56 protein-coding genes (2 of these 56 cut by a window edge) are annotated in these 55141 nt (G+C 67.1%); 22 read left to right on the plus strand and 34 right to left on the minus strand.

Features of this window, described 5'->3' with window-relative positions:
- From AC1DYK_RS04115 to sucC, 22 genes are all read right to left on the minus strand, one after another.
- Positions 1–642, minus strand: partial view of a glycosyltransferase family 4 protein gene (locus tag AC1DYK_RS04115; RefSeq protein WP_478165093.1) — the 5' portion only. It extends 573 nt beyond the left edge of the window; the window shows 642 of its 1215 coding nt (coding positions 1–642); the start codon lies at positions 640–642; its stop codon lies beyond the left edge, outside the window.
- Between the two features lie 8 nt (positions 643–650).
- A complete protein-coding gene (gene wecB, locus AC1DYK_RS04120) occupies positions 651–1913 on the minus strand; it encodes a non-hydrolyzing UDP-N-acetylglucosamine 2-epimerase (protein WP_478165094.1) in 1263 nt (420 codons plus the stop codon).
- 45 nt (positions 1914–1958) lie between these two features.
- Positions 1959–3104 (minus strand): glycosyltransferase family 4 protein, encoded by a 1146-nt coding sequence (locus AC1DYK_RS04125; RefSeq protein WP_478165095.1) that lies wholly within the window; start codon positions 3102–3104, stop codon positions 1959–1961.
- Complete coding sequence (locus AC1DYK_RS04130) at positions 3050–4300, minus strand: lipopolysaccharide biosynthesis protein (RefSeq protein ID WP_478165096.1); 1251 nt, start codon at positions 4298–4300, stop codon at positions 3050–3052. Before AC1DYK_RS04130 ends, AC1DYK_RS04125 begins: the two co-directional genes overlap by 55 nt.
- Positions 4297–5517 (minus strand): DegT/DnrJ/EryC1/StrS family aminotransferase, encoded by a 1221-nt coding sequence (locus tag AC1DYK_RS04135; RefSeq protein WP_478165097.1) that lies wholly within the window; start codon positions 5515–5517, stop codon positions 4297–4299. The genes AC1DYK_RS04130 and AC1DYK_RS04135 overlap by 4 nt, the downstream gene beginning before the upstream one ends.
- Positions 5514–6026: an acyltransferase gene (locus AC1DYK_RS04140; protein WP_478165098.1), complete on the minus strand. Its 513-nt coding sequence runs from the start codon at positions 6024–6026 to the stop codon at positions 5514–5516. The genes AC1DYK_RS04135 and AC1DYK_RS04140 overlap by 4 nt, the downstream gene beginning before the upstream one ends.
- Before the next feature lie 40 nt (positions 6027–6066).
- A complete protein-coding gene (locus tag AC1DYK_RS04145) occupies positions 6067–7161 on the minus strand; it encodes a DegT/DnrJ/EryC1/StrS family aminotransferase (RefSeq protein ID WP_478165099.1) in 1095 nt (364 codons plus the stop codon).
- A gap of 8 nt (positions 7162–7169) precedes the next feature.
- Entirely contained in the window at positions 7170–7751 is a 582-nt protein-coding gene (locus tag AC1DYK_RS04150) for an acyltransferase (protein WP_478165100.1), read from the minus strand.
- Positions 7748–8695 (minus strand): Gfo/Idh/MocA family oxidoreductase, encoded by a 948-nt coding sequence (locus tag AC1DYK_RS04155; RefSeq protein ID WP_478165101.1) that lies wholly within the window; start codon positions 8693–8695, stop codon positions 7748–7750. The genes AC1DYK_RS04150 and AC1DYK_RS04155 overlap by 4 nt, the downstream gene beginning before the upstream one ends.
- Positions 8696–8699: 4 nt before the next feature.
- Positions 8700–9995, minus strand: coding sequence for a nucleotide sugar dehydrogenase (locus AC1DYK_RS04160; protein ID WP_478165102.1), 1296 nt, complete (start codon positions 9993–9995; stop codon positions 8700–8702).
- A 1-nt stretch (position 9996) separates the two neighbouring features.
- The gene (locus AC1DYK_RS04165; protein ID WP_478165103.1) at positions 9997–11919 is read right to left on the minus strand and encodes a polysaccharide biosynthesis protein; all 1923 of its coding nucleotides are present in this window, start codon (positions 11917–11919) and stop codon (positions 9997–9999) included.
- Between the two features lie 48 nt (positions 11920–11967).
- Entirely contained in the window at positions 11968–13707 is a 1740-nt protein-coding gene (locus AC1DYK_RS04170) for a PglL family O-oligosaccharyltransferase (RefSeq protein WP_478165104.1), read from the minus strand.
- 99 nt (positions 13708–13806) lie between these two features.
- The gene (locus AC1DYK_RS04175; protein WP_478165105.1) at positions 13807–14319 is read right to left on the minus strand and encodes a pilin; all 513 of its coding nucleotides are present in this window, start codon (positions 14317–14319) and stop codon (positions 13807–13809) included.
- 202 nt (positions 14320–14521) lie between these two features.
- Positions 14522–15796, minus strand: a complete 1275-nt coding sequence (locus AC1DYK_RS04180; RefSeq protein ID WP_478165106.1) for a type II toxin-antitoxin system HipA family toxin — start codon at positions 15794–15796, stop codon at positions 14522–14524.
- Positions 15793–16086 (minus strand): helix-turn-helix domain-containing protein, encoded by a 294-nt coding sequence (locus AC1DYK_RS04185; RefSeq protein ID WP_478165107.1) that lies wholly within the window; start codon positions 16084–16086, stop codon positions 15793–15795. The genes AC1DYK_RS04180 and AC1DYK_RS04185 overlap by 4 nt, the downstream gene beginning before the upstream one ends.
- 50 nt (positions 16087–16136) lie before the next feature.
- The gene (locus tag AC1DYK_RS04190; protein ID WP_478165108.1) at positions 16137–16949 is read right to left on the minus strand and encodes a 3',5'-cyclic-nucleotide phosphodiesterase; all 813 of its coding nucleotides are present in this window, start codon (positions 16947–16949) and stop codon (positions 16137–16139) included.
- A gap of 34 nt (positions 16950–16983) precedes the next feature.
- A complete protein-coding gene (locus AC1DYK_RS04195) occupies positions 16984–19251 on the minus strand; it encodes a CHASE2 domain-containing protein (protein WP_478165152.1) in 2268 nt (755 codons plus the stop codon).
- Positions 19252–19457: 206 nt separating this feature from the next.
- Positions 19458–20114, minus strand: coding sequence for an FHA domain-containing protein (locus AC1DYK_RS04200; RefSeq protein WP_478165109.1), 657 nt, complete (start codon positions 20112–20114; stop codon positions 19458–19460).
- A 70-nt stretch (positions 20115–20184) separates the two neighbouring features.
- Positions 20185–20994 carry a Stp1/IreP family PP2C-type Ser/Thr phosphatase gene (locus tag AC1DYK_RS04205; RefSeq protein ID WP_478165110.1) on the minus strand — a complete coding sequence of 270 codons (810 nt, stop codon included), beginning with the start codon at positions 20992–20994 and terminating at the stop codon, positions 20185–20187.
- A 25-nt stretch (positions 20995–21019) separates the two neighbouring features.
- Positions 21020–21700 (minus strand): TerC family protein, encoded by a 681-nt coding sequence (locus AC1DYK_RS04210; protein ID WP_478091096.1) that lies wholly within the window; start codon positions 21698–21700, stop codon positions 21020–21022.
- Positions 21701–21795: 95 nt separating this feature from the next.
- The gene (gene sucD, locus AC1DYK_RS04215; protein WP_442284248.1) at positions 21796–22689 is read right to left on the minus strand and encodes a succinate--CoA ligase subunit alpha; all 894 of its coding nucleotides are present in this window, start codon (positions 22687–22689) and stop codon (positions 21796–21798) included.
- Positions 22690–22699: 10 nt separating this feature from the next.
- Positions 22700–23863 carry an ADP-forming succinate--CoA ligase subunit beta gene (gene sucC / locus AC1DYK_RS04220; protein WP_478091097.1) on the minus strand — a complete coding sequence of 388 codons (1164 nt, stop codon included), beginning with the start codon at positions 23861–23863 and terminating at the stop codon, positions 22700–22702.
- 180 nt (positions 23864–24043) lie between these two features.
- On the opposite strand from sucC, the gene argC reads away from it, so the two are divergent.
- Complete coding sequence (gene argC, locus AC1DYK_RS04225; protein ID WP_478165111.1) at positions 24044–24967, plus strand: N-acetyl-gamma-glutamyl-phosphate reductase; 924 nt, start codon at positions 24044–24046, stop codon at positions 24965–24967.
- 216 nt (positions 24968–25183) lie between these two features.
- Here the strand turns inward: argC and recX are convergent, their stop codons facing one another.
- Positions 25184–25633, minus strand: coding sequence for a recombination regulator RecX (gene recX / locus AC1DYK_RS04230; protein WP_478165112.1), 450 nt, complete (start codon positions 25631–25633; stop codon positions 25184–25186).
- A 10-nt stretch (positions 25634–25643) separates the two neighbouring features.
- Positions 25644–26774, minus strand: coding sequence for a recombinase RecA (gene recA / locus AC1DYK_RS04235; protein WP_478165113.1), 1131 nt, complete (start codon positions 26772–26774; stop codon positions 25644–25646).
- Between the two features lie 144 nt (positions 26775–26918).
- Here recA and AC1DYK_RS04240 point away from each other — a divergent pair, with 144 nt between their 5' ends.
- The 3 genes from AC1DYK_RS04240 (at position 26919) to AC1DYK_RS04250 (ending at position 29699) form a co-directional block, all read left to right on the plus strand.
- On the plus strand, positions 26919–27404 hold the full coding sequence (locus tag AC1DYK_RS04240; protein ID WP_478165114.1) for a MarR family winged helix-turn-helix transcriptional regulator: 486 nt from the start codon (positions 26919–26921) through the stop codon (positions 27402–27404).
- A 129-nt stretch (positions 27405–27533) separates the two neighbouring features.
- On the plus strand, positions 27534–28208 hold the full coding sequence (locus tag AC1DYK_RS04245; RefSeq protein ID WP_442284240.1) for a response regulator: 675 nt from the start codon (positions 27534–27536) through the stop codon (positions 28206–28208).
- An 84-nt stretch (positions 28209–28292) separates the two neighbouring features.
- The gene (locus tag AC1DYK_RS04250) at positions 28293–29699 is read left to right on the plus strand and encodes a sensor histidine kinase N-terminal domain-containing protein (protein ID WP_478165153.1); all 1407 of its coding nucleotides are present in this window, start codon (positions 28293–28295) and stop codon (positions 29697–29699) included.
- 9 nt (positions 29700–29708) lie between these two features.
- Here the strand turns inward: AC1DYK_RS04250 and AC1DYK_RS04255 are convergent, their stop codons facing one another.
- Genes AC1DYK_RS04255 through AC1DYK_RS04265 form a run of 3 tightly spaced genes read right to left on the minus strand, consistent with a single transcriptional unit; the run spans position 29709 to position 31290 of the window.
- Positions 29709–29900: a sporulation protein gene (locus AC1DYK_RS04255; protein ID WP_478165115.1), complete on the minus strand. Its 192-nt coding sequence runs from the start codon at positions 29898–29900 to the stop codon at positions 29709–29711.
- Complete coding sequence (locus AC1DYK_RS04260) at positions 29897–30694, minus strand: biotin--[acetyl-CoA-carboxylase] ligase (RefSeq protein WP_478165116.1); 798 nt, start codon at positions 30692–30694, stop codon at positions 29897–29899. The genes AC1DYK_RS04255 and AC1DYK_RS04260 overlap by 4 nt, the downstream gene beginning before the upstream one ends.
- Positions 30695–30696: 2 nt before the next feature.
- The gene (locus AC1DYK_RS04265) at positions 30697–31290 is read right to left on the minus strand and encodes an SET domain-containing protein (protein WP_478165117.1); all 594 of its coding nucleotides are present in this window, start codon (positions 31288–31290) and stop codon (positions 30697–30699) included.
- 239 nt (positions 31291–31529) lie between these two features.
- On the opposite strand from AC1DYK_RS04265, the gene AC1DYK_RS04270 reads away from it, so the two are divergent.
- Complete coding sequence (locus AC1DYK_RS04270) at positions 31530–34517, plus strand: DNA topoisomerase III (RefSeq protein ID WP_478165118.1); 2988 nt, start codon at positions 31530–31532, stop codon at positions 34515–34517.
- Between the two features lie 11 nt (positions 34518–34528).
- Entirely contained in the window at positions 34529–34690 is a 162-nt protein-coding gene (locus AC1DYK_RS04275; RefSeq protein WP_478165119.1) for a hypothetical protein, read from the plus strand.
- A 12-nt stretch (positions 34691–34702) separates the two neighbouring features.
- Here AC1DYK_RS04275 and AC1DYK_RS04280 read toward each other — a convergent pair whose 3' ends face one another.
- Positions 34703–35584, minus strand: coding sequence for a gamma-glutamyl-gamma-aminobutyrate hydrolase family protein (locus AC1DYK_RS04280; protein ID WP_478157466.1), 882 nt, complete (start codon positions 35582–35584; stop codon positions 34703–34705).
- A 162-nt stretch (positions 35585–35746) separates the two neighbouring features.
- Here AC1DYK_RS04280 and AC1DYK_RS04285 point away from each other — a divergent pair, with 162 nt between their 5' ends.
- Entirely contained in the window at positions 35747–36802 is a 1056-nt protein-coding gene (locus AC1DYK_RS04285) for a sugar phosphate isomerase/epimerase family protein (RefSeq protein ID WP_478165120.1), read from the plus strand.
- Positions 36803–36830: 28 nt separating this feature from the next.
- Here AC1DYK_RS04285 and AC1DYK_RS04290 read toward each other — a convergent pair whose 3' ends face one another.
- Positions 36831–37916, minus strand: a complete 1086-nt coding sequence (locus AC1DYK_RS04290) for a S1C family serine protease (RefSeq protein WP_478165121.1) — start codon at positions 37914–37916, stop codon at positions 36831–36833.
- A 409-nt stretch (positions 37917–38325) separates the two neighbouring features.
- Between AC1DYK_RS04290 and AC1DYK_RS04295 the strand changes: the two genes are divergently transcribed.
- From AC1DYK_RS04295 to AC1DYK_RS04315, 5 genes are all read left to right on the plus strand, one after another.
- The gene (locus AC1DYK_RS04295) at positions 38326–38574 is read left to right on the plus strand and encodes a hypothetical protein (protein WP_478165154.1); all 249 of its coding nucleotides are present in this window, start codon (positions 38326–38328) and stop codon (positions 38572–38574) included.
- Positions 38575–38628: 54 nt separating this feature from the next.
- A complete protein-coding gene (gene infA / locus AC1DYK_RS04300) occupies positions 38629–38895 on the plus strand; it encodes a translation initiation factor IF-1 (RefSeq protein ID WP_286371838.1) in 267 nt (88 codons plus the stop codon).
- Positions 38892–40301, plus strand: coding sequence for an ATP-dependent RNA helicase DbpA (gene dbpA / locus AC1DYK_RS04305; RefSeq protein WP_478165122.1), 1410 nt, complete (start codon positions 38892–38894; stop codon positions 40299–40301). Before infA ends, dbpA begins: the two co-directional genes overlap by 4 nt.
- Positions 40302–40336: 35 nt before the next feature.
- The gene (locus tag AC1DYK_RS04310) at positions 40337–40507 is read left to right on the plus strand and encodes a hypothetical protein (RefSeq protein WP_478090189.1); all 171 of its coding nucleotides are present in this window, start codon (positions 40337–40339) and stop codon (positions 40505–40507) included.
- A 91-nt stretch (positions 40508–40598) separates the two neighbouring features.
- Complete coding sequence (locus AC1DYK_RS04315) at positions 40599–40922, plus strand: hypothetical protein (protein WP_478157470.1); 324 nt, start codon at positions 40599–40601, stop codon at positions 40920–40922.
- Between the two features lie 6 nt (positions 40923–40928).
- Here the strand turns inward: AC1DYK_RS04315 and AC1DYK_RS04320 are convergent, their stop codons facing one another.
- On the minus strand, positions 40929–41615 hold the full coding sequence (locus tag AC1DYK_RS04320) for a TetR/AcrR family transcriptional regulator (protein WP_478165123.1): 687 nt from the start codon (positions 41613–41615) through the stop codon (positions 40929–40931).
- A 181-nt stretch (positions 41616–41796) separates the two neighbouring features.
- Between AC1DYK_RS04320 and AC1DYK_RS04325 the strand changes: the two genes are divergently transcribed.
- The 3 genes from AC1DYK_RS04325 (at position 41797) to AC1DYK_RS04335 (ending at position 43974) form a co-directional block, all read left to right on the plus strand.
- A complete protein-coding gene (locus tag AC1DYK_RS04325) occupies positions 41797–42705 on the plus strand; it encodes a c-type cytochrome (protein WP_478165124.1) in 909 nt (302 codons plus the stop codon).
- 127 nt (positions 42706–42832) lie between these two features.
- A complete protein-coding gene (locus tag AC1DYK_RS04330; RefSeq protein WP_478165125.1) occupies positions 42833–43012 on the plus strand; it encodes a hypothetical protein in 180 nt (59 codons plus the stop codon).
- A 191-nt stretch (positions 43013–43203) separates the two neighbouring features.
- A complete protein-coding gene (locus tag AC1DYK_RS04335) occupies positions 43204–43974 on the plus strand; it encodes an SGNH/GDSL hydrolase family protein (RefSeq protein WP_478165126.1) in 771 nt (256 codons plus the stop codon).
- Positions 43975–43987: 13 nt separating this feature from the next.
- On the opposite strand, the gene AC1DYK_RS04340 is transcribed toward AC1DYK_RS04335, so the two are convergent.
- Complete coding sequence (locus tag AC1DYK_RS04340; RefSeq protein ID WP_478165127.1) at positions 43988–46276, minus strand: ATP-dependent DNA helicase; 2289 nt, start codon at positions 46274–46276, stop codon at positions 43988–43990.
- A gap of 143 nt (positions 46277–46419) precedes the next feature.
- Between AC1DYK_RS04340 and AC1DYK_RS04345 the strand changes: the two genes are divergently transcribed.
- Positions 46420–46899, plus strand: a complete 480-nt coding sequence (locus AC1DYK_RS04345; protein ID WP_478165128.1) for an FKBP-type peptidyl-prolyl cis-trans isomerase — start codon at positions 46420–46422, stop codon at positions 46897–46899.
- Here the strand turns inward: AC1DYK_RS04345 and AC1DYK_RS04350 are convergent.
- Positions 46841–47134 (minus strand): hypothetical protein, encoded by a 294-nt coding sequence (locus AC1DYK_RS04350; protein ID WP_478165129.1) that lies wholly within the window; start codon positions 47132–47134, stop codon positions 46841–46843. The two genes, AC1DYK_RS04345 and AC1DYK_RS04350, sit on opposite strands and share 59 nt — an antisense overlap.
- Positions 47135–47349: 215 nt before the next feature.
- On the opposite strand from AC1DYK_RS04350, the gene AC1DYK_RS04355 reads away from it, so the two are divergent.
- The gene (locus AC1DYK_RS04355; RefSeq protein ID WP_478165130.1) at positions 47350–48420 is read left to right on the plus strand and encodes a pirin family protein; all 1071 of its coding nucleotides are present in this window, start codon (positions 47350–47352) and stop codon (positions 48418–48420) included.
- Here the strand turns inward: AC1DYK_RS04355 and AC1DYK_RS04360 are convergent.
- Positions 48407–49384, minus strand: a complete 978-nt coding sequence (locus AC1DYK_RS04360) for a Bug family tripartite tricarboxylate transporter substrate binding protein (RefSeq protein WP_478165131.1) — start codon at positions 49382–49384, stop codon at positions 48407–48409. The genes AC1DYK_RS04355 and AC1DYK_RS04360 overlap by 14 nt on opposite strands.
- A 161-nt stretch (positions 49385–49545) precedes the next feature.
- Here AC1DYK_RS04360 and AC1DYK_RS04365 point away from each other — a divergent pair, with 161 nt between their 5' ends.
- From AC1DYK_RS04365 to AC1DYK_RS04380, 4 genes are read left to right on the plus strand one after another with little or no spacing between them, the layout of a single operon-like run.
- Positions 49546–50118, plus strand: a complete 573-nt coding sequence (locus AC1DYK_RS04365; protein WP_478165132.1) for a VOC family protein — start codon at positions 49546–49548, stop codon at positions 50116–50118.
- Complete coding sequence (gene mhpA / locus AC1DYK_RS04370) at positions 50111–51613, plus strand: bifunctional 3-(3-hydroxy-phenyl)propionate/3-hydroxycinnamic acid hydroxylase MhpA (RefSeq protein WP_478165133.1); 1503 nt, start codon at positions 50111–50113, stop codon at positions 51611–51613. The genes AC1DYK_RS04365 and mhpA overlap by 8 nt, the downstream gene beginning before the upstream one ends.
- A gap of 21 nt (positions 51614–51634) precedes the next feature.
- A complete protein-coding gene (locus AC1DYK_RS04375) occupies positions 51635–52387 on the plus strand; it encodes an IclR family transcriptional regulator (protein WP_478165134.1) in 753 nt (250 codons plus the stop codon).
- 40 nt (positions 52388–52427) lie between these two features.
- Entirely contained in the window at positions 52428–53276 is an 849-nt protein-coding gene (locus AC1DYK_RS04380; protein WP_478165135.1) for a fumarylacetoacetate hydrolase family protein, read from the plus strand.
- Positions 53277–53289: 13 nt separating this feature from the next.
- On the opposite strand, the gene AC1DYK_RS04385 is transcribed toward AC1DYK_RS04380, so the two are convergent.
- Entirely contained in the window at positions 53290–54189 is a 900-nt protein-coding gene (locus tag AC1DYK_RS04385; protein WP_478165136.1) for a LysR family transcriptional regulator, read from the minus strand.
- A 70-nt stretch (positions 54190–54259) separates the two neighbouring features.
- Here AC1DYK_RS04385 and AC1DYK_RS04390 point away from each other — a divergent pair, with 70 nt between their 5' ends.
- Positions 54260–55141: the 5' portion of a bile acid:sodium symporter family protein gene (locus AC1DYK_RS04390; RefSeq protein ID WP_478165137.1), read on the plus strand. It continues 123 nt past the right edge of the window; only the first 882 of its 1005 coding nucleotides appear in the window; its start codon is at positions 54260–54262; its stop codon lies beyond the right edge, outside the window.

Genomic DNA, 55141 nt, shown 5'->3' on the forward strand with positions numbered 1-55141 from the left:
GATCTCCGAAGTCAAAGGGTCGCCGGTTTGCTCCCACTCTTCGGTCAATACGCCATTGGGCACGATATGCAACTTGGAAAGGTCGAGTCCATGAGCAGCCAGATGATCCTGGACCTTGGGGAGCATGGACACTACAACGTCGGCGTGCTTGCAGGCATAGTCTTCGGCGGCCTGGCATACAGCAATGAACGGATGTCGCGGTGACATCCCATTGAGTTCCATGGGCGAGAGCGGCCAGAGGTCGTGAACTTCATGAACCAGCTTCGCCGAAGCCAGCCGTGCAATGCGATGTGCCGGCCAGATATCCATCGGATATGTACTGGATGCCACGACGACATCTGGCTGAAAGTCGCTTGCAAGGTGTTTGGCATCCCACATGAGTTGAGCGCAAAACGCGGCGATGTTCAGCGCGCGACCAACGCCATTTCCTTGATACTTGGGAGTGAGGTACCAGAGGTATTGAACGCCTTCGACGAGTTCCCGCCGAGTACGTTTCTTCACCATTGGCTGAACACCGCGTACGTGCGAATGGGAAGCGGCAACAATGCAGACAGTATGGCCGGCACGAATCCATTCACGCGCCAAGTAGTAAGGGCGATACTCCATCCCGTGCTGCAAGGATCCTGCGTAGTGGTTGATCAAGAGGATTCTCACGACGAAGCCCCTTTCAGAACTTCAGCGATTCGCCGCGCGGCGTCTCCGTTCCCATAGGGGCGTACTGCCTGGCCCGAAGATCCCAAGGCCAAGCGAAAGACCGCATGCACCGCAGCGACCGAAGTAGGCGGCGCAAGCCGATTCCATCCCGCATCAACCAACTCGACCCATTCGGTTTCATCGCGAAGCGTGACGCAAGGCTTCTGAAAGAAAAAAGCCTCTTTCTGCACCCCTCCTGAATCGGTGACGATCATCTGCGCAGATTGCTCCATCTCGATCATGTCGAGGTAGCCCATCGGATCAACGCAGTGCATCCCTCGATGAGCTTCGAGACGAAGCCCAAGTTGCGCCATCACGGCACGGGTGCGAGGATGCAGTGGGCAGACCACGTCGATTTCGCCAGCCAGCGCCGACAGCGCCTGCACGATCACGCGCAGGCGCTGCGGCGAATCCGTGTTCTCGGCCCGGTGAATCGTCGCCAAGACAAAGGGGCGTCCGGCCACTGAAGCCCAAGCCGCGGGGCGCTCGCTGCGCGCGCTCGCGAGCCCGGAAAAGTGCCGAGCCGCGTCGTACATCACGTCTCCAACATTGTGGACCCGAAGACCGGCGATTCCCTCGCTCGCCAGATTGCTCACCGCAGCCTGCGTCGGCGCGAACAACCAATGCGAAACGTGATCGGTCAGTACGCGGTTGACTTCCTCGGGCATGCGTCGATTGAACGAACGCAAGCCGGCCTCGACGTGCGCTACAGGGATGTTCAGCTTTGCCGCGGTCAAAGCCCCGGCCAATGTCGAATTGGTATCGCCGTACAGCAGAACCGCGTCGGGTCTTTCCTTTTCCAGCACTGACTCGATGCCGGCCATTTGTGCACCGGTCATGGCACCGTGCGAACCGCCGCTGATGCCCAGGTTCCAACGGGGCTCGGGAATAGCGAGCTCGCGAAAAAACACGTTCGACATGTTGTCATCGAAGTGCTGGCCAGTGTGCAGCAGGTGCTCTTCAACCCCCTTGACGCTTGAAAGCACTGCACTTAGAGCTGCGGCCTTGATGAACTGGGGGCGGGCACCAACGACGGTGATGATTTTCATGAGGCGCGCATCGGGGATATAGGCTTTGGGAACGTGACGCGTTTTTCCCTTGGGTCTCGCGGTCAGGATCTGTTCAAAGGTCGGATTGTGGATCTTGCTACCGTATACGTCTCTCTTGTTGCGCGCTTGCGCTCCCCAATTTTTCACCGAGATAGCGAGAACTATGCTCATGCCGTCGCAGATCAGCCCGGCGCTGAGGGGTGATTTGAGCGATATTCATTTCGCGGTAAGTTGGCTTAATCTCGCGAGGAATTGCGCCACCTTTGGGGCGAACAGCCCGTGCCGAGCGACCCAAGCGCGATTGTTCCGCGCGATTCGATCGGCCCGTGGAAGAATCGCCTCGAGTTTTGCGACATGCAGCGGCTGATCATCCGGCAGGATCAGCCCGTTGAAACCATCGCGCACCAGTTCGCGATTGGCCGGCAGGTCCGACAGCAAGGGGATGCATCCTTGGGCCATCGCCTCTAGCACAGAGACAGATACCGAATCAGTCTCCGGCAGGCTGATGTACCAGCGGGCACGCGCATAGGCCTCAGCCTGCTTCTGGGAATCAAGGCGGCCGACGAACTGCACTTGCTGTCCCGCGTCGATCGAACCGACGCTGAGCCCCAGCGCCCGGGCGGCCGCCGGCAATCCGACCGCCGCCGATCCATCGTTCGCTACAACCAATCGGGCATCGAGACGCGTGGCAGCCACCCGTGCAAACACCTCCAAAACGCGATCAGGCCGGTACAGCGGTTCCAGGCTCCTATTTGCAAAGAAGAACCACGGTTCTTTCGAACTCGGCACAGGCGGTAGTTCCTCAAGCCCAAAGGGGAAGGTCATCACCTCGATCGCTCCTAACTCACGCATGCGCTGCGCCATGTGGATCGAGTCGCTGGTGGTCAAAGTGCAGGCGCGCAGTATGCGTTGCGTGATCCAACGGTAGGCCAGCGAGCGCTGTGGTGTTACCAGGATGTCACTGCCCCAGGCCGAGCCGACAATCCTGCCGCGCAGGTGGAACGCACGCTTGGCCAGCCACGCCAAGGTTCCATGCGACGTCAGGTAATGGGCGTGTAGCCAATCGGCGTCGATCCGCTTGAGCCACGCACCAAGGGTCGGCAGCGTGCGCAGCAACGCTATGTTGCCGCCACTGGGCGCTGGCGTCGTGCCGAGTGCCAAACGCCTCGCCGAAGGCACGAGGCCATCGAACTCGCTCAGGAATCCTCGACTCGAGGCAACCCACAACTCCAGCCCAGGCGCAGATGCGAGGGCTCGCGCCCATTTCAGGAGGTGCGGGCTCTGGCCATCACCGATCAAGACCAGTCTCACGACACCTTCCTCTCGCTTTGGCGGGGCGCGCTCCCCTGCACGAGCCACCATAAATATCCGGCGAAAAACAACGGCATGCTGATGGAGATGGCCGCGAGCGCTTGGCTTAGATCACCGCCCAGGCCCAGTGTCACGATCACAGCCAGCACATAGATGAGATTGCCGACGACGCTGAGCACCAGGGCGCCGCGTTGGCGCCCGGTGACCATGGGCGCCACCGTCAGCGGGGCGGCAATGAAGTGGGCCCAGACATAAGGCGTCATCCAGCGCGCATAGTCGCCGGCCTCGGACCAGGCCGGGCCCAGCGCCAGGCCGAACAACTGTGGCGCCCAGATCAGCAGGAGAATGGCCGGCGGCAGGGCCACCAGGGCCAACAGCCGGATGGCCTTGCGTAGCCGCGGGCGAAGGTCCTCGCCCTGCTGCCAGCCGCGCGCCAACTCGCTCAACAGCAGCTCCGAGAAGGCCCCGCCAAACAGGCTGGCTGGCGCTTTCACCAGTCGCACCGTGATCGCGTAATAACCTGCGGCTGCGGGGCTGGCCAGCGCCGCGATGACGGCGATCACCAGGGTCTCCTGCAGCGAGTTGACAAAGGCATGCGGGCTGTTGATCAGCGGGAATTGGCGGTAACGCCAGGCCAGGCGCTTCAGCGCCGCCCAGCGCGGCCACCGCCCCAGACGCAGCGCCGGCCCGCGCCGCCACAACCAGGCCGGCGCCAGCAGCGCCCCCAGCACCTGCGACAGTACCAGTGCCATCAGGCCGCCCGCATGCGCTGCGAGCTGCAGCGCCGTCGTGCTCGCCTGCTGCAAGACACGGGTCTGTGCGATGAGGCCGAAGTTCCGCTGACGATTGCTCCACAGGGTCAGTGCCTGCAAGGCGCCGCCGAGCATCACCACGGGCGGCAACCAGCCCAGCAGCCCGCCCAGGGGACGCAACGGCCCGAGCCGCTCCTGAAAGCACAGCGCCACCACCACTGCCACGGCGCAAATAATGCCCACACCCAACGCCACCAAGAGGCTCAGGCGCAGGACCAGCGCCGCCTCGGCCGCGCGCCGCGGCAGCACGATGGCGTACTCGAAGCGGCCGCAGGCCACGGTGGCCAGATTGGCGGCCAGCGCCGCGAACAGGGCCCAGTGCCCCAGTTCGGCGGCACCGTACCAGCGCGTCAGCAGCGGTGCCGCCAGCATCGGGATCAACTGCGCGAGCGCGGAGGCACTGGCTAATTTGGCGAATTGGGAGAGGCGATTCATGAACCGGCCAACGCACGCAAACCCGCCGCCTGCGCGCGGCTCAAGCGCGCGTGCAGGCCCAGCGGCAGATTGAGCACTGCCGCCGCCGCGGCCTCGCCATTCGGGCACTGGCCGGTCTGGTAACCGTAACGCAGGCTGCCCTTGGGGTGCACCACATCGTCGAACCAGACGCCGGGCACGATGTCGAGCGCGGTCAGCGCCCGCATCACGCGCTCGCGTTGCTGCGCCGCCACCCGCACGGGGTAGCGCAGCAGCACATCGCCCGGTGCCCTCGCCACCGGCTGCAGCACGGCCGAGCCCGCCAGCAGATCGTCGTAACGCTCGGCCTGGGTCTGACGCAGGCGCCAGACAGCCTCGGCACGGCCGAGCTGCTGCAGGCCCAGGGCCGCGCTCAGCGGGTGCAGGCCCGCGGCATAGTCGGGCCGGCTGGCGCCACTGAGCTCGCCGGGCGGTGTCTTCGCGACCAGGCCCAGGGCGCGCGCAGGCACGCGCAGCAGTGCCTCCATCATGCGTTGGGCCGCGCCCGGCAGCGCCGCGCTGAGCCGGTGATAGGCCAGGGTCAGGACCTGCCTCGCCACGGCATCGAGAGCCGGCTGATGCAAGGGCCGGCGCCGCGCCTCGAGGCGCTGGCGCATAGCCTCATCGTTGACCAGCAGGGCGCCACCCATGCCCGTGCTCAGGCATTTGGAATACTCAAAACTGAAGAAGGCGGCGTGCCCCAGGCTGCCAGCCGGAGCCAGGCCTTCGCGAGAGCCCCAGGCATGCGCCACATCTTCGACGAACACCACGCTCGGGAAGCGCTCGCGCAGGCCGCGCAGGCCCGCCATCATGAGACCGAAGTTATGCGGCACCAGCACGATCCGGGTGTTTGGCGAGATGGCAGCGGCTAGGACTTCGACATTGCAGTTGAAACCCTCGGCGGTGATGTCGACATAGCGCACCGGCAGACCCAGGTGCATGAATACATTGGGCACCACCACGCAGGTATAGCCCGGCAGCAGCACCTCGTCTTGCGGGCCCAGGTCCAGCGAGGCAACGAACGCATGCAGGGCCGAGCGGCCGGTGCTAAACAGATACAGCTGACGGGATTCGACGCCCAGACTTGCAGCAAATGCCGCCTGGAAACGTGCAAGATTGCCCGCGCCCTGGCTGAGCCAGCGCCACAGTGCCAAGGGGAAGTCATGCCAGCGCAGCGCGCCGGCCACATGGCCCTTCATGCCTGAACCAGTTCACGCAAAGGGCGGGCCGGACAACCACCATAGACCCAGCCCGAAGCGAGCCGGCCGCGCACCACGGAATGGGCGGCCACCGCCACCCGATCCTCGATCACGCTGCCCGGCAGCACCGTGACCCGCGCACCGATGAAGACATTGCAGCCGATGCGCACGTCGGCACGCTCGTACTGTGCACGGAACAGCTCCGCGCCGCTCGGTGCATTCGACTCGCAAAACAGCATCAGGCCGGGGCCGATCGCCACATCATCGCCAATCTCCAGTGACTGCCCGCCGATCAGCAGGTAGGCATCGGGCGCGATGTGCGAGTCGCGACCGATGCGAAAGCGCCCGGCGCCGGTGGCCAGGATACGCACACCCCGATAGAGAATGCTGCGCGCACCGATCGCGCTGCCCTCGCCGTGCCGAAGCTGCACCCGCGGGTGAATCTGCACGTCGCGGGCCACGCTCAAGCCGAGCAAGGCATGCCAGCGGGCCGCAAGGCGGGCGCGCAAGGCATCCAGGGCGTAGGCGAGAGAGGCCATCGCAGCGGGATCAGCGGACCGACAAGGCCGCGTGCAAGGCCGCCACCACGGCATCCTGCTGCGCCTCGCTGAGGTCGGCGCTCATCGGCAGGCTGAGCACGCGCTGCGCGGCGCGCTCGGCCTGCGGGAAGTTCTGCTCGGGCTGCGCATAGGCGGGCTGGCGGTGCAGTGGCTTCGGGTAGTGAACGGCGGTAGGGATGCCGGCGGCGCTCAGCGCGGCCTGAACCTCGGGACGGCCGTCCAGCATCAGCGTGAACTGGGCCCAGATGCAGTCGCGGTCCTCGCGAACGGCGAGGCGCTGCACGGGCAGGTCCTGCAGCAGGAATTGATATCGGGCGCCGATCTTCAGGCGCTGCTCGATCTCCCAGTCGAAGCGCTCCAGCTTGCCGAGCACCACCGCGCACTGCAAGGTGTCCATACGGCCGCCGACGCCCAGACGCGTGTGCGTATAGCGCGCGCTCTGGCCGTGGACGCGGATCTCGCGCGCGGCCTGGGCGAGCGCATCGTCATTGGTGAAAAGTGCGCCGCCGTCGCCATAGCAGCCCAGCGGCTTGCTAGGGAAGAAGCTGGTCGCACCCAAGGTGCTGAGAGCACAGCTCTTGCGCCCCTTGTAGCTCGCGCCAAAGCTCTGGGCTGCGTCTTCGATGACGGGAATGTTGTCATGGCGCGCTGCGATGGCATTGATCGCGTCCATGTCCGCCACCTGGCCGTACAGGTTGACCGGCATGATGGCGCGGGTCCGGGGGGTGATAGCGGCTTCGATCAGGCGCGCATCGATATTGCAGGTGTCGGCCTCAATGTCGACGAACACCGGAACCCCGCCGAGCAGCACGATCATCTCGGCAGTGGCAGCGAATGTGAAGGGGCTGGTCACGACTTCGTCTCCCGGCCGCAAGCCGATGGCCATCAGAGAGATAAGCAGGGCCTCCGTACCACTGGCCACTGTGATGCAGTGCCTGGCGCCCACATAGGCCGCCAGCCGCTCTTCGAGTTCGTGGACTTCGGGGCCCATGATGTATTGACCATGGTCCAGCACGCGCTGCATGCGCTGCGCGATCTGCTCCTTCAAGGCAAGGTACTGGGTCTTGAGATCCACGAATAACATCGTGCCGCTCATTCGGAACGCTCCGTCTCCAGGACGCAAGCGCCATCGCGCAGCACGTAGCGCTCACCGGTGGCCGGACAGGTCGCACGGCCGTCGACGAATTCCAGACGCTCGCCGTGCTGGCTCATCCAGCCCGTTTGCCGGGCCGGCACGCCGACCATCAATGCGAAATCGGGCACCTCGCGAGTCACCACGGCACCGGCACCCACGAAAGCGTGGCGACCGATGGTCACGCCACACACGATCGTGCTGTTGGCGCCCAGGGTCGCGCCGCGCCTCACCAGCGTGCGCCGATATTCGTCCTTGCGGCGCACGGCGGAGCGCGGATTGAAGACGTTGGTGAAAACCATGCTCGGTCCGCAGAACACGTCATCCTCGAGTGTTACCGCGTCATAGATGCTGACGTTGTTCTGGACCTTGACGTTGCTGCCGATATGCACGTCGTTGCCGACGAAGACGTTCTGCCCCAGCGAGCAGTTCTGGCCGATCGTCGCACCCGAGCAAATATGCACCCAATGCCAGATATGCGTGCCCGTCCCGATCCGGGCACCCGCGTCGACGATGGCCGTGGGATGGACAGTCGCAGTCACGATGCCAGTCGCCGCACGAAGGGATGGATATCAGCAGTGCCGGCAACCGGCTTCGCTGTCCGGATCAGGTGCACCGTCTCGATGGCTCGGCGGGATTCTTCCAGTCCGTATCCACCGCCCGCCAGGATCTCTCGGTAGCTCACCGTATGTAGATCGGTGAAGCCCTCCGAAAACTCGAGCGCTTCGCCGCTGACGTCGATGGCTCTATAGGTCGTCTTCTGGCCCCGCACACTCTCGGGCAAGTCGCCGGCATCGATCGACAGAAACCAGCGCACGCGTGCATGCTCGAGTTCGAGGAAGCCGGCGGCCTTGTCGGCCTCGCTGAGGTGCACCACGTTGCGTTGAGTCGCACCGAAGATGAAGTGCAGCATGTCGAAAAAATGCACTCCGATGTTGGTCGCCACGCCGAAGGATTTACGCGGGTCGCCTTTCCAGCTCGCCGCGTACCAGTTGCCACGCGAAGTGATGTAGGTCAGCGCCACATCGAACTTGTGGTCCAGCGGCGCATGCCGCACCTTCTCGCGCAGCCGCAGGATCGCTTCGTGGTGACGCAGCTGAAGGATGCTGTAGACGCGTCGTCCGGTTTCACGTTCCACCCGCATGAGCTCATCAAGCAGATCCGGTGTCGGTACGAGCGGCTTTTCACAAATTACATCGCATCCCAGGCGCAGCCCCGCAGCGATATGCGGATGGTGCAGATTGTTCGGCGAGCACACCGAGAAATAGTCCAGCGCGGTCGAAGGCGATCGACGCAGACGCTGGCCATGTTCGTAGAAGGACTCGAAGTCGGTGAAGAATGCAGCCTGGGGCGCGAAGCCGTCAATGATGCCGACCGAGTCATTGACGTCGTAGGCGACGGCGAGCGCATGCCCGGTGTCCCTGATCGCACGCATGTGACGTGGCGCGACGAAGCCTGCGGCGCCGACGAGGGCGAAGTTTTTCATGTCCTCAGAGCCTGAATACGGTGAAACCAGCGCTTGCCGCCTCATGACGGTCGTAGAGCGACTTGACGTCGGTCAGCACCGGCGCCGCGTGACGGCAATAGCGCCGCAACGCCGAGGGCGTGAGTGCCCGGTATTCGGTATGCCCTACCGCAACGACCAACGCGTCTACGGGGTGGCTGTCGTCGATGGCGCCAAGCTGCAGCCCGTACTCGTTACGCACCTCGTCTTCGCTGGCCCATGGATCGGTCACGACGACTTGCGCGCCCCAAGCCTCCAGCTCGCGCACCAAGTCCACCACCTTGCTGTTGCGGATGTCCGGACAGTTTTCCTTGAAGGTGATGCCCAGCACGCCGACCCTGCAGCGCGGGACGTCCATGCCTGCCTGCAGCATCAGCTTGATCGTGTTTCGCGCCGCATAGCGGGCCATGTTGTCATTGATTCGGCGGCCCGCCAGAATGATCTGCGGGATGTAGCCGACCTGCTCTGCCTTGTGGGTGAGGTAGTACGGATCGACCCCGATGCAATGCCCCCCAACCAGACCGGGACGAAACGGCAGAAAGTTCCACTTGCTGCCAGCGGCCTCGAGCACTTCGAGCGTGTCGATGTCCAGCCTGTCGAACAAGACGGAAAGCTCGTTCATGAGCGCGATGTTGAGGTCGCGTTGCGTGTTTTCGATGACTTTTGCAGCCTCGGCGACCTTGATGCTTTGCGCCTTGTAGGTACCGGCCGTCACGACGCGGTTGTACAGACGATCGACAGTCTCCGTCACCTCCGGAGTGCTGCCGCTCGTGATCTTGCGGATCTTCGCCAGCGTGTTGACTTTGTCGCCCGGGTTGACCCGCTCAGGGCTGTAGCCGCAAAAAAAGCCTTCGTTGAAACGTTGGCCGCTGGCGCGTTCGAGCGCGGGCACGCAAACTTCTTCGGTCGCCCCCGGGTACACCGTCGACTCGTAGATCACGATGGCACCGTGGGGCATCACCTGGCCCACCGTTGCGCTGGCATTCAGGAGGTGCGCAAGGTCCGGCCGGTTCGCGCTGTCGACGGGCGTCGGGACGGTCACGATGAACACATTGCAGTCGCGTAGATCGGCCGCATTCGCGCTGAAACTCAGCTGCGTCGCGGCCTGGAGGTCCTCGGATGGGACCTCCAGGGTTCGATCGCGCCCGGCCTCGAGCTCTTCGATCCGGCGCTGATTGATGTCGAACCCGACGACCGGCATCAGACGCCCGAAGGCCACCGCCAGCGGCAGGCCAACGTACCCGAGACCGATAATCGCGAGCCTGGTTTCAGCGTCCTTCATGCTAGGACGCCCGCGCCGCATCGGGCGTATAGCCAGGCACCATCGTGCACAACAGCGTTGTCATCGTTTCGACATCGTCGCTGCGGGCGGCGTTCAGAAGCCGTTGAAGGTGATCCTTGAGCACAGGCCATGCCATGAAATCTTCTTTCGCGCGAATGATCCGGGAATGTTCGGTGGGCAGTGGATTCTCTCCGATGAGAAGCTCTTCGAAGAGCTTCTCGCCGGGGCGAAGACCGGTGAAGGTGATCGCGATGTCGCCGGTGGGACGCGTCGCATCGCGGATCGTGTGCCCCGAGAGCGCGATCATCCGCTTTGCCAGGTCCAGGATTCGCACCGGCATGCCCATGTCGAGCACGAAGAGGTCGCCGCCCTCGGCCATGGCCCCCGCTTGCAAGACGAGCTGCGCCGCCTCGGGAATCGTCATGAAGTAGCGCGTGACCTCAGGATGCGTGATGGTGAGCGGCCCGCCTTCAGCGATTTGAGAGCGAAACAACGGCACGACACTGCCGCTGGAGCCCAGCACGTTGCCGAAGCGCACCATCGAGAAGCAGGTCGCACGCGGCGCGCACTCTCCCTCGATTTTGTGATTAGCACCGTCGTCGTACGGATGACCATCACCGGCGGCGAGACATTGGAGCACGAGTTCAGCCACGCGCTTGCTGGCGCCCATGACATTGGTAGGTCGAACGGCCTTGTCCGTGGAGATCAGCACAAAGCGCTCGGCGGCCGCCTCCATGGCCGCGCGCGCCGTGTTCAAGGTACCGAGCACGTTGTTAACGATGCCGGCGCCGGGATTGGCCTCGACCAAGGGCACATGCTTGTAGGCCGCCGCGTGATAGACGACTTCGGGCCGGTGCTTGCGGCAGATGGCGGAGATGCGTTCGAAATTGCAGACATCGGCCAGCAGCGGCAGCAGGAGAACATCCTCCGCCTCGCGCTTGATCAGCGATGCCAGTTCCTGGTGAATGCGGTAGAGCGCGAATTCGCTGTGTTCGACCAGAATCAACTGACTCGGCCCCACGCTCGCGATCTGGCGGCAGAGCTCACTGCCGATGCTGCCGCCGGCGCCGGTCACCAAAACCACCTTTCGCGCCAGGGTCTGCGCCAGCAGCTCCGGCCGTGGCGCCACGGCTTCACGCCCGAGCAAATCTTCCACGTCGAGGTCGCGAAAGTCGTCGACCGTGACGCGACCACTCGCAAGATCCGCCAGGCCCGGGAGCGAGCGGATCCGAACCGGCAGGGACTGCAGCTGCCCGATGATCTGATTGCGTCGGTCGCGACTCGCGCTCGGCAAGGCAAGCAGAATGTCGGTGACCGCGAGCCGCCCGACGACGTCAGCTGCCTGCGACGCGGAAAAGACCGGCACGCCGTTGATGCTGCCTCCAGATTTTCCGGGGTCGTCGTCCAGGAATCCCAGCAGCGCATATTGCCGCGTGTTCGCAAGGGCTGCGGCGGTCTGGGCGCCGGCACTTCCCGCGCCGTAGATGAGCAAACGACTACCCGGGCTACCGGTTCTTGCCGCCAGCCAATGCCATGCGAGCGTCCGGCTCGAACTGACGAGCAGCAAGAAGATGAGTGGCTGAAGAACGATGAGGCTGCGCGGAACACCTCCACGGTGATACAGCCACCAAACGAAGGGGGCAAGCAACAGCCCATACACGCTGACAGCCTTGCCGGTGGTTAGGATCGCAGCAATGCCCGTGTAGCGAAAAATGGCCCGGTACAGGCCGAATTTGATGAAGACGGGAATCGCAAGCAATGGCGCGACCGCGTACATGGCCCATTCAACGCCCTCGGGCTGATGCCACGTGTCCAGGCGGATGGTAAAGGCAAGCCAGGTCGCAAGAAGCACCAGGCACAGGTCGAGGCAGACGACCACAAGGCGCTTTCTTAATCTGGACCAGCCAAGAATCGTTTCTTGCATGACGTTCAGCCGCATTCACAGCAGCGACAACTTCGCACGCGACAGTGATCAATGCGCCTCATTTGCCCCCATCGCTGGCAATTCAACGTGCCGGAATTCTGGGTGATTTCTTTCGCCTTCCGAGCGCCACTCGTCGACAGCATTGCGACACACACGAGCCGATTGAATCTTGCAGAGCTTTGCGAGCTCAATGCCCGCCGCCTTGGGCTCGCCGTTGAGAGCCAGCGCCTTCGCATATTTGAAGATCGTCCCAGCCCCGCTATAGCGTTCGGCAACATGGCGCATCGATTCCAACTGCTCTGCGGACATTCTGGGCGAAGAGGTCGTTTGCGCAAAGCGCGCGCGTGCCTCGAGTTGTGTCAACACGATCGTGTTCGGCGGTATTCGCGCTTCAACACGGCCGATGCGCAACTGCTCAAACCGGATCTGGCGCCACTCGTCTTCCAGTTGTATGTACTCAATACCGACTCTCACGAACACTGTCAGTACGACCATTCCAACCAAGCCCAGGATTGGCCGGGGCACTCTGAAACGAGCCCACTGCGCGCTTTTGCCATCGAGACCGCCGTTCAAGGTCCCCATGAAGAAACCGACAGGCAGCAAAAAGTAAGCATAGGAAAGCGGGTACTCGACCATTGCGTGGCAGAACACGACAGCTACCGCAACAAGTAAGCACCAAGACAACGGGTCACGACACGTCGCCAGCCGTTTCGCGAACCACAGGGTCAGGCCAGCGATCACGGCAATCGCGACGGGGAAGCCGCTCCACACCGCGATATCGAGGATCAGGTTGTGCGCGGAATCGAAGGACCAGCGGGTGGCGGGAAAGTCCAATGCCGTGGCCTGTTGCGCCAGCGAGACCTGATTCCAGCCGTAGCCCACCCAAGGGGAGCGTACAAGCGCCTCAATCATCGATTCCCATAGGGTCAATCGAAGGCTTTCGCCCATGCGTCCCATCAAGGATGGCGACTCTGCCAGCAGCAGGATCCTAGTCAATGCAGGCCAGGCGCTGACCGTCAGTGCGAAGGCAGCCGTGACCAACAACAGCGCAGCGGGTGTTGTTCGCAAGGCTGCGCGCTGGCGCATCAGCAAATAGGCGGGCCAGATGACGGCGAGTACCAGCAGCGGCGTACGCGACTGCGTCAGCCCCACTCCAAGAGCAAGCATGAGTACGGCAGCCATCGCGATAGCGCCACGAAGATTTTTAGATTCAAAGAGGAAGCCGGTGCCTGCGAGCCCCAGCATCAATAGGGTTGCCAACTGATTGGGTTGCGAAAGATTTGCGTAGGGTCGGCTGCCGGGTGTCAGTTCTGCGATGAAAGCAGCAAAGGTCTGCAGACCGAGAGCCTGGTGAATCGCAATCCCTACCGAAATCAGAGCTACGACGACCAAGCCTGTCCACATGGGTGCAAGGCAGGTGAGTGATTCCGAGTTGCGTGGGTGAGCGGGTGCGAATCGCGCACCGGCCAGCACAGCCAATGCGAAACCCATCAGGTAGAGCCACGCCATCCAGGCGTCCCCGGCGAAATTGATCTGTCCAGAGCCGACCTGAATCAGCGGCACGAGGGATAGCAGAACAGCGCCGAGCGTCAGTACGGGGAGCGGCCCGCGTTGCCACAGCGCCCAAAACATCAGCGGGACTAGCGCAACCGCCGCCACGAGATCGGAGTGAAATGCCACCCACGGCGGATAGTGATCGCGAAGAAGATACGCCAGTGGCAATACAAGGCATGCAAAGGCGAACACCCGTTCTCGCACGTTCGAATCCTTTTTCCAGCCGGACAGCAAAGCGCAACAGAAAAGAAAAAGCGGCGCGTTGTGCGCCGCTTTCCTCCCTCCAGCTTAGGCCAACGAAAGTACGTCAAGCTTAAAGCTGGAGGCCTGGCATCAACCGCGGCAAGAACCGGGCAGGAACTTCGACAGAACGGTGGTGCCGTCGGTAGTAGCATCACCGCAGCGCCAAGACGTGATTTGCTTGCCAACATCCGTGGTCCCAAGCACGTTGCCGTTGATCAGCGGCGTCAGCGTAATCTTATTCGTGGCGGAAGTAAGTTGCTTGATTTCGTTCTCGTCCATGGTGACGGTGATCTTGCCCGCGGCGTCCGCAGTCATTTGCTTCACGTATTTGGAGACATTTACGGCCGATGAGGCGGCGCCGCCATCACAAGGGAACAACGCAGCAGACAGACTCGAGGCAGTCGTCGCCTGGACTGCCTCGGTAACTGTGGTGCGGCAGCCGGACGCTGCCAAGATGCCTTCCGACATCTTCGCTCGGACCGTGTAGTCCTGATACGCCGGCAGCGCCACGGCAGCCAAGATACCAATGATCGCCACAACGATCATCAATTCAATCAGGGTAAAACCCTTCTGCACATTGCGTGCGATGGAACGACGGTTCATTTACTTACTCCAGGTTGGTTGAGGGCCCGAGGAAGCCCCCGGTGCGCTCATGTCACCGCAGCATCCATGCCACCCCCTTTTCACCCCTCCCAGGCCGCTTTGCCCGTGCAATTGTTCACGTTCTAGTTACAACATGTGACGAAAACTGTTGCCCGCTGCCGACGCAAGATGACATTATTGTCATTCGCGCTGCCAACCCGCGTCATGCCCGCGGCTCCCGGCCCGCCGCACTCCCCGCCCGCTCCACCCGCATCCACGCCCGCGATCCATCCCACACCTGCACCATGCGCTGCAGCAATTCCGCCGGCACCGCCGGATGCGGGGCGGCCAGGGCGGCGCTCATCGCCTCGCAGCTGTGCTCGATCACCGCGCCCGGATGGTGGACGCCGCAGACGTCGCGGCCGAAGGCCTCGAGTTCGGCCCGGTTCGGGTAGCTGCGGGCCGGGGACTTGTCGCCGCTGCGGCCGCCTCGCCGCCACTTGAGCGCCAGCGTGTGGTCGACGGTCTCGATGCCGCCCGGCCGCTCGTAGGCATAGAGCACGGTGCACACCTGGTCGTACACCGGGCTGGGCCAGACCCGGTCGTCGTCATACAGCACCGCAAAATTCTTGAGATGGGCGTCGCCGTTGCGCACCAGCACCGTGAGCACCAGCAGCTTGAAGAACTGGTGCAGGGCCGGCGCGGGTTCGCTGCACACCAGGCGCAGCGCCGCGGCCACGTCTTCATAACTGCCGATGTACTTGCGGCTGGACAGGCGCTCCCGCACGCGCAGCTGCATGACCGCCGCGATGTCCTCGAAGCCGAGGCGGCTGCCGTCGGGCAGGATGTCGAAGCGGTCGAGCACCAGCAGCTTGCCGTCGGCCGAGAGGTCGGCGCGCGGCACGGGCAGGCCGGCGTGGCGCGCGGCTTCGAGGCACAGCCACTCGTTGGCGCTCAGGCCGGGGTAGCGCGGCCCTTCGGCCTTGACGATGGCGTTGGGGCCGGGCACCACGGCCTTGTCGGCCACCGGCACCATGATCTTGGGCTGGACGCCGGCCAAGCCGGTGCCCGGGCCCATGAAGGCGTCGACCAGTTCCTCGAACAAGGCTTCGCTGCGCCCGCCGGCGAGCAGGTCGTCGCGCGAGACCAGGCCGGCGGCCCCCGCGCCCAGCGGCGCTTCGCCGGGCAGCTGGTAGGCCACGCGGCCGATGGCGCCGGCGCCCATCAGGGCCAGCAGGTGCATCTTGGTGACCTGGAACTTGCCGAATCGCGCCAGGATGCGCTCGAACAGATAGCCCTCGGGGAGGTTCATGTCGAGGGCGGCGAACAGGTCGCCGTCCTGGAACACGCGGTCGGCGATCGGCAGGCCCAAGCCGACCTGGTGGCGCGCCTCCGCCTCGTAGACCAGCGAATAGATCGACCGCTTGGCGAGCAGGGCCTGCGGCTGGCCCCGAATGGCCAGCTGCAGGTCGCGCAGTTTTTCGGGCAGCGCCGTCACGTCTCGTCGGACTCTTGCAGGTGCGCGAAGGCCTTCGCCAGGTCGGCCGCGCGCAGCGGACCCGGCTCGCGCGGGTCCAGGCTCAGCGCCAGGCCCAGCGGTGGGAGCATGGCGAGCAGCGAGGCCAGGGAGACGTCCTTTCCGGCCTCGAGCCGGTAGACCGGCATGCGCGACAGGCCGGCGTGCTCGCCCAAGGCGGCCTGGGAGAGCTTCTTGCGGCGGCGCGCGCTGCGAATGGCCGCCCCGACCTCGGACAGCGAGGAGATGGGCGCGACGGGTTTGCTATTCATATGTTGCATTATTCTTTTCGAGAGAGGAAATGCAACATATAGATAGCAGCTCAGATCTGCAGCACCTCCGCGGCCTGCAGCCACCGGATGTCCCACGCCTGCTTCGCGCCGCTGCTCGTCAGCGACCCATCGGCGATGGTGTCGATCTGGCTCATGATCTCTTCCGTCTCCGCCGGCTTCGTGTGCGTGATGTAGATCGGGTAGTTTCGTCCGGGGGCAATCTGGGCCAGCTCGTCCGCCAGGGTGGCGGGCGACAGGTGCAGGCTGCGCTGCGCCAGGGCCTGTTCGCGGTCGCTGAAGGCGGTCTCGATCACCAGCATCGCGACGTCCAGCTGGTTCACGCGCGCCCAGAAGGGCGCATTGCGCTCGGTGTCGCCACTGAAGATCCAGTGGCTCTTGCCCTGCGCGCAGCGCACGGCGTAGCCGCAGGCCGGCACCGTGTGGACCGCGGGCAGCACTTCGATCACCTTGGGCGCCCGGGTGCCGAGCTGCAATTGCTGGCCGATCACGACCTCGTGAAAGCTCACGAAGGGCGACTCCCGGCTCGGGATGCTGGCGAAATCGGGCCAGATGACGTTGTTGAAGACGTGGGTGCGCAGCGCCTCGATGGTGGCGCGCAGCGCATGCACGCGCAGCGGCCGGGTGCGGAAGCTGGCGATCGCGTCGATCATCAGCGGCAGGGCCGCGACATGGTCGAGGTGCGAGTGGGTCAGCACCACGTCGTCGATGGCGGACATTTCGTCGAGGGTGAGGTCGCCGACACCGGTGCCGGCGTCGACCAGCAGATCGCTGTCGACCAGAAAGGAGGTCGTGCGGCAGTCCTTGGCGATGGCACCTGAGCACCCCAATACACGCACCTGCATTTCGCGAGACCTTTGACTTTCAGCCCGTAGGCCACTACTTCGAATCGAACCGGGTTGCGCCGTCCCATTGCGGGTCCTTGGGCTGCAACGACATCGACGTTAATCGCTGCGCGTACAGCTGGTAAAGGACTTTTTTGGCATCTGCGGCGAGCAGGGGCGCAAGGATAGCCTGAGCTTGTAACCAATCGTGTAGGCGATACGCTGAAAGCACGTTTTTCCAGTGCTCGAGTTCCTGGCGGGCCTGCGGGCCGACGCTGCGCTGCCGGCCGAGGGGGGTGAAAACCCGGACCGTCCGGGCCTTGCCCTGCACCCGCACGCAATCCAGTTCCTGCCAGACGAATCCGGGCGCGGCGCGCTGGGTGGCCTCGCTGGCGACGATCTCGACGCCGTAGTGCACGCCCAGGCCCTCGAGCCGCGACGCCAGGTTCACGGCGTCGCCCACCACGGTATAGCTGCGGCGTACGGCCGAGCCCATGTCGCCGACGCTCATCACCCCGGTGTTGATGCCGATGCCGACGTGGATCTGCGGCAGGCCGCTCAGGCGATGGTGGCCGTTGAGCTCGTGCACCGCCGCCGCCATTTCGATGGCGGCCTGGACCGCCAGCTCGGCGTGGTCGGCGGCCTCGACCGGCGCGCCCCAGAACGCCATGACGCAGTCGCCCATGTACTTGTCGACGGTCCCGCGGTGGGCGCTGATGACCTCGCTCAGGCGGCTGAAGAAGGTGTTCAGGAAGGCCTGCAGGTCGGCCGGCGCCATCTGCTCGGCCAGCCGCGTGAAGCCGCGCATGTCGCAGAACATCACGGTGAGTTCCCTGTTCTCGGCCCGCATGCTGTAGCGCCGCGGATCGGCCCGCATCTCGTCCACCAGCTGCGGCGGCACATAGGTGCCGAACAGCGCGGCCAGGCCGCGGCTGGACCGGGCTTCGACGAAGTAGCCCCAGCTCATGTTGAGCACGAAGGACAGCCCGACCATCACCAGCGAGACGGCCAGCGGCAGCACCAGGCCGGCGCCGAGATAGAGCCAGGTGTTGACCCCGATCAGCACGGCGGAAATCAGCACCGCGGCCCCCACCGCCCGCGGCGCGGTGCTCAGCGACAGGCCGAAGGCGAGCGCGAGCCCGGCCGCGATCAGCATGACCAGTTCGTAGCCCACCGCGTAGTCGGGCACGGCGGGAATCCTCGAATCCAGGAGCCCGGAGACGATGTTGGCGTGCACTTCGACACCCGGGAAGTCGGCCCCGACCGGGGTCGAGCGCAGGTCCGTCAGGCCCGGCGCGGTGGAGCCGACGAGCACGATCTTGTCTTTCAGCTCGGCGGGCGCGAGCGCACCCCGGATGACCTCGGCAGCCGGAATGTGACGGAAGGAGCCGCCGCGCGGGCCGCCCGGGCCGCGAAAAGGCACCAGCACGCTGGCCGTGCCGTCCACCGGGACCCGCAGCTGCGCCGCGCCGGTCGTCAGCATCAGGGCTTCCAGTGGCGGCGGGCCGCCGGCCGGCCCGGTGGGCGCCAGCACGGGCACCAGGCCCGTGACCCCGGCGGCCAGGCGATGGACGACCAGCGCCAGCGATTCGTAGTAGCCAGGCTGGGCGTTGCCGCCCTCGTAGCGCGCGATCAGCGGCACCGAGCGCACCACGCCGTCCACATCCCGGTCGAGCACCACGTTCAGGAAGCCGCCGGCCGGCGCCGCCTCGGCCAGCAGCCCGATGCTGCCGACGAAGCCGTTCCAGCGCGTCGTGTGCTCGCTGCCCTCGGGGAAAGCGTCGACCGGCAGCACGGGGGCCGGCAATTGCCCCTTGGCGCGCGGCGCGGCCGTGCGGGTGAAGTAGAAGCCGAGCGCCACCCGCCGGCCGGCGAGCGTGCGCGCGAAGGCGGCGTCATGGTCGAGCCCGGGCGAGAGCCGCTCGATCTCGGCGGCCAGGCCGGCCKGGCCCTGCAGCGGCCCTTTCGCGAGCTGGCGCAGGGCTTCGAGCCCCGAGCTCGCATCGGGCTCGACGAAGAGCACGTCGAAACCCAGCGCGCGGGCCTGCTGGCGCTCCATGACTTCGGTGGTCAGCCGCGCCACCTGGTCGCGGCCCCAGGGCCATTGCCCGAGCTGCTGCAGGCTCGGGTCGTCGATGTCGACGATCACGATACGCGGGTCGAGCGTGCCCGGCATGGTGGCGCGCAGCCGCACGTCGTAGATGAAGCGGTCGAGCCGTTCGAGAAAGGGAAGCTGCCAGGCGCCCAGCACATGCGCCAGGGCGAGCATGACCGGCAGCAGCGTGATCGCGATGCGCGCGCCATGTCGGCGCAATGCGTTCAATGTGGCCCCCACGCTCGGCACTTCGTGTCCTCGCTGGACGAGTCGGTGCCAGAGGCACCGGCCCTTCGGTCCGTCCAAACTCGCGCAGGCGAGTTTGGAGCCGCGGACCTCAGCCCCGAGGGGGCGCGAGCTTGCTTGGGGCGGCCCGGCGCGGCGCTCATCCGTCCAGCCGCCGTCGAGAACTGCGCAGCGGGTTCAGCGCGCGATCAGCTGATGACGAACTGCATCCGCGTGCCGCCGAGTTCGAGCAAGTCGCCGTCCTGCAACGCCACGGCCTCGCTGCCGAGCGGCTCGCCGTTGAGGGCCGTCTCGCCGTCGATCGGCGCCACCACGTAGCCGTGCAGCCGGCGCGTGACCGCGGCGACCGCCACGCCGGGCTTGCCGATGGTGGTGACGACCTTCTGCAGCGACAGCTCGCGTCCGGCACCGCTGCCGGACAGCACCCGCATGACCGCCGCGCCGGCCGTGCCGCCGCCCAGCGGCGACTGCACCGTAGGCGCGGAAGACAGCGGAATCGGGCCCGAGGAGGCCGCGACGATGGTGCGCGCCGGCGCCAGGCTCTCGCCCGCGCCGGTATTGCCGGCCAGAAAGCGGATCTTGTACTTGCCGACCTCGATGACGTCGTTCTGCTCGAGCGCCTGCTTCTTGATGGCCCGGCCGTTGACGTAGGTCCCGTTGGTGCTGTTGAGATCTTCCAGGTAGACATCGCCGCCGATCATGTGCAGCACGGCGTGCTCGCCGCTGATCGCGAGATTGTCGACCACGATGTCGTTGTAGGGCCGCCGGCCCAGCGTGGTCCGGTCCTTCGCGAGCGTGACGTCCTTGATGACGACGCCGTCGATCGACACGATCAATTTCGGCATGACCGGCTCCTGGATCTCGTTGGCTTGCTCACGTCGGGGCCCTTGCAACAATGGATTTTCCTGACCTCTGCTATGGGGTTGCCTCAGGGGCCTTGCTACCGCCCGCCTTGGCCAGGACGACCGAAATGTTATCCCGGCCGCCATTGTCGTTCGCAGTTGCAACCAAAAGTGTTGCTTTCTCCGGCAAGCCGATATTTTGTAACAAAATCGTGAAAAGCTGGGCGTCGGGCACCATTTCGGAGAGGCCGTCGGAACACAGCAGGAACAGGTCGCCCGGCATCACGCCGTGTTCGTGCATCTCGAGGTCGACATGGCGCTCGATGCCGAGCGCCCGGGTGACCAGGTTGCGGTGCGGCGACTGCAGAGCCTGCTCCGGCGTGATGACGCCAGCGTCGAGCTGCTCCTGGAGCAGCGAATGGTCGCGCGTCAGCCGCTCCAGCGTGTCGCCGCGCAGCCGGTAGCAGCGCGAGTCCCCGATGTGGCCGATGATCGCGCGCTTCGGCCCGAAGGCGGCCAGTACCAGCGTGGTCCCCATGCCCTGGAGCTGCACGTTGGCGATGCCCGCCTCGAGGATGGCCGCGTTGGCCTCGTCGGTGCCGGCCTGCAGGGCGCGCTTGACCGCCTTCGCATGGGCGTGCGGCCCCGCGTGGGCGAGCCAGCGGCCGAAACTGGCCTGCAGCAGTGCGATCGCCATGCCGCTGGCGACCTCGCCGCCGTTGTAGCCGCCCATGCCGTCGGCCAGCAGCACCAGGCCCAGCGAGGGCTCGAAGGCGATGGTGTCCTCGTTGTTGGCGCGCACCCGGCCCGGGTCGGTGAGCGCGGCGAAATCCCATGCCAGCACGCCGGGATCTTTGGAAACTTCAGTGCCGGGATTCGCCATGGATCAAGAGGTTGGTTGGCTGGGCTCAGCCGGGGGCGCGGGATCGCTTTTGCAGCCATCTTCCCACGGCCACCACGAACGCCGCGCCGGCCGCTGCCGCCGCGTAGTGCAGCCACGGATTGGCCGCGAGCATATCGTGCAGGATGGTATCGCTCACGATCGTTTCCCCGGCCACCCAGCCGATCAGGGCGGCGCCGAGCATGACGATGATCGGGAAACGCTCCATCAGCTTGATCATGAGCGTGCTGCCGAAGATCACCAGCGGGATGCTGATCGCCAGGCCGAGGATCAGCAGCACCATGCTGCCCTGCGCCGCCGCGGCGACCGCGATCACGTTGTCCAGGCTCATGACCAGGTCGGCCAGCAGGATGGTGCGGATCGCGGCCATCATGCTGCCGTACTCCTTGTCCTCGCCATCGCCCTCCTCCTCGCCGCTGAGCAGCTGGGTGCCGATCCACAGCAGCAGCAGGCCGCCGATGATCTGCAGGTAAGGCAGCGCCAGCAGCTTGGCCGCGACCACCGTGAGGATGATCCGCAGCACCACCGCGGCGCCGGAGCCGAACAGCACGGCGGTGCGCTGCTGATGCGGCGGCAGCGAGCGGGCGGCCATGGCGATCACGACCGCGTTGTCGCCCGAAAGGATGATGTTGATCCAGACGATCTTGAGCAGACCGATCCAGAAGTCGGTGGTTTGAAGGAATTCCATGTCTCTTTATTCCACTGTTATTGATTGAAAAAGCGCCCGCAAACTGGTTGCGGGCGCTTTTTCTCTTGTGTGGTTCAGCGAGAAGACGAGACTTCTTAGAGCAGTGCCTTGAGCCGCTTGGCCAGTTCCGAGAAGTTGCGCGTCACCGTGAAGCCGCTCTCTTCCATGATGGCGAGCTTGGCATCGGCCGTGTCGGCACCGCCCGAGATCAGCGCACCGGCATGGCCCATGCGCTTGCCGGGGGGCGCCGTGACGCCGGCGATGAAGCCGACGATCGGCTTCTTCATGTTGTCCTTGCACCAGCGGGCGGCGTCTGCCTCGTCGGGTCCGCCGATCTCGCCGATCATGATGACCGCGTCGGTGTCGGGATCGTCGTTGAAGGCCTTCATCACGTCGATGTGCTTCAGGCCGTTGATCGGGTCGCCGCCGATGCCGACCGCGCTCGACTGGCCGAGGCCGATCTCGGTGAGCTGCGCCACGGCTTCATAGGTCAGCGTGCCGGAGCGGCTGACCACGCCGATGCGGCCCTTGCGGTGGATGTGGCCGGGCATGATGCCGATCTTGATCTCGTCGGGCGTGATCAGGCCGGGGCAGTTGGGGCCCAGCAGCAGCGTCTTCTTGCCGCCCGCGGCTTCCTTGGCGCGCATCTTGTTGCGCACTTCGAGCATGTCGCGCACCGGGATGCCCTCGGTGATGCAGATCGCCATGTCGAGGTCGGCCTCGACGGCTTCCCAGATCGCGGCGGCGGCGCCGGCCGGCGGCACGTAGATCACCGACACGGTCGCGCCGGTCTGCGTGGCGGCTTCCTTGACGGAGCCGAAGATCGGGATGTTGAAGATCGACTCGCCGGCCTTCTTCGGGTTCACGCCGGCCACGAAGCAGTTCTTGCCGTTCGCGTATTCCTGGCACTTTTCCGTGTGGAACTGGCCGGTCTTGCCGGTGATGCCTTGCGTGATGACTTTGGTGTCTTTGTTGATGTAGATCGACATGACTGGTTCCTTACTTGGCGACGGCCGCAACGACCTTCTGGGCGGCTTCCGCCATCGTGTCGGCGCTGATGATCGGCAGGCCCGAATCGGCCAGCAGCTTCTTGCCTTCGACCTCGTTGGTGCCCTTCATGCGCACGACCAGCGGCACTTGCAGGTTCACGGCCTTGCAGGCGGCGATCACGCCGGTGGCGATGGTGTCGCACTTCATGATGCCGCCGAAGATGTTGACGAGGATGGCCTCGACGTTCTTGTTCTTCAGCATGATCTTGAAGGCCTCGGTCACCTTCTCGGGGGTGGCGCCGCCGCCCACGTCGAGGAAGTTGGCCGGCTCGCCGCCGAACAGCTTGATGGTGTCCATGGTGGCCATCGCGAGGCCGGCGCCGTTCACCAGGCAGCCGATGTTGCCGTCGAGGCTGATGTAGGCGAGGTCGAACTTGCTGGCCTCGACTTCGGCCGCGTCTTCCTCGTCGAGGTCGCGCAGGGCGACGATGTCGGGGTGGCGGTACAGCGCATTGCTGTCGAAGTTGAACTTGGCGTCGAGCGCCATGATGCCGCCCTTGCTGTCACGGTTGAGCGGATTGATCTCGACCAGCGAGGCATCCGTTTCCATGTAGCAGGTGTAGAGCTTCTTGAAGACGTCCACCGCCTGGGCGGTCGAGTCGGCCGGGATGCCGATCGCGTCGGCGATCTTCTTGGCCTGGGCGTCGCCGAGGCCGGTCAGCGGGTCGATGAACTCGGTGACGATCTTCTCGGGCGTGGAGTGGGCCACTTCCTCGATGTCCATGCCGCCTTCGCTCGACGCGATGAAGGCCACCTTCTGGGTGGCGCGGTCGGTCACGGCCGAGACGTAGTATTCCTTCTGGATGTCGGCGCCGTCCTCGATGTAGAGGCGACGGACCTTCTGGCCTTCGGGGCCGGTCTGGTGCGTCTTGAGCTGCATGCCGAGGATCTCGCCGGCGAGCTTCTTGACGTCTTCGATCGACTTGGCGACCTTGACGCCACCGCCCTTGCCGCGGCCGCCCGCGTGGATCTGGGCCTTGACCACCCAGACCGGGCCGCCAAGCTTCTGGGCGGCCTCGACCGCCTCCTGAACTGTGTACGCCGGGATGCCGCGGGGTACGGGCACGCCGAACTTGGCAAGAATTTCCTTGCCTTGGTACTCGTGAATCTTCATGAGGGTGTCTCTCGGAACGGGGTTGGGAGAACGGGAGAATATGGCTGTTGCCCACGGGCCACGGCGCCTGGGGGGCGGGGGCGGCGGACAGCAGGGGACTGTATCATGGTGCGCCGCACCAACAATTGACCCGTGTTTGTGGTCAATACGTATTTACTCCCAAGCCACAAGAGGCTCCACATGCCCAAGGTCTTCATCGATGGCGAGGCCGGAACCACCGGCCTCCAGATCCGCGAGCGGCTCCAGACGATGCCGCAGATCGAACTCGTGAGCATCGCGCCCGAGCTGCGAAAGGACGTGGCCGCCAAGCGCGCGCTGATGGCCGGGGTCGATCTGGTCGTGCTGTGCCTGCATGACGACGCGGCGCGCGAATCGGTGGCGTTGATCGACCAGCTGGACGGGCGCCGCCCCAAGATCATCGACGCCTCGACCGCGCACCGCACGGCGCCCGGCTGGGTGTTCGGCTTCCCCGAGCTCATGGCCGGGCATGCGGATGCGGTGGCCAAGGCCGAGCGCGTGGCCAACCCCGGCTGCTACGCCACCGGTGCGATCGCCATCGTGCGTCCGCTGGTCGACGCCGGGCTGCTGCCGCCGGACTTCCCCATCGCCCTGCCCTCGGTCAGCGGCTATTCGGGCGGCGGCCGGACCATGATCGAGGCCTACGAAAAAGGCGAGGCGCCGCTGTTCGAGACCTACGCGCTGGGGCTCAAGCACAAGCACATCCCCGAGATCATGAAGTACACCGGCCTGACCCGCCGGCCGGTCTTCATCCCCTCGGTCGGCAACTTCAAGCAGGGCATGCTGGTGCAGCTGCCGCTGCACCTGGACGACCTGCCCGACCGCCCGACCGCGGCGCACCTGCACGATGCGCTGGCCGCGCACTACGCGAAGAGCAATACGCCGGAACGGTTCGTGAAGGTGCTGCCGCCCACGGCCGACGGCAAGATCGACGCGCTGGCGCTCAACGACACCAACGAACTCGAGATCCGCGTGTTCCCGAACGAGGACCATCGGCATGCGGTGGTCATCGCGCGGCTGGACAACCTGGGCAAGGGCGCCAGCGGCGCCGCGGTGCAGAACCTGAAACTGATGTTGAATATCTAGCTCGCCCCCAGGTTGCCCGCACTTCGTGTCGGGCACCCACCCCCTACCGGGGGCAACACCAGCGGCCCGGCGAAGCCGGTTCCACGGTAGAAATGTTGCTCGCCCCCAGGTTGGGCTCACTGCGTGTAGCCCGCCCACCCCCTACCGGGGGCAACACCAGCGGCCCGGCAAAGCCGGTTCCGCGGTGTTTCACCAACAAGGCCGGGCTGCGCCGGCCTATTCTTCGGGGTCGTGCCGCAGGACCTTGGCCACGATGGCACCGGCGAATCCCCTCGCCATCAGGAACCGAACTTGGCGGGCACGTTCGGTCGCATCCTGCGGCAGCGCGCCGAAGCGGCGCTTCCAGACTTCGAGCGCGCGATCGAACTCGCTGCCCTGCAGGCCGGCGACCGCCTCGGCCACCGCCTCGGGGGCGATGCCCTTGTGCAGCAATTCCTGGCGCACACGCGCCGCGCCCATGCGGGCCGCGCGCTGGTGCAGCACCGACTGCACCACCCTCGCCTCGCTGATGAAATCCTTGGCGGCCAGCTCGTCGAGGGCCCGGGCCAGGGTGCCGGGCTCTTCCTCGTATTTCTTGAGCTTGCGCTCGAGTTCGGCGCGCGAATGCTCGCGCTGGCTCAGGAGGCGCAGGGCGCGCCCCTTGAGCGACGGCGCACTGAAAGCCATGGCGGCCGGGTTACTTCTTGTCGGCCTTCTCGGCCTTCTCGGCCTTCTCGGCCTTCTCGGGCTTGTCGGCCTTCTCGACCGCCGCGTCGACGTTCGCCACCGCCTCGGCCAGCAGCGGAATGCCCAGCGATTCGCGCACCTTGTTCTCGATCTCGCGCGACAGCTCGGGGTTCTCGCGCAGGAATTCGCGCGCGTTGTCGCGGCCCTGGCCGATCTTCTCGCCGTTGTAGGCGTACCAGGCGCCGGACTTGTCGACGATCTTGGCATTGACGCCCATGTCGATGATCTCGCCTTCGCGGCTGATGCCCTCGCCGAACAGGATGTCGAACTCGGCCGTCTTGAAGGGCGGGCTGACCTTGTTCTTGACCACCTTGACCTTGGTCTCGTTGCCGATCGCCTCGTCGCCCTTCTTGATGGTGCCGATGCGGCGGATGTCCAGCCGCACCGAGGCGTAGAACTTCAGCGCATTGCCGCCGGTGGTGGTTTCGGGCGAGCCGAACATCACGCCGATCTTCATGCGGATCTGGTTGATGAAGATGACCATGCAGTTGGTCTTCTTGATCGTGGCGGTGAGCTTGCGCAGCGCCTGGCTCATCAGGCGGGCCTGCAGGCCGGGCAGCGAGTCGCCCATCTCGCCTTCGATTTCGGCCTTGGGGGTGAGCGCGGCGACCGAGTCGACGACGATCAGGTCGACCGCACCCGAGCGCACCAGCGAATCGACGATCTCGAGCGCCTGCTCGCCGGTGTCGGGCTGGCTGATCAGCAGGTCGGACAGGTTGACGCCGAGCTTCTGGGCATATTGCACGTCGAGCGCATGCTCGGCATCGACGAAGGCGCAGGTGCCGGCCTGGCGTTGCATCTCGGCGATGACCTGCAGGGTGAGCGTGGTCTTGCCCGAGGATTCAGGACCGTAGATCTCGATCACGCGGCCGCGCGGCAGGCCGCCGACGCCGAGCGCGATGTCCAGGCCCAGCGAGCCGGTGGATACCACCTGGATGTCTTCCAGCGCCTCGCCTTCGCCGAGCCGCATGATCGTGCCCTTGCCGAACTGCTTTTCGATCTGGGCCAGCGCGGCCTGGAGGGCCTTGGCCTTTTCGCTGTTGGCGACCGAGATGCTTGCGCCTTTGACGACTGCGTCCATGTGAGAACTCCTTGAATATCAACGGGTTGCGGGAAATTCATCCCGCTGCTTTTAATTACAGGCTGGATGCTTGAACAGTAGTGTAGGGGCGGATTGATCCAGAAAAATCCAATTTTTGATCAGTTTGCTTTACTATCGACTGTCATGTCCGGCACGCAATTTCCGATCGACCACGACGCCTGGCGCCAGACCCACCTGGGCCGCCTGCTGGGCCACGCGATGCGGCGCTTCGACGAGCGGGTGCTGGCGCTGATGGCGCATGACGCCGGGGCGCCGCTGGCGCTGTCGAACCTCGCGGCGCGCGCGCAGGTGAGCGCCGCCCACATCCACATCACGCGCCATCTGGCGCGCGACGGCTCGCGGCTGACCGAACTGGCCGAGCGGGCCGGCATGACCAAGCAGGCGATGGGCGCCCTGGTCGACCAGTGCGAGGCCTGGGGGCTGGTGCAGCGCGGGCCCGATCCGCTCGATGCCAGGGCGCGGCGGGTGCTGTTCACCACCGACGGCCTGGCCTGGCTCGAGGCCTTCCGCAGCGCCGTGGCGCAGGCCGAGGAGGAATTCCGCGCCAGCGTCGGCAGCGAGATCGCCACCGTGGTAACCATTGGACTCGAGGCGTACACGGCGGCCTAGAATCTGAAGGGGCTTGGCGCGACCAAGTCCAGGAACCCCGCGGAACCGGCTCCGCCGGGCCGCTGGGGTTGCCCCCGGAGAGGGGGTGCAGAGCCACACGAAGTGGGCGAGGCTGGGGGTGAGCCTAGGATGCGAATACTGATTGCAGAAGATGACCAGGTTCTGGCCGATGCCCTGCTGCGCAGCCTGCGCACCTCGGGTTCGGCGGTCGACCACGTCGCGACCGGCTCGCAGGCCGATGCCGCGCTGATGACCAACCGGGAGTTCGACCTGCTGATTCTCGACCTCGGCCTGCCCAACATGCATGGCCTCGAGATCCTCAAGCGGCTGCGCGCCCGCGGCTCGCAGCTGCCGGTGCTGGTGCTGACCGCGGCCGACAGCGTCGAGGAACGGGTCAAGGGCCTGGACTACGGCGCCGACGACTACATGGCCAAGCCCTTCTCGCTGCAGGAACTCGAGGCGCGGGTGCGCGCCCTCACGCGGCGTGGCATGGGCGGCACCAGCAACGCGATCAAGCACGGCCCGCTGGTCTACGACCAGGCCGGCCGGGTCGCGACCTTCGACGGCAAGATGCTCGAGCTGTCGGCGCGCGAGCTCGGTCTGCTCGAGGTGCTGCTGCAGCGCGCCGGACGGCTGGTGAGCAAGGACCAGCTCGTCGAGCGCCTGTGCGAATGGGGCGAGGAGGTGAGCCTCAATGCGATCGAGGTCTACATCCACCGCCTGCGCAAGAAGATCGAGAAGGGGCCGGTGCGCATCGCCACGGTGCGCGGGCTCGGCTATTGCCTCGAAAAGATCCCCTCGTAGCCGGCCCCGCTCCGTCCGGCCAGACGCTTGGTAAAACTCTTTCAGCGCGCGCAGCGCTCTCTCTTCGGCGAGATCCTCGACTGGATGCTCACGCCGCTGCTGCTGCTGGTGCCGGTCAGCATCGGCGTCACCTGGCTGGTGGCGCAGGGCATCGCGAACGCGCCCTTCGACCGGGCGCTGGAATCCAACATCCAGACCCTGGCCCGGCTGGTCGACGCGGACAACGGCCAGATCAAGTTCGTGCTGCCGCAGCCGGCGCGCGAGATCCTCGGCAGCGACGACATCGACCAGGTCTACTACCAGCTGCTCGACGGCCACGGCACGCTGCTGAGCGGCGAGCGCGACGTGCCGTTCCCGGGCACGGACGACCCGCCGGTGCCGGGCGTGGTCTACCTGCGCGACGGCCAGATGCACGGCCGCCAGGTGCGGATCGCCTCGCTCTGGGTCGCCGGCAGCACGCCCGACGCGCCGTTCGCGCTGCTGCAGGTGGCCGAGACCCGCGAGAAGCAGTCGGTGCTGGCCACCGAGATCATCAAGGGCGTGCTGCTGCCGCAATTCGCGATCCTGCCGCTGGCGGTGCTGCTGATCTGGCTGGCGCTGGTGCGAGGCATCAAGCCGCTGTCGGTGGTCGAGGCGCGCATCCGCGAGCGCAAGCCGGGCGACTTGAGCCCGCTGGACGAATCCTCGGTGCCGCTCGAAGTGGTGCCGCTGGTGCTGTCGGTCAACGACCTGCTGAGCAAGCTCAACGACTCGATCGGCACCCAGAAGCGCTTCCTTGCCGACGCCGCGCACCAGCTCAAGACGCCGCTGGCGGGCCTGCGCATGCAGGCCGACCTGGCCCAGCGCGAGGGCGCCAATGCCGACGAACTCAAGCAGTCGCTCAAGCAGATCGGCCGCGCCAGCGTGCGCGCCACGCACACGGTCAACCAGTTGCTGTCGCTGGCCCGCGCGGAGGGCAGCGGCGCCGCCATCGGGCGCCAGCCCTGCGACCTGGCGCGACTCACGATCGAGGTGGTGCGCGAGGCCGTGCCGCGCGCCATCGACAAGCGCATCGACCTGGGCTACGAGGGCGCGGAGGCGGGCTCGCCCGGCGTGGTGTTCGAAGGCAATCCGACGCTGCTGAAGGAGCTGGTGCGCAACCTGGTCGACAACGCGATCAATTACACGCCGTCGGTGCCCGAGCGGCCCGGCGTGATCACCGCGCGGGTGCTGGCCGATCCCTTCGGCCACGTGCTCGTGCTGCAGGTCGAGGACAACGGCCCCGGCATCGCGGCGCACGAGCGCGAGCTGGTGTTCGAGCCCTTCTACCGGGTGCTCGGTAACGAGGCCGACGGCTCCGGCCTGGGGCTGCCGATCGTGCGCGAGATCGCGCGCCAGCACCACGCGATCGTGCGGCTGGAAGACGCGCACCCGGGCCAGCAGCCGCCGGGGACGCTGGTGAGCCTGCGGATCGATGCCAATCCCCACGCCCGGGACCGCGCGGGGTCCTAGGGGGCCCGGTCAGGGTTTGGCGGGCGGCGGATTCTTGCGGATCTGCAGCATCTGCGGCCGGACCTGCTGCTGCAGGCGCTGCGGCTCGGTCTCGCTGAAGCGCGCGGGCTCGGCGCCGAACAGGGCAAACGCGCCGCGGGTCCAGGCGAAATAGCCCAGGTTGGCGACCAGCAGGGCGACCACGACCAGGCGCAGGATCATGGCGGCACGCGCAGCGGGCGGACGCTGACTTCGGCGCTGCTGATGCTCTTGACGCCATCGGCGGTGCGCACCAGCAGCTCGCCGCCCCAGCCGACGCCTTCGCAGTGGCCCTCGGTGCCGTCGCTCAGGCGCACGTCGCGCCCGCGCAGAAGATCGCGCTCGGCGAAGCGGGCCGCGAAGGGCACGAATCCGCGCTCGTTGAAGAGCTGCACGTCGCGCACCAGCGGCTCGACGATCTCGCGCAGCACCTCGCCGGGTGCCGCGGCCGGACGCCATTCCTTCAGCCAGGCCGGCGGCGTGCTCAGGCCAGCGGCTTCGCGCGGGCCGATGTTGATGCCGATGCCGATCACCAGGTAGCGCTCGAGCGCGTCGGGCTGGAGCAGGGCGGTCTCGATCAGGATGCCGCCGAGCTTGCGCTCCTGCACCCAGAGGTCGTTGGGCCACTTGAGCGCCAGGCCGGCGCTGTGCGACGGGTCCAGGCTCTGGGCGACGCTGGCACCAACCGCGAGCGAGAGGCCCGACCAGTCCCGCGGTGCCAGCGACAGGCCGAGCGAGAAGGTCAGCGAGGCGGGTTCCCGGGCGTCCTGCGCGCTCTGCCAGGGCCGGCCGAGCCGGCCGCGCCCGGCAGTCTGGCGCTCGGCCACGAGCAGCACCGCGCCGGTTTCACCATCGCGCGAGCGGCGCATCAGCTCGCTGTTGGTCGAGTCGATTTCGGCCACCACCTCGACGCGCAGGCCGGGCAGCAAGGGTGCCAGGCTCTGCGCGATCTCGTCCTCGAACCAGGGTGCGGCCATGTTCAGCGCTTGTCGGTTTCGGCCTTCTTCTTGCCGGCCTTCTTTTCAGACTTCTTCGAGGACTTCTTGTCGCTCTTCTTGTCCTTCTTCTTGCTTTTCTTCTTCTTGCCCTTCTTGCCCTCGTCGTCGTCCTTGGGCGCCAGCAAGGTCCCGCGGCATTGCTCCGAGCCGCACCAGCACGGGAAATCGGCCTTCAGCTTCTTCGTGTAGGGCTCGTCGATGACCAGGCCGTAGTCGTAGCTGAGCTCTTCGCCGGCGGCGATGTTGCGCAGCGCCTTGATGAAGACGCGGCCATCCTGCTCGTCGGCCTCGCAGCTCGGCTCGCACGAATGATTGATCCAGCGCGAGGCGTTGCCGTCGACGTTGCCGTCGATCACGCGGTCGTCATCGATGTGGAAGTAGAAGGTGTGGTGGGGCTGGGCGGGGTCGTGCGGGTGGCGGCGCAGCGCTTCCTCCCACGAGATGATCTCGCCCTTGTATTCGATGAGCGTTTCGCCTTCCGCAATATCCTGCACGGCAAAGACGCCGTTGCCATGGACGCTGGAACGCCGGGTCTGGATTCGGCGGCCGCCGGAAGTGGGGGATTTGGAGGGCATCGCCGAAGTCTGTTAGTTTGAATATGTACGCATGCGCGTGCGCGTACGCACGCGAGAAGCGCCAGATTGTAAAGAGATGGCCCCCACGCTCCCCACTTCGTGTGGTTCGCTGCCCCCCGAGGGGGCCGCAGGCCGCCTTGGGGCGGCCCGGCCCCCGTGCCCCCCTCGCCCTACGGCAAGGGGAGCGGGGTAGCCAGGGTCTGGTGCGGGCGGGTGAAAAGAATGAATAGGATTCGCAGATGAAAACTTTGGTGATTGCAGAAAAGCCTTCGGTGGCCCAGGACATCGTGCGCGCGCTCACGCCGGTGGCCGGCAAGTTCGACAAGCACGACGAGCACTTCGAGAACGAGAAGTACGTCGTGACGAGCGCCGTCGGCCACCTGGTGGAGATCCAGGCGCCCGAGGAGTTCGACGTCAAGCGCGGCAAATGGAGCTTCGCCAACCTGCCGGTCATCCCGCCGCGCTTCGACCTGAAGCCGGTCGACAAGACCAAGACCCGGCTCAACGCGGTGGTCAAGCAGGCCAAGCGCAAGGACGTGACCCAGCTCGTCAACGCCTGCGACGCGGGGCGCGAGGGCGAGCTGATCTTCCGCCTGATCGAGCAGTACGCCGGCGGCAAGGCGCCGCTGGGCAAGCCGGTCAAGCGCCTGTGGCTGCAATCGATGACGCCGCAGGCGATCCGCGACGGCTTCGATCAGCTGCGCACCGAACAGCAGATGCAGGGCCTGGCCGATGCGGCGCGCTCGCGCTCCGAGGCCGACTGGCTGGTCGGCATCAATGGCACCCGGGCCATGACCGCGTTCAATTCGCGCGACGGCGGCTTCTTCCTGACCACCGTGGGCCGGGTGCAGACGCCGACGCTGTCCGTGGTGGTCGAGCGCGAGGAGAAGATCCGCAAGTTCGTGAGCCGCGACTACTGGGAGGTGCACGGCCGCTTTGCGGCCGAGGCGGGCGAGTATCCGGGCAAGTGGTTCGATCCGAATTGGAAGAAGCCGCCGCCCGGCCCCGATGGCGTGCCCGACCCCGAGCAGCGTGCCGACCGGGTCTGGAACGAGCGCGAGGCGCGCGAGATCGCCGACGCCGCGCGCGGCAAGCCGGCCACGGTCACCGAGGAAAGCAAGCCCACCACCAGCGCCTCGCCGCTGCTGTTCGACCTGACCTCGCTGCAGCGCGAGGCCAACGGCCGCTTCGGCTTCAGCGCCAAGACCACGCTGGCGCTGGCGCAGAGCCTGTACGAACGCCACAAGGCGCTGACCTACCCGCGGACAGACTCGCGCGCGCTGCCCGAGGACTACCTGCCGGTGGTCAAGGACACGATGAAGATGCTGGCCACGAGCGGCATGAAGCATCTCGCGCCCTTCGCCCAGCAGGCGGTCGACAACAACTACGTGAAGCCGTCGAAGCGCATCTTCGACAACGCCAAAGTCAGCGATCACTTCGCAATCATCCCGACCCTGCAGGCCCCGAGCGGCCTGTCCGACGCCGAGCAGAAGCTCTATGACTTCGTGGTGCGCCGCTTCATGTCGGTGTTCTTCCCGAGCGCCGAATATCAGGTCACGACGCGCATCAGCACGGTGGAGCAGGGCGGCAAGAAGTATCCGTTCCGCACCGACGGCAAGGTGCTCGTGAAGGCCGGCTGGCTCGCGATCTGGGGCAAGGAAGCCGAGGACGACGAGAAGGAAGAGGACAAGGACGGCAAGCGCCTGGTGCCGGTCAAGCCCGGCGAAGTGGTGAAGGCCGAATCGGCCGATCCCAAGGGCCTGAAGACCCGGCCGCCGGCGCGCTATTCCGAAGCCACGCTGCTCGGCGCCATGGAAGGCGCGGGCAAGACCATCGACGACGACGAACTGCGCGAGGCGATGCAGGAGAAGGGCCTCGGCACGCCGGCCACGCGGGCGGCCACGATCGAAGGCCTGCTGGCCGAGAAGTACATGATCCGCGAAGGCCGCGAGCTGATCCCGACCGCCAAGGCCTTCCAGCTCATGACGCTCTTGCGCGGGCTCGGCGTGGAGGAGCTCTCCAAGGCCGAACTGACCGGCGAGTGGGAGTACAAGCTGGCGCAGATGGAGCACGGCAAGCTCAGCCGCGAAGCCTTCATGCGCGAGATCGCCGAGATGACGGAACACATCGTCAAGAAGGCCAAGGAATACGACCGCGACACCGTGCCGGGCGACTACGCCACGCTGGCCACACCCTGCCCGAATTGCGGCGGCGTGGTGAAGGAGAACTACCGCCGCTACAGCTGCACCGGCAAGCCGGGCGCTGGCGCAAGCGCCGACGCCCTTCGGCTTGCACAGGACGCCGCCGGCCAAGCCGGCAGCGAACCTTGCGGCTTCTCGTTCGGCAAATCGCCGGCCGGCCGCACCTTCGAAGTGGCCGAGGCCGAGGCGCTGCTGCGCGACAAGCACATCGGCCCGCTGGAAGGCTTCCGCTCCAAGGCCGGCTGGCCGTTCACCTCCGAGATCGTGCTCAAGTTCGACGAGGAAGCGAAGAACTGGAAGCTGGAGTTCGATTTCGGCGACGACAAGAATGCCGAAAGCGGCGAGATCGTCGACTTCAGCCAGCAGGACACAGTGGGGCCATGCCCGGTCTGCGGCGCGCCGGTGTTCGACCACGGCAGCAACTACGTCTGCGAGAAGTCGGTGCCGACCAACGAGCAGCCGACGCCGAGCTGCACCTTCAAGACCGGCAAGATCATCCTGCAGCAGCCGGTGGATCGGGCCCAGGTCGAGAAGCTGCTGGCCACCGGCAAGACCGACCTGCTCGACAAGTTCGTCTCGATGCGCACGCGCCGGCCCTTCAAGGCCTTCCTGGCCTGGAACAAGGACGAGGGCAAGGTGGCGTTCGAGTTCGAGCCGCGCACCAGCAAGTTCCCGCCGCGCAAGACCTTCGCCAAGGCGGCGCCCGCCGCAGCGAAGAAGGCGGCCGCGAAGGCACCGGCGGCGAAGAAGGTGGCGGCCAAGAAAGCTGCGGCACCGAAGGCGCCGCGCAAGCCCGGTGCCGGCCTCAAGCCCAGCGACGCGCTGGCCGCGGTGATCGGCGCCGAACCGGTGGCGCGCACCGAGGTCATCAAGAAGCTGTGGGACTACATCAAGGCCAACGGCCTGCAGGACGCGGCCAACAAGCGCGCCATCAATGCCGATGCCAAGCTCAAGCCGGTGTTCGGCAAGGACCAGGTCACCATGTTCGAGCTGGCCGGCATCGTCGGCAAGCACCTGAGCGCATGAAAGGGATCCGCATGAAGAAACTCGTCGCCGTGGGGTTCGCCGCCGCGCTGTGCCTGCTCGCAGGCTGCGCTTCGCGCGGGCCCGCGGGTGAGGGCGCCACGGCCGCCGGCGGCAGCGGCATCACCGTGTTCGGCACGGTGGACGCCGCGGTCAGCGGCTACAAGAACCGCTAGGGCCTGTTCGCTCTAGCGCCTCAGCAGCGCCTGCCGCAGCAGCCGTGCCGCGCGATTGCGGATGCGTCCCGGCGCGCTGCGCAGCGGCCCCTTGGGGCTGACCTTCGCCGTCGCGCAGGCCCACAGGAAGTCCTGCAGGATGGCGGTGTCGTCCACCGTGTCGGTGGCGCCGTAGGTGTGGAACTCCGGGTGCCACTGGGTCGCGGCGATGTAGCTGCGTCCACGGTCGGCCTTGCGCCGGATGGCTTCGGGAATCCGGTCGGGGATGCTCCAGGCGTCGACCTCGAAGCCGGGCGCGAGATCCTTCACGCCCTGGTGATGGATGCTGTTGACGCGCGCGCTCTCCATGCCCGGATAGAGTTTCGACAGCCTCGAGCCGGGCGTGATGCTGATCTCGTGGTAGTTCTGGTCGTAGGCCACGGCGTCGCGATGCTGCTGGCCGTTGGGATGCTGGGCCTCGATGTCCTGGTACAGCGTGCCGCCGAAGGCCACGTTGATCAGCTGCAAGCCGCGACAGACGCCGAAGATCGGCTTGCCGGCCTGCTCGAAGGCCTCGACCAGCGCCAGGTCGTAGAGGTCGCGGAGACGGTCGCCGACCCAGGCGTCCTTGAGCGGCACCTCGCCGTAGCTGCCGGGCCAGACATCGGCGCCGCCGTGCATCACGACGCCGTCGAGCCATTCGGCGTAGTGCGAGAGCTTGGTGTCGCCGCGCGCGGTCTCGCCGGTCGGGCAGGGCACCATGACGACCATCGCGCCGGCCGACATCAGCCAGTGCGCGATCGACTGCTCGACATACTGCAGCGTCTTGTTGGTGAACAGCGAGCGCGTCGGGTCGGCGTGGGAGAAGCAGGCCGACAAGCCGATCTTGAGTCGTCCGGAAACGGTTTGTGACATCGCGTTCGGGGCTGCGCACGCCGCGTCACCCTCGGTTGAGCTGAAGCGGCCATTGTGGAGCGTTCCGAAGGCTCGTGCATGGCGATGGCAAATCGGCCGCGACATCCGAACACATGCCGCGATAGCATCGTCGGCATCCCCCTCATGACCAGGAGACCACGCATGAAGACCATCAAGGGCCCGGCCATCTTCCTGGCCCAGTTCACCGGCGACGACGCCCCCTTCAACTCGCTGGACGCCATCGCCGGCTGGGCTTCGGGCCTCGGCTACAAGGGGGTGCAGATACCGAGCTGGGACAGCCGCATCTTCGATCTCCGGAAGGCCGCGCAAAGCAAGACCTACTGCGACGAAGTGAAAGGCACCCTGGCCGGCCACGGCCTCGAGATCACCGAGCTGTCGACCCACCTGCAAGGCCAGCTGGTGGCGGTGCATCCGGCCTACGACGCGGGCTTCGACGGCTTCGCGGCGGCCGAGGTCCGCAACGATCCGGTCAAGCGGCAGCAGTGGGCGGTCGAACAGCTGCGCTACGCGGCGCAGGCCTCGGCCCACCTCGGGTTGACCGCGCACGCGACCTTCTCGGGCGCGCTGGCCTGGCCTTACCTCTACGCGTGGCCGCCGCGCCCGGCCGGCCTGATCGAAGAGGCCTTCGACGAGTTGGCGCGGCGCTGGAGGCCGATCCTCGACGCGTTCGACGAGGCCGGCGTGGACGTCTGCTACGAGATCCATCCGGGCGAGGACCTGCACGACGGCGTCACCTACGAGATGTTCCTCGAACGCGTGGGCAACCATCCGCGCGCCTGCCTCCTGTACGACCCGAGCCATTTCGTGCTGCAGCAGCTGAACTATCTGGACTACATCGACCATTACCACGAGCGCATCAAGATCTTCCACGTGAAGGACGCCGAGTTCAATCCCACCGGCAAGCAGGGCGTCTACGGCGGCTTCCAGCCCTGGATCCGCCGGGCCGGACGCTTCCGCTCGCTGGGCGATGGGCAGGTCGATTTCGGCGCCATCTTCTCGAAGCTGGCGGCCTGCGACTTTCCGGGCTGGGCGGTGCTGGAGTGGGAGTGCTGCCTCAAGCACCCCGAGGACGGTGCACGCGAGGGCGCCGAGTTCATCGCCCGCCACATCATCCGCGTGGCCGAGCGCGCCTTCGACGATTTCGCCGCTGGCGGCACCGACACGGCGGGCAACCGGAAGATGCTCGGCCTCGGCTGAGGGCGCCGCCAGGGCCTGTGAACAGGCCCTAGATACCCTCGGGCTTGCGCAGCGTCTGCATGCGATCGACCGCATGCACCTTGACCTTGCGGATCTCCGAGCCCTGCTGCACCGTGAGCTCCACGTCCGCCTCGGCGTCCGGCCGGGTCCAGAGCTGCTTGTAGAAGGCCTCGAGCGTCGAGACCTGCACGCCGTCGATCTCCAGCACCACGTCGCCGGGCTGCAGGCCGGCGGCGAGCGCCGGCCCCGAGCGATCGACGCGCACGATCTCCACATGGCCGCCGCGCTCCGAGGACGAGACGCCGAGCCAGGGCCGCACGCTGGCGCGCGTGCGGCCAGTGGACTGCATCTCGGCCAGCACCGGGCGCAGCAGATCGACCGGCACGAACATGTTCCCCGGCAGGGTGCGATCGGGGCCGGCCGCCTCGAGCACGAACAGGCTGCCGACGCCCAGCAACTCGCCGTTGCGGTTGAAGAGCGAGGCGCCGCTGTGGTTGGCGACCGGCGGGCTGGTGAAGACCGCGGCCTCGATGTGGTACTCCCAGTAGCCCGAGAAAGGGCGTGTCCCGACCAGCCGCGTGAAGCCCACCTCGGTGCCGCTGTTGCTGCCGGTGGCGACCAGCAGCGGCTCCCCGGGCTGCAGGGTCGCGACACCCGCCAGCGGCACCGGCTCGATGCCGCGCAGCGGCACCAGCGGCCGCACCAGCGCGAAGCCGGTGGCGAGGTCATAGGCCACCTGGCGCGCCGGCAGCGTGCGGTCGTCCTGCGTCACGATCTCGATAGTCTCGGCCTCCAGCAGCAGGTAGCCGATGGTGAGGATGAGCCCGTCGGCCCCGATCACCACGCCCGAACCCCAGCGCTGCTGGCCCAGGCTGTCGGCCGAAGTCGCGCCTTCGGTGGCGGCGACCTTCAGCGCGACGACCGCATCACCGGCGCGCCGGAGGGCCTGCACCTGGGCGCTGGACGCGGCGGCAGGGGAAGGGGTCGCCGCAGTCGCCGGCGGCGTGGCCGGCAAGGCCAGAAGCAATGCGGCGGCACCCAGCAGGGAGGCCAGCCGCGTGGGCGTCAGCCATGGGAAACGCGGCAACCGGACAGATGGCGCTGTGACTTGCATGGCCGCGCTCCTTGGAACGGTGGTCCCGCCATGGTGCGCCGCAAGCGCCCCCGTCGCAAGCCCGGCGGCAGGTGGCGCGAAAGCCACCCGCAGCCCTGTCACAGAGATGAAATAGCAACTGTCGTGCCAGATCGGTTAGAATCCGGGGTTCGTTTCGATTTAACGACGAAGCACTTTCGTCACTTGCCGGCTGGCCTGGAATCTCCAGGCCCAACATTGAAAGCCGGCACCCACAGTGTGTTGGAGCGCCAGACCGGGCGCCCAAGATTTGCCACCACTGCCTTCGTACTTTGTTGAAGCGAACAGCGCGCTGTCCGCTCCGGTGGGCGCCATATCCGGCCGGCCTGCGCTCGTTTTATTCAAATTCAATTTCAGCATTCCGCGGCGTCGCGGGGTGCCAAGGCTTTCGATGGACATCATTCAACACAGCATCGCAGTGGGCAAGTACCTTGTCTCGCCGCTCATCAAGGATCTGGACGACGGCCGCTTTGCGGCATCGGTCTCGATCCGATCCGGCCGCGGCAGCGGCACGCACGACCGCGTGATGCGTTTCACGCCCCGTTTTGCCAGCCACGGCGCGGCCGTCCGCTACGCGATCGACCAGGGGTTGGGCTGGATTCGCGAACGCAGCGTCGCGCACACACCTTGCGCCGCTTGATTCCGCATACCGATTTCCTATCCAATTACGACAAACCCATTCAAAAGGTAATTCATGCCCAAGGAAGAACTGATCGAAATGAACGGCGCCGTGACCGAAGTGCTGCCTGACTCGCGCTACCGCGTCACGCTCGACAACGGCCACCAGCTGATCGCCTACAGCGGCGGCAAGATGCGCAAGCACCACATCCGCATCCTGGCCGGCGACAAGGTGTCGCTCGAGCTGTCGCCCTACGACCTGACCAAGGGCCGCATCACGTTCCGGCACCTGGAACGCCGCGGTCCCCCGCCGGTCGGCGGCAACAACTCGCAGCGCCGTTGACCGTCCCCGTGACCGGTCCCGCCACCGATTTCGCCACGCTGCCGCTTTCGCCGCAGGCGCTGGCGAACCTGACGCAGCTCGGCTATCTGCAGATGACGCCGATCCAGGCAGCCAGCCTGCCGGTGGCGCTGCTCGGCAAGGACCTGATCGCGCAAGCCAAGACCGGCAGCGGCAAGACCGCCGCCTTCGCGCTGGCACTGCTGGCCAACCTCAATCCGCGGCGCTTCGCGGTGCAGGCCATGGTCCTGTGCCCGACGCGCGAGCTCGCCGACCAGGTGACGACCGAGATCCGCCGCCTGGCGCGGGCCGAGGAAAACGTCAAGGTGGTCACGCTCTGCGGCGGCGTCGCGCTGCGCGGGCAGCTCGCGAGCCTGGAGCACGGCGCCCACATCGTGGTCGGCACGCCGGGCCGGATCATGGATCACCTCGAACGCGCCAGCCTGGACCTCTCGGCCCTCAACACGCTGGTGCTCGACGAAGCCGACCGCATGCTCGACATGGGCTTCTTCGACGACATCGCCAAGGTCGCGCGGCTGTGCCCCAAGGAGCGCCAGACGCTGCTGTTCTCGGCCACCTACCCCGAAGGCATCGCCAAGCTCAGCGCGCAGTTCATGAAGAACCCGCAGCAGATCACGGTGCAGGCGCAGCACGAGGAAGGCAAGATCCGCCAGCGCTGGTACCAGGTGAAGAACACCGAGCGCCTGCACGCCGTGAGCCTGCTGCTGAGCCACTTCCGGCCGCAGAGCACGCTGGCCTTCTGCAACACCAAGCAGCAGTGCCGCGACCTGGTCCAGGTGCTGCAGGCCCAGGGCTTCAGCGCGCTGGCCCTGTTCGGCGAGCTCGAGCAGCGCGAGCGCGACCAGGTGCTGGTGCAGTTCGCCAACCGCAGCTGCTCGGTGCTGGTGGCGACCGACGTCGCTGCGCGCGGCCTCGACATCGCCGACCTCGAGGCGGTGATCAACGTCGACGTCACGCCTGACTCCGAGATTCACATCCACCGCATCGGCCGCACCGGCCGCGGCGATGCCGAGGGCCTGGCGCTGAACCTGGCCAGCATGGACGAGATGGGCAGCGTCGGCAAGATCGAGCAGCTTCAGGGCCGCGAGTCCGAATGGCATCCGCTGGCCGAGCTCACGGCCGACAGCGCCGCGCCGCTGCAGCCGCCGATGGCCACGCTGCAGATCATCGGCGGCCGCAAGGAGAAGATCCGCGCCGGCGACGTGCTGGGCGCGCTGACCGGCGAGGCCGGCTTCACGAAAGAGCAGGTCGGCAAGATCAACGTCAACGAGTTCTCCACCTACGTGGCGGTCGACCGGCGCATTGCGCGCGAGGCCGTGCACAAGCTTTCCACCGGCCGCGTCAAGGGCAAGACCGTCAAAGTGCGGCTGCTCGACGATGTGGCCTAATCACGTCCTTCGATTTCTTTTTATCCGAGCTTTCCATGCCCAAGAAAATCCGCACCGAGGCAGACCGCATTGCCACCCCCAAGCCCGTTCCGATGCCTGGCTACAACGTCCCCAAGTCGGGTGGCGGCCAGAAGGTCAGCCTGGAGCGCGGCACCGCGACCCGCAGCAAGAAGAACCCGGGCAAGCGGGCCAAGAAGGGCGGCTGATCGCCTCCTCCCGAGCGGGCCGCGCGCCTTGCGCCGTCCCCTCGCCGAAACGCGCCTCCGGGCGCGTTTTTCATGGGCGCCTTGCTGAATCATGTCCGACGACTACCAGATCGACATCCCGCCTTCGTTCTTCGCGGTCTACACGGACGCCAGGCAGCGCCTGGCTGAACCGATCGCGGTGGTGCGCGCGCGCTACGAGGTCTGCGAGGACCTCGCCAACCACCTGGTGCAGCACGCCCAGCTGCTGCACCACGTCGAGGTGCCGTCGGAAGACGAGATCCTGCGGCGCATCCACGACGGCCTGAGTTCGCCCGATGCCGGGGTCTCGGCCGGCGAGGCGTGCTGGATCGTGCTGCGGCTGGCCGAGCTGCTGGGCTGGCCATGCCCGCCGCTCGGCGAGCCGGGCGCAGCGTAGGCCGGCTCAGAGTCCGCTGCGCTGGGCCCGGGCCGCGGTCTTCCGGGGCGCCGGCGCGGCAGCCGCGCTCATCCCGGGAAATGGCGGCAGCGGGCGCTGGGCGACCGCCTTCGCGTCGGCCCACGCCATGCCCAGCCCGCGCAGCACGCAGGCCGCGACTTCGCGACCGTGGTGCGAGGCTGCGCCACCGTGCGCCACCGTGCGCATGGCCTGCGACACGGTGCCGTTGATCAGGTCCATCGCCGCCGTTTCGCCGGGGATCCGAAAGGCCTTCTGCTTCACGCCCAGGCGCAGGTCGGCCAGCGCGTAGTCGCGGATCTCGAGCAGCATTTCCGGCGCGGCGATCGATACGTCCAGCATCATCAGCGCCCACCGCGGGCTCTCCTCGGCCAGCCAGATGTAGCGCTGGACGCCGATGGCCATGCGCTGGGCGCCTTCTTCGACCCCCTGCTGGCTGTCCGTGATGCGGCGGCACAGCGTGTCGGCCAGTAGCAGCGCAACCCCGCTGGCGACCTCTTCCTTGGTTTTGAAGTGGTTGTAGACCGTGGCGGTGGTCATGGCCGCGACGCCCGCGATCTCCTGCATCGTCGCATCGGCGTAGCCGCGGGCGCTGAAGACCTTGATCGCCGCCTGGACCAGCTGGACCCGCGTGCGCTCGCGCTTGAGCAGGCCGGGCTGCGGAGGCCGCCACACACTTTTGGCCAGGTCCTCTGGCAAAGGTGATATTGACGGTAGGCCGAAATTTACGCCATCATCCATTTTTATACATGTGGACCATTTTTGGCCCATTCATTCATTTAAGAGAGTTTGCCATGCCTCTTGATCTCCGCCTTGTTCATCTGGTCTTTGAAGTGCGCAGCGCGCAGGTGGCCCGGTGACCGCGACCAGCAGGCGCTGGCTCATGCGCATCGTGCTGGCGCTCGTGGCGCTGGTCGCGCTCGCCGCGGCGGGGCTGTTCGCCGGCGACCAGCTCGCCCGCCAGAAAATGCAGCGCAAGGTCGAGGTCGCGGTGAAGGGCGTGGCCTTCCGCGACGACGCTGCGGCCGTCGAACGCGGGCGCTACCTCTTCGCCTCGCGCGGCTGCGTCGACTGCCACGGCGCGCATGGCGGCGGCAAGGTGTTCCTCGACGACGGCAAGGGCATGCTCATCAAGGGGCCCAACATCAGCCCCGGCCCTGGCAGCGTCGTGGCCGGCTACACGGCGGCCGACTGGGAGCGCTCGATCCGCCATGGCGTGAATCCCGTGGGCCGGGCGCTGATGGTGATGCCGAGCGAGGACTACAACCGCCTGACCGACGACGACCTGGCCGCGCTGGTCGCGCATTTGCGCCACATGGCGCCCGCGACCGGCGGCGGCCCTGTGGTCGCCCTGCCGCTGCCGGTGCGGGCCTTCTACGGCTTCGGCCTGATGCAGGATGCCGCGGCCAAGATCGACCACACGCGTCCGTCCGAGCCGCCGGTGCCCGAAGGCGTGACGCTCAAGCACGGCGCCTATGTCGCGAACATGTGCCTGGGCTGCCACGGCGAGAAGCTCAACGGCGGCAAGATCCCCGGCGGCCCGCCCGATTGGCCGGCCGCAGCCAATCTCACGCCCGGCGAGGGCACGGCCATGGCGCGCTATGCCGACGCGCAGGCCTTCCAGAAGCTGTTCAAGAGCGGCAGCCGCCCCGACGGCACGCCCGTGCAGGTGATGCCCTTCGGATCGCTGCGCGAGATGAGCGACGTGGACGTGCGGGCGCTGTTCCTGTACTTGAAGAGCCTGCCGCCGAGCCCCCACGGCTAGGGGGCGCCGAAGCGCTTGCCACGTCGGCCCGTCCGGGCGGGGGTGCAGCAGCTAAGAGAAAACGATAGCAGCGCATCCCGGCGCAGGCCGACTACGATGCGTTGCATCGACCCGATGGAGCCTGGCCATGAGCAACGAACTGCGCAACAAGCTGCACGAACTGCAGGAGCTGTCGACCAATGCCCCCGATGCCTCGACAGGCGCCATCATCGAGGCGCTGCGGCTGCAGACCGCGATCCTCAACGAACGGCTGTTCTGCATCGAACTGCAGCTCAACGAGCTGACCAAGCGCACCGACCCGGCCTGAAGGGCGGTGTTCAAGCCAGGAACACCGCGGAACCGGCTCCGCCGGGCCGCTGGTGTTGCCCCCGGTAGGGGGTGGGAGGGCTACACGCAGTGAGCGCGACCTGGGGGCGAGCCAAGTTCAGCCATTCGGCCGCTTCCTACAACGGCCGCGATCGGCTACCTTTACGCTAACCGACGTATCGAGGAGCGATCGTGAACCGAAAGAATCTGGCCGCCTGTACCGGCCTTTCCCTCCTGGTCGGTTTCGCGGCCGCCACCGCGGGCTACGCGGCCCTGCACCTGCGGGCGTCGAACCGGCTGGCACGACGGGCCCATCCGTTCGAGCGCTGCGCCGAGCCGGAGGGTGCGCGCCTGCTGGTGGTCGGCGACAGCACGGCGGGAGGCGCCGGCGCCAGCGACCCGGACCGCAGCCTGCCGGGCCTGCTGTCGCGTGCCAACCCGTCGCTGACCGTGGTCAACAGGGCCATGCCGGCGGCGCGCTACGAGGACATCCTGACGCAGCTCGACGGCGACGAGCGCTTCGACGCGGTGCTGATCCTCGGCGGCGCCGACGACGTGCTCCGCGCCACGCGCGACGCCGCCTTGCGCGACAGCGTCCGGCGCGTGGCGCAACGCGCGCGGGTGCGCTCGGAGATGGTGGTCTTCATGCCGCCCGGCAACCTCGGCAACCTGCGCTTCTTCCTGCCGCCCTGGAACTGGTGGATGACCTACCGGACGCGCCGGCTCCAGGCCATCGTCGCCGAGGTGGCCGAAGCCAACGGCGCGCGCCATGTGTCGCTCTTCATGGAACGCGAGGACGATCCTTTCGCGCGCCATCCGGGACGCCTCAGCGCCCGCGACGGCCTGCATCCGAACGACGCCGGCTACGAACTCTGGCAACGCGAGCTCGAGACCCAGGCGCAACTGTCGGCCAGGCTCAGGAAAATCGGCCGCAGCGCCGCGGTGCGTGGTCCGGTGATCTGATCCGGCGGCGCTTTCAGCGCCCCACCGCGAACACCGGCTGCACCTGCCACCAGGCCGGCAACAGTGCGCGGATCTCCTGCCGCGCGAAACGGTCGTCCAGCAGGTAGAGCACGCCCGCATCGGTCTCGCTGCGAATCACCCGACCGGCCGCCTGCACCACCTTCTGCAGGCCCGGATAAACGTAGGTGTACTCGTAGCCGTCGCCGAACATCGCGTCCATGCGCTCGCGCATCACCTCGTTCGGCTCGTTGTGCTGCGGCAGGCCCAGGCTGGCGACGAAGGCGCCGACCAGGCGGTCGCCAGGCAGGTCGACGCCTTCGCCGAAGGCGCCGCCGAGCACCGCGAAGCCGACCCCCTGGCCGCCCGGCGCGAAGCGCGCCAGGAAGGCATCGCGCTCGGCTTCGCGCATGCCGCGCGACTGGCTCCAGGCCGGCACGGCCGGGTGCCGCGCCGCAAAGGCGGCCGAGGCGCTGGCCAGGTAGTCGAAGCTGCTGAAGAAAGCCAGGTAGTTGCCCGGGCGCTGCGCGAACTGCGCCGCGATGAGGTCGACGAGCGCATCCAGCGACCGGTCGCGGTCGCGAAAGCGCGTCGACAGGTCCATCGCCACCCGCACCGTGAGCTGCTCGCTGCGAAAGGGCGAGCCGACGTCCAGCGTCGCCGTGTCCTCGGGCAGGCCCAGCGTGTCGCGGTAGAAGGAAAAGGGCGCCAGCGTGCCCGAGAAGCAGGCGGCCGAGACGGCATCGGCGAAACGGCTCTGGAGGAAGGGAGCGGGCACCAGGTTGCGGATCGCCAGGCCCCGCACACCGTCCACGCCCAGCGTCGCCTCGAAGACCGAGTGCTTGCCGAAGCTGTCGGCCAGCCGGGCGAACTGGAGCAGGTCGAAGAAGCACTGGTGCAGCGCGCCCGGCGGCTCGTCGGGGCGCGCCGTGAAGTGCTCGGCCATGAGCGAGACCGCCTCCTGCAGCGCCCGCGCGAAGCGCTCGGGGATCTGGTCATGGGGCTGATAGGCGGCGACCTGCTCGCGTTGCAGCAAGCGCCATTCGCGCTCCAGGTTGCCCAGCGATTTCCGGATCGTCGGCGGCGCCTTGGCCCGCACCGCCTCGAGCGCCGGCGCCTCGAGCTGGGCCGAGTACATGCCGCGAGCGCGGTCCAGCAGGTTGTGCGCCTCGTCGACCAGCAGGGCGACGCGCCATTCCTCGTCCTTCGTGAGCGCATAGAGAAATGCACTGCCATCGAAATAGTAGTTGTAGTCGCCCACCACCACGTCGCTCCAGCGCACCAGCTCCTGCGCCAGGAAGTAGGGGCAGACCTGGTGCGTGAGCGCGATGCCGCGCAGCGCGTCGCGGTCGAGCCAGGCGGCCTGCACGGCTTCGCTGCGGGCGGAGGGCAGGCGGTCGTAGAAGCCCCGTGCCCGCGGGCAGTCGTCGCCGTTGCAGGCCCGCCCGGGGTACTCGCAGACCTTCTCGCGCGCCGTCAGTTCCAGCACGCGCAACGGGACGCGCCCGCGGTCCAGGGTGTGCAGCGCGCCCAGCGCGACCGCGCGGCCCGAGGTCTTCGCGGTCAGGAAGAAGATCTTGTCGAGCTTCTGCCCCGGCCGCGCCTTGAGCAGCGGGAACAACGTGGCGACGGTCTTGCCGATTCCGGTGGGCGCCTGGGCGAGCAGGTGGCGGCCCGACGTCGCCGAGCGGTAGACGGACTCGGCCAACTCGCGCTGGCCCGACCGGAACTCGCCGTGCGGGAAGCTCAGCGCGCCGAGTGCGGCGTCGATGCCCGCGCGGTGGCTCGCCTCCTGTTCGGCCCAGGCGAGGTAGCGGCCGCAGAGCCTCTCGAAGTGTTGGCGCAGGTCGTCGCGCGTGGCTGATTCCTCGAGCACCGCTTCCTTCTCGGTGCCGAGGTCGAGGTAGACCAGGGCCACGTCGAGCGCGGGCAGCGCATCGCGCTCGCACAGCATCCACGCGTAGCTGCGGGCCTGAGCCCAATGGAGCGCGCGATGGTTGGCCTTGATGCGATCGAAATCGCCGCGGTAGGTCTTGATCTCCTCCACCCGCCGCCGCCGCGGGTCGTAGCCGTCGACGCGGCCGCGCACCAGCAGGGGGCCGAAACGCGACGACAGCCCGACTTCGCTTTCGTAGTCCAGCCCGCGCCGGGATTGCACCAGCCGGTGGCCGGCCTGGCCCTCCTGGGCGCTGGGCGCGGGCACGAAGCGCAGATCGAGATCGCCGGCCTTGGCGGCGAAGGCGCACAGCGTGCGGACGGAGACCGTGAGCGACGCGGCGGGCGAGGTGGGAGGGAGGGCGGCCATGGGGCTGGATGAATATACAGCGCCATGGCCGGCATGACGTGATCGGTCACGGGGAGCGTGGGCGCGATGTAGCAAGCGACAGAGGTGCGCCGCGTCCTTCCCTTATGCTGCGCATCGATCCCTCGGCTTACAGCACCCATCCCATGAAAATCCAGAAAGACTCCGTCGTCACCCTCCGCTTCAAGGTCGCGGACGCCACCACCCAGAAGCTGATCGAAGAGAGCAGCGACCCGATGGTGTATCTGCACGGCGGCTACGACAACACCTTCCCCAAGATCGAGGCCGCACTCGACGGCAAGGAGGCGGGCTTCCAGACCACGCTGAACCTGCAGCCCGAGGACGCCTTCGGTGTCCGCGACGAATCGCTGGTGCGCACCATTCCCAAAAGCGAGTTCCCGCCCGGCGTCAAGGTGGGCGGGCAGCTCGAAGGCCGCAACGACCAGGGCGAGCCCCAGGTCTTCACCGTCATGAAGATCAAGGGCCCCCAGGTGATCCTCGACGGCAACCACCCGCTCGCGGGCAAGGCGCTGAAGTTCAGCGTGACCGTGACCGGCGTGCGCGCCGCTACCGGGGAAGAGATCGCTCATCGCCATGTGCATGGCGATCACGGGCACCAGCACTGAGCGGGCGGGTGGCCGCCCGCGCCACGGCCGCTCCGAGCTCCTTCAGCAACGCGTTTTCGACCAGCACCAGGCGCGCGAAGCTCTGCAGGTCCGCATCCGTGGGCCCCGGGCCTTCGCCCTGCAGCTGCTGGCGAAAGGCCACGACGATTCGCTCCTGCGCCAGATGGCGCGTGTCGGTCGCGCTGGCCGCGGCGCGCCTCAGGGTGTTCACTTCAGCATCGAACGAGGGGTCCATTCAAGTGTCGGTCCGAGTGGAACAAGCCGGCGATTCTCCGGACGCCTTGGCGGACGGCATGTAGGCCGGCAACGCGCATTGACCGGCGCCTGCGCCCCTCTCCGGTCGTCCCATCGCCCGCGCCACAGCGTCCCATGGCCGGGCCTTTCGCGACGGCGCGGCAACCCCATATGCCAGGGATCCGCCCGCTTGCAGGCCCACACGAAAGCGCCACCATGAACTCCAGCCCCATCGTCCAGATCAAGGCCCTCGGCTTCCCGTGGGAGACGATCGACCCCTTCCTGTTCTGCGTCTATCACGACGATGCCTACCCGCAGGCCAATGCGCAGATGGGCCCGGACGCCCCGCTCGCGGGCCGCGACCTGGGCCAGGACTTCAGCCGCAAGGACGGCTGGAGCATGTACCACGGCCATCCCGTGCCCGGCTTCCCGGGACATCCGCACCGCGGCTTCGAGACCGTGACCATCGTGCGCAAGGGCCTGATCGACCATTCCGATTCGCTCGGCGCGGCCGCGCGCTTCGGTGGCGGCGACGTCCAGTGGCTCACGGCCGGCAAGGGCATCGTGCATGCCGAGATGTTCCCGCTGCTCGATGCGACGGCGCCCAATCCGCTGGAGCTGTTCCAGATCTGGCTCAACCTGCCGGCGCGCAGCAAGATGGCCGAGCCGCATTTCACGATGTTCTGGGCCGAGGACATCCCGGGCTTCACCGCCGCCGACGCCGAGGGTCGCAAGACCGAGGTCGCGAGCATCGCGGGGCGGATCGCGCCGATCGACGGCGAGCCCGGTGCCGGCGGCCCGCTGGCGCCGCCGCCCGACTCCTGGGCGTCGCAACCTGACGCGGACGTCGCCATCTGGACGATCCGCATGGCGCCTCACGCACGCTGGACGCTGCCGGCGGCCAGCGGCGAGGGCACGCGCCGCAGCCTCTACTTCTTCAAGGGTCGCTCGGTCGCGGTCGCGGGAGAGCCGATCGACGGCCACGCGGCGATCGAACTGCGCGCCGACGCTGCGGTCGAGCTGGTCAATGGCGACGCGCCGGGCGAATTCCTGGTGCTGCAGGGTCGCCCGATCGGCGAGCCGGTGATGCAGTACGGCCCCTTCGTGATGAACACCCAGGCCGAGATCGCGCAGACCATGGCCGACTACCGCCGCACCCAGTTCGGCGGCTGGCCCTGGCCGGACACGGCGCCGGTGCACGGGCGCGACCCGGCCCGCTTCGCGCGGCATCCGGGCGGGCACGAAGAACGGCCTGAAGGCGTGGCCGAGCCCGTCAATCGAGCTTGACGTTCGCCTGCTTGATGACCGCGCCCCACATCGCGCGGTCCGCATTGATGAAGGCGGTGAATTCGGCCGGGGTGTTGCAGCGCAGCTCCCCGCCGTACTGCCGCCATTTCTCGCCCAGCTCCTTCGACTCGCAAGCCTTCTTCATCGCGGCGCTGAGCTTGTCGATGATCGGCTTCGGCGTGCCCGCAGGCGCGAGCAGGCCCTGCCAGGCGATCGGCGCGTAGTCCGGCAGGCCTGATTCGGCGAAGGTCGGCACGTCCGGGAAGCTCGGGTGGCGCGCCTTGCCGGTGATGGCCAGCAGCTTGAGCTTGCCCGCCCGGATGTTCCCGGCTGCGGCGGGCAGGCCGTCGAACATCAGCTGCACCTGGCCCGCGATGAGATCGGTGTAGGGGCTGTTGCTGTTGTAGGGCACGAGGTTGGTCTTCACGCCCGCCGCGTTGTTGAACCACACGCCCGACAGGTGCGAATAGCTGCCGATGCCGGCGGTCGCAACCGTCACCGATTCGGGCTTGGCCTTGAGTTCGGCGATGAGAGCGGCGGCGTCCTTGGCCGGCAGCGCCGGGTTGGCGATGAGCCCGGTGTTGAGCACGCCCATCAGGCTGATGGGCGCGAAGTCCTTCTCGGCATTGAAAGGCAGCTTGGCATAGAGATGCGGCACGACCGACAACGAGCTGGTGGTGCCGATATAGAGCGAGTAGCCGTCGGCCGGGGCCTTGGCCGCAGCCTCGGTGCCGATGATGTTCGACGCGCCCGGCCGGTTCTCGACGAAGAAGGATTGCCCCAACACCTTGGTCAGTTCCGCCGCGATCTCGCGCGCATTCGCGTCCGGCCCGCTGCCCGCCGGGAAGGGGGCAATGATCCGCACGGGCCTGGCCGGGTAGTCCTGCGCGTTCGCCGCGAAGGCCGCCAGGACCAGTGCGACCGACGCCAGCAGGCGCACGGCGGGGACTTGTCTCTCGCTCATCGATGTCTCCATGTTTGTCTCCATGTGAAAGCGCGTGCGGTTCGCACACGGCACGATCATACAAAAACATGGCAGATTGTCAAAATACGATAATAGAGATATTATTTCTTCGACATCGACGCGGAAATCCCTTTCGCGTTATCGAGGAGAGACACTTGGCGATGACCCCTTCCACCCCACCCGCGGCCGACGGCCTGGCGCTTCAGTTCAGTCACTTCGGCTTCTACGTGCGCGATCTGGCGCGAATGGCCGGTTTCTACAAGGACGCGCTGCGCTTCACGCAGACCGATGCGGGCGACCTGGGCACGGTGCAGCTCGTGTTCCTGAGCCGCGACCCGGCCGAGCACCACCAGATCGTGCTGGCGACCGGTCGGCCGGCGGACATGCCCTTCAACGTCATCAACCAGATCTCGTTCCGCGTACCCGACCTGGCGACGCTGCGGCGCTTTCATGAGCGGCTGGTGGCGCATGGCGCGCGGGACTTGAATGCGGTCACGCACGGCAACGCCATCTCCATCTACTGCCGCGACCCGGAGGGCAACCGGCTCGAACTCTTCGTCGACACGCCGTGGTACTGCGAGCAGCCGCTGCGCGAACCGATCGACCTGGCCCGGCCGGACGAAGAGATCCTGGCGCGTGCCGAGGCCATCGCGAAACGGCTGCCCAAGTTCATGAGTCGCGCCGAATGGCAGGCCGGCGTGGCGCGCCGCATGCAGGAAGACCAGCGTGGCTGAGCGCGAGGACGCGCCGTTCGACGTGGCCATCGTCGGCTTCGGCCCGACCGGCGCGACCCTGGCCAACCTGCTCGGCAGCGCGGGCCTTTCGGTGCTGGTGGTCGAGAAGGAGGCGGAGGTCTACCCGATGCCGCGCGCCATCCATTTCGACGGCGAGGTGATGCGCATCTTCCAGAGCATCGGGCTGCGCGAGCAGGTGCTGGCGATTTCGAGGCCGGGCGCGCACGGCATGCACTTCGTCAACGGCGCGGGCGAGACCATGCTGATCCGTGGCGGCACGGCGGCGCTGGGGCCGCACGGCTGCGCCAACAACTATTACTTCCACCAGCCCGAACTCGAAGCCCTGCTGCGCCGGGGCGCCGCGCGCTTCGGCAACGTGTCGGTGCGCCTGCGGCACGAACTGGCCGGCGTCGCGCAGGACGGCGAGGGCGCCACGCTGTCGGTGCGCGACCTCGCGAGCGGCCGGCTCGGCGAGTTCAGGGCCCGCTACGTGATCGGCTGCGACGGCGCGCGTTCGCCGGTGCGCGCGAGCATGGGCGCGCCGATGGTGGACCTGGGCTTGCGCCAGCCCTGGCTGGTGTTCGACGTAGTGCTGCAGCGCGAAGTCGACCTGCCCGACCACACCGTGCAGCACTGCGACCCGGCACGGCCGATGACTTATTGCAACGTGACCGGCGCGCGCCGGCGCTGGGAAATCATGGTGCTGCCCGAGGACGACCGCGCGGCCCTGGTCGAGCCCGACAACCTGTGGCGCATGGTCTCGCGCTGGGTGAAGCCCGGGGACGCCCGGCTGGAACGCGCGGTGATCTACACCTTCCATTCGGTCATCGCCGAAGGCTGGCGCCAGGGCCGCCTGCTGCTGGCCGGCGACGCCTGCCACCAGACGCCGCCCTTCCTGGGCCAGGGCATGTGCGCCGGCATCCGCGACGCGGCCAACCTGGCCTGGAAGCTCGAAGCCGTGCTGCGCGGCCGGGCGCCGGACAGCGTGCTCGACACCTACGAGAGCGAGCGGGCGCCGCACGTGCGCTCGCTGATCGAACTCGCAGTGCGGCTCGGCGACCTGATCCAGACCACCGACCCGGCGCTCGCGCGGGAGCGCGACGCGAAATTCCGCGCGGGCCAGCCCGAGGTCTTCGAGCTGCCCGCGCAATTGCTGGGCGAAGGTGCCTTCGACGCGCAACAGGGTGCGCCCGCAGGCCGGCCCTTTCCGCAGCCGCGGCTGGCGGACGGCCGCCTCCTCGACGAGCTGCTGGGCCGCCGCATGGCGGTGATCGGACGCAATGGCACCATCTCCGGCGTCTCGGCCGCGACGGCCGAGCGCTGGCGTCGCGCCGGCGCCCTCGTGATCGACCGGCCCGACGCCGGTCTCGCCGAATGGCTGGACGCCCACCACGCCGATGCGGTCGTGCTGCGCCCCGACCGATATATCGTCGGGGTCGCGCGCACGGCGGGGGATCTGGAACGCATCTCACAACATATGCCGGTCGCGCCATGAACCAACGAGGAAGGAATCGGCGTGTCGGAAAAATCAATGTCCAGCCTGGGACGCATGCTGGGTGTGCTCGACCTGTTCGACGACACGCGGCTCACGCGCACGGCGGAGGACATCGCGGCGGCGATGGAAGTCTCGCTGCCCACGGGCTACCGCTACGTGCGCACGCTGCTGGAGGCGGGGCTGCTGCAGCGGGTGGAGAACTCGCACTACACGCTAGGGCCGCGCATCATCCTGCTCGACCACTACATCCGCAAGGCCGATCCGGTGCTGCGCGAGGGCATTCCCGTGATGCGCGAACTGGTGGAAAAGACGGGCTTCGACTGCGTCACCTCCGGCCTCTTCGGCACGCAGGTGCTCGACACGCACCGCGAGATGGGCGGCGCGCCGGCCACGCTGGCCTACGGGCGCGGGCGCCCGAGGCCGCTGTTCCAGGGCGGGGCGCCGAAGGTGCTGCTGGCGGCCTTCGCGCCCGCGCAACTGCGCAAGGTCTTCGACGCGCGGCACGAGGAGGCCGTGCGCTGCGGCCTGCCGGCCGAGTGGAGCGAATTCCGCAAGTACTACGCAGCCATCCGCAAGGCGGGCCACTACGTGTCGGTGGGCGAGCTGGAGCCACAGCTCGCGGCCGTCGCGGCACCGATCCTCAAGAGCGACGGCAGCGCATGGGCGGCGCTTTCGCTCGTTCTCGACACCTCGCGGCTCGCGATCGTCGACACACGCAAGCTGGTCCAGCTGGTCACCGAGGGCGCTGCCCGGATCGGGGGGCGGCTGGCCTGAACGATTTCCTTTTTCCACCACTTCACTTCACAGGCACACCATGAAGCTCATCAGTTATCAATACAACGGCCAGGACGGCTACGGCGCCGTGCAGGGCGACCGCGTCGTCGAACTGCGCAGCGTGTTCGGCACGCGCGCGCCCGACCTCAAGGCCCTGATCGCCGCCGACCTGCTGGCCGAAGCCGCGAGCGCCGTCCAGGCCGCGAAGGCGACCCTGCCGTTGAGCGAAGTGACGTTGCTGCCCGTGATCCCGAACCCCGGAAAGATCGTCTGCGTGGGCCTCAACTACGGCGAGCACGTGCGCGAGACGGGCCGCGAGATCACCGAGAAGCCGACGCTCTTCCTGCGCGTCGCCGAATCGCAGGTGGCGCACGGCGAGGACATCGTGCTGCCGCCGGAGTCGTCGCGGCTGGACTACGAGGGCGAGATCGCCATCGTGATCGGCCAGGGCGGCCGCCGCATTTCGGAGGCCGATGCGTGGGAGCACATCGCCGGCTACGCCTGCTACAACGACGGCAGCATCCGCGACTGGCAGACCGCCACGCCGCAATGGACGGCCGGCAAGAATTTCTGGCGTACCGGCGGCTTCGGCCCATGGATGGTCACGCGCGACGAGATCGCGGACAACCAGGAGATGACGCTGGTCACGCGCCTGAACGGCCAGGAGATGCAGCGCACGACGACGGACAAGCTGATCCACAGCATCCCGCGCCAGATCGCGCACATCTCCGCCTTCATGCCGCTCGCTCCCGGCGACGTGATCGTGACCGGCACGCCGGGCGGCGTCGGCGCCAAGCGCACGCCGCCGGTGTGGATGAAGGCCGGCGACGTGGTGGAGGTGGAAGTCGACGCCATCGGCGTGCTGCGCAACGGCGTGCGAGCCGAATAGGCACCCGGCCGCTTCAGCTCTCCTGGCGCTGCGCGGCCATCTCGCGAATCAGGTCCCACACGCGCTGCGCCAGCGGCGCCGGCGCGCGGTTGCGGCGGTGCACCAGCATGATCGAGCGCTGCACCCTGGGCAGGAGCGGACGCATCACCAGGACCGGCAGACCGGTCGGCGGCACCGCCAGCGCCGGCATCACGCTGATGCCGATGCCCTGCTCGACCATGCGGAAGGCGGTGGTCGGATGGCCCACCTGCTGGCGCACCTCGCAGTGCACGCCGTGCCGCGCCAGCGCCCCGTCGATCAGGCGCCGGCTGCCCGAGGCGTGGTCGAGCAGCACCAGCGCCTCGCCCTCGAGCGCCGACCAGCGCAGCGAGCGCCTGGCCGCCAGCGGATGGCCCGGAGGCATCACGAGGCAGAAGGGATCGTCGAGGATGGGCTCGCAGTGCAGGTCGTCGGTGTCGGGCGGCTCGACCACCACGCCGAAGTCGACTTCGCCGGCACGCACGCTGTCGAGCACGTCCTGCTGGATGCGGTCGAGCAGCACGAACTCGATCTCGGGCTCGCGCCGCGCGCATTCGGCGATGCAGGCCGGCATCAGGTTGGCCGACAGCGTCGGGCTGCTGGCCACCCGCACCTTGCCGCGTCGCGCGCCGGCCATGCCATGGACCTCGGCCAGTGCCTGGTCGAGTTCATCGAGCAACCGCGCCAGCCGCACTGACAGCGACTGGCCGGCCTCGGTCAGCACCACCTCGCGCGTCGTGCGGTCGAGCAGCTTCAGGCCCAGCTGGGCTTCGAGCTCGTGGATCGAGCGGCTGACCGCCGGCTGCGACAGGCCGATCTGGTCGCCGGCGCGGCTGAAATTGCGGCCATCGGCGATGGCGCGGAAGACGCGCAACTGGCGCAGGCTCACATTCATGCGATGGAATGATATATCTATCAGATAAATCCATTTCTCTTTTGAATGATGGCCGGGTCCAATCGGCCCCATGGCACGTTCACGCTACCTCCCCGACAACTTCACGCTGGCCCTGGTCGCCACCGTCACGCTGGCCAGCCTGTGGCCGGCGAGCGGCGCCACCGCCCATTTCTTCGAGCGCCTGACCACGGTCGCGATCGGCCTGCTGTTCTTCCTGCACGGCGCCAAGCTGTCGCGCGAGGCCATCATGGGCGGCATCACGCACTGGCGGCTGCACCTGCTGGTGTTCGCCGCCACCTTCGTGATGTTTCCGCTGCTGGGGCTCGCGCTCAAGCCGGTGCTGACGCCGCTGGTCACGCCCGAGCTCTACACCGGCGTGCTGTTCCTGTGCGTGCTCCCGGCCACGGTGCAATCGGCCATCGCCTTCACCTCGATGGCACGCGGCAACATCCCGGCGGCCGTCTGCAGCGCCTCCGCGTCGACGCTGCTCGGCGTCTTCGTCACGCCGCTGCTGGTCAACCTGATCGTGGTGCAGCATGGCGCCGCCGGCGCCTCGCTCGACGCCATCGGGCGCATCCTGCTGCAGTTGATGGTGCCGTTCATGGCCGGCCACCTGCTGCGGCCCTGGATCGGCGGCTGGATCAAGCGCCGCGGCTCGGTGCTGACCCTGGTCGACCGCGGCGCGATCCTGCTGGTGGTCTACACCGCCTTCAGCGCGGCCGTGATCGAAGGCCTGTGGAAGCAGGTGCCGATGTCCGCATTGGCGGGCCTGCTGGCGGTCTGCGCGGTGCTGCTGGCGCTCGCGCTGTGCATCACGACCTGGGCCAGCCGCGCACTGGGCTTCGACAAGGCCGACGAGATCACGATCGTGTTCTGCGGCTCCAAGAAGAGCCTGGCCAGCGGCATCCCGATGGCCCAGGTGCTGTTCGCCTCGCATGCGGTCGGCGCCATC

The organism is Variovorax sp. P2_H12, from assembly GCF_056403395.1.

Bases quoted from the DNA above. Each gene is read 5' to 3' on its own strand.
- recA (WP_478165113.1), bottom strand. From the start codon at position 26,774: ATGGACGCAGTCGTCAAAGGCGCAAGCATCTCGGTCGCCAACAGCGAA.
- AC1DYK_RS04315 (WP_478157470.1), top strand. From the start codon at position 40,599: ATGTCCGACGACTACCAGATCGACATCCCGCCTTCGTTCTTCGCGGTC.
- AC1DYK_RS04135 (WP_478165097.1), bottom strand. From the start codon at position 5,517: ATGAAGGGCCATGTGGCCGGCGCGCTGCGCTGGCATGACTTCCCCTTG.
- AC1DYK_RS04265 (WP_478165117.1), bottom strand. From the start codon at position 31,290: ATGCCCTCCAAATCCCCCACTTCCGGCGGCCGCCGAATCCAGACCCGG.
- AC1DYK_RS04155 (WP_478165101.1), bottom strand. From the start codon at position 8,695: ATGAAAAACTTCGCCCTCGTCGGCGCCGCAGGCTTCGTCGCGCCACGT.
- AC1DYK_RS04210 (WP_478091096.1), bottom strand. From the start codon at position 21,700: ATGGAATTCCTTCAAACCACCGACTTCTGGATCGGTCTGCTCAAGATC.
- AC1DYK_RS04330 (WP_478165125.1), top strand. From the start codon at position 42,833: ATGAGCAACGAACTGCGCAACAAGCTGCACGAACTGCAGGAGCTGTCG.
- recX (WP_478165112.1), bottom strand. From the start codon at position 25,633: ATGGCTTTCAGTGCGCCGTCGCTCAAGGGGCGCGCCCTGCGCCTCCTG.
- wecB (WP_478165094.1), bottom strand. From the start codon at position 1,913: ATGAGCATAGTTCTCGCTATCTCGGTGAAAAATTGGGGAGCGCAAGCG.
- AC1DYK_RS04185 (WP_478165107.1), bottom strand. From the start codon at position 16,086: ATGAATAGCAAACCCGTCGCGCCCATCTCCTCGCTGTCCGAGGTCGGG.
- AC1DYK_RS04380 (WP_478165135.1), top strand. From the start codon at position 52,428: ATGAAGCTCATCAGTTATCAATACAACGGCCAGGACGGCTACGGCGCC.
- AC1DYK_RS04350 (WP_478165129.1), bottom strand. From the start codon at position 47,134: ATGGACCCCTCGTTCGATGCTGAAGTGAACACCCTGAGGCGCGCCGCG.
- AC1DYK_RS04280 (WP_478157466.1), bottom strand. From the start codon at position 35,584: ATGTCACAAACCGTTTCCGGACGACTCAAGATCGGCTTGTCGGCCTGC.
- AC1DYK_RS04245 (WP_442284240.1), top strand. From the start codon at position 27,534: ATGCGAATACTGATTGCAGAAGATGACCAGGTTCTGGCCGATGCCCTG.
- AC1DYK_RS04175 (WP_478165105.1), bottom strand. From the start codon at position 14,319: ATGAACCGTCGTTCCATCGCACGCAATGTGCAGAAGGGTTTTACCCTG.
- AC1DYK_RS04250 (WP_478165153.1), top strand. From the start codon at position 28,293: ATGCTCACGCCGCTGCTGCTGCTGGTGCCGGTCAGCATCGGCGTCACC.
- AC1DYK_RS04365 (WP_478165132.1), top strand. From the start codon at position 49,546: ATGACCCCTTCCACCCCACCCGCGGCCGACGGCCTGGCGCTTCAGTTC.
- infA (WP_286371838.1), top strand. From the start codon at position 38,629: ATGCCCAAGGAAGAACTGATCGAAATGAACGGCGCCGTGACCGAAGTG.
- AC1DYK_RS04200 (WP_478165109.1), bottom strand. From the start codon at position 20,114: ATGCCGAAATTGATCGTGTCGATCGACGGCGTCGTCATCAAGGACGTC.
- AC1DYK_RS04345 (WP_478165128.1), top strand. From the start codon at position 46,420: ATGAAAATCCAGAAAGACTCCGTCGTCACCCTCCGCTTCAAGGTCGCG.
- AC1DYK_RS04260 (WP_478165116.1), bottom strand. From the start codon at position 30,694: ATGGCCGCACCCTGGTTCGAGGACGAGATCGCGCAGAGCCTGGCACCC.
- AC1DYK_RS04360 (WP_478165131.1), bottom strand. From the start codon at position 49,384: ATGAGCGAGAGACAAGTCCCCGCCGTGCGCCTGCTGGCGTCGGTCGCA.
- AC1DYK_RS04240 (WP_478165114.1), top strand. From the start codon at position 26,919: ATGTCCGGCACGCAATTTCCGATCGACCACGACGCCTGGCGCCAGACC.
- sucD (WP_442284248.1), bottom strand. From the start codon at position 22,689: ATGTCGATCTACATCAACAAAGACACCAAAGTCATCACGCAAGGCATC.
- AC1DYK_RS04130 (WP_478165096.1), bottom strand. From the start codon at position 4,300: ATGAATCGCCTCTCCCAATTCGCCAAATTAGCCAGTGCCTCCGCGCTC.
- AC1DYK_RS04125 (WP_478165095.1), bottom strand. From the start codon at position 3,104: ATGGTGGCTCGTGCAGGGGAGCGCGCCCCGCCAAAGCGAGAGGAAGGT.
- AC1DYK_RS04295 (WP_478165154.1), top strand. From the start codon at position 38,326: ATGGACATCATTCAACACAGCATCGCAGTGGGCAAGTACCTTGTCTCG.
- AC1DYK_RS04160 (WP_478165102.1), bottom strand. From the start codon at position 9,995: ATGAAGGACGCTGAAACCAGGCTCGCGATTATCGGTCTCGGGTACGTT.
- AC1DYK_RS04145 (WP_478165099.1), bottom strand. From the start codon at position 7,161: ATGTTATTCGTGGATCTCAAGACCCAGTACCTTGCCTTGAAGGAGCAG.
- AC1DYK_RS04270 (WP_478165118.1), top strand. From the start codon at position 31,530: ATGAAAACTTTGGTGATTGCAGAAAAGCCTTCGGTGGCCCAGGACATC.
- AC1DYK_RS04190 (WP_478165108.1), bottom strand. From the start codon at position 16,949: ATGCAGGTGCGTGTATTGGGGTGCTCAGGTGCCATCGCCAAGGACTGC.
- sucC (WP_478091097.1), bottom strand. From the start codon at position 23,863: ATGAAGATTCACGAGTACCAAGGCAAGGAAATTCTTGCCAAGTTCGGC.
- AC1DYK_RS04255 (WP_478165115.1), bottom strand. From the start codon at position 29,900: ATGATCCTGCGCCTGGTCGTGGTCGCCCTGCTGGTCGCCAACCTGGGC.
- argC (WP_478165111.1), top strand. From the start codon at position 24,044: ATGCCCAAGGTCTTCATCGATGGCGAGGCCGGAACCACCGGCCTCCAG.
- AC1DYK_RS04165 (WP_478165103.1), bottom strand. From the start codon at position 11,919: ATGCAAGAAACGATTCTTGGCTGGTCCAGATTAAGAAAGCGCCTTGTG.
- AC1DYK_RS04385 (WP_478165136.1), bottom strand. From the start codon at position 54,189: ATGAATGTGAGCCTGCGCCAGTTGCGCGTCTTCCGCGCCATCGCCGAT.
- AC1DYK_RS04340 (WP_478165127.1), bottom strand. From the start codon at position 46,276: ATGGCCGCCCTCCCTCCCACCTCGCCCGCCGCGTCGCTCACGGTCTCC.
- AC1DYK_RS04285 (WP_478165120.1), top strand. From the start codon at position 35,747: ATGAAGACCATCAAGGGCCCGGCCATCTTCCTGGCCCAGTTCACCGGC.
- AC1DYK_RS04310 (WP_478090189.1), top strand. From the start codon at position 40,337: ATGCCCAAGAAAATCCGCACCGAGGCAGACCGCATTGCCACCCCCAAG.
- AC1DYK_RS04205 (WP_478165110.1), bottom strand. From the start codon at position 20,994: ATGGCGAATCCCGGCACTGAAGTTTCCAAAGATCCCGGCGTGCTGGCA.
- AC1DYK_RS04275 (WP_478165119.1), top strand. From the start codon at position 34,529: ATGAAGAAACTCGTCGCCGTGGGGTTCGCCGCCGCGCTGTGCCTGCTC.
- AC1DYK_RS04290 (WP_478165121.1), bottom strand. From the start codon at position 37,916: ATGCAAGTCACAGCGCCATCTGTCCGGTTGCCGCGTTTCCCATGGCTG.
- AC1DYK_RS04355 (WP_478165130.1), top strand. From the start codon at position 47,350: ATGAACTCCAGCCCCATCGTCCAGATCAAGGCCCTCGGCTTCCCGTGG.